This window comes from Microbacterium sp. NPDC090281 (genome assembly GCF_044769635.1).
Taxonomy (GTDB): Bacteria; Actinomycetota; Actinomycetes; order Actinomycetales; family Microbacteriaceae; genus Microbacterium.
This window is the reverse complement of sequence record NZ_JBIVYH010000001.1, coordinates 2099939-2157143: the sequence shown is the minus strand read 5'-3', so window position 1 is coordinate 2157143 and position 57205 is coordinate 2099939. Positions and strand designations below refer to the sequence as shown.

At 67.0% G+C, this 57205-nt stretch carries 54 protein-coding genes (2 of these 54 cut by a window edge); 13 read left to right on the top strand and 41 right to left on the bottom strand.

The window, feature by feature from the left end; all coding sequences use genetic code 11:
- The 3 genes in view from ACIQTX_RS10325 to ACIQTX_RS10315 are tightly spaced (at most 59 nt apart) and all read right to left on the bottom strand, a layout consistent with a single transcriptional unit that may run on beyond the window.
- Positions 1-148 carry the 5' portion of a phosphodiesterase gene (locus ACIQTX_RS10325; RefSeq protein ID WP_402971883.1) on the bottom strand. Its footprint begins 773 nt before the window's first position, so the window shows 148 of its 921 coding nt (coding positions 1-148); the start codon lies at positions 146-148; its stop codon lies off the left edge, out of view.
- A gap of 59 nt (positions 149-207) precedes the next feature.
- Positions 208-543 (bottom strand): peptidase, encoded by a 336-nt coding sequence (locus ACIQTX_RS10320; RefSeq protein WP_402971881.1) that lies wholly within the window; start codon positions 541-543, stop codon positions 208-210.
- Positions 540-1919 carry an anion permease gene (locus ACIQTX_RS10315; RefSeq protein ID WP_402971879.1) on the bottom strand — a complete coding sequence of 460 codons (1380 nt, stop codon included), beginning with the start codon at positions 1917-1919 and terminating at the stop codon, positions 540-542. Before ACIQTX_RS10315 ends, ACIQTX_RS10320 begins: the two co-directional genes overlap by 4 nt.
- 156 nt (positions 1920-2075) lie before the next feature.
- Between ACIQTX_RS10315 and ACIQTX_RS10310 the strand changes: the two genes are divergently transcribed.
- The gene (locus tag ACIQTX_RS10310) at positions 2076-4175 is read left to right on the top strand and encodes a S9 family peptidase (protein WP_402971877.1); all 2100 of its coding nucleotides are present in this window, start codon (positions 2076-2078) and stop codon (positions 4173-4175) included.
- A gap of 93 nt (positions 4176-4268) precedes the next feature.
- On the opposite strand, the gene ACIQTX_RS10305 is transcribed toward ACIQTX_RS10310, so the two are convergent.
- From ACIQTX_RS10305 to ACIQTX_RS10275, 7 genes are all read right to left on the bottom strand, one after another.
- Positions 4269-5297 carry a 6-phosphofructokinase gene (locus tag ACIQTX_RS10305; RefSeq protein ID WP_028502848.1) on the bottom strand — a complete coding sequence of 343 codons (1029 nt, stop codon included), beginning with the start codon at positions 5295-5297 and terminating at the stop codon, positions 4269-4271.
- Positions 5298-5499: 202 nt separating this feature from the next.
- Positions 5500-7644 carry a DEAD/DEAH box helicase gene (locus ACIQTX_RS10300; protein ID WP_028502849.1) on the bottom strand — a complete coding sequence of 715 codons (2145 nt, stop codon included), beginning with the start codon at positions 7642-7644 and terminating at the stop codon, positions 5500-5502.
- A 241-nt stretch (positions 7645-7885) separates the two neighbouring features.
- Positions 7886-8836, bottom strand: coding sequence for a bifunctional riboflavin kinase/FAD synthetase (locus ACIQTX_RS10295; RefSeq protein WP_402971874.1), 951 nt, complete (start codon positions 8834-8836; stop codon positions 7886-7888).
- Positions 8833-9270, bottom strand: coding sequence for a hypothetical protein (locus ACIQTX_RS10290; RefSeq protein ID WP_036274395.1), 438 nt, complete (start codon positions 9268-9270; stop codon positions 8833-8835). The genes ACIQTX_RS10295 and ACIQTX_RS10290 overlap by 4 nt, the downstream gene beginning before the upstream one ends.
- Before the next feature lie 57 nt (positions 9271-9327).
- Positions 9328-9696, bottom strand: a complete 369-nt coding sequence (locus ACIQTX_RS10285; RefSeq protein ID WP_402971872.1) for a hypothetical protein — start codon at positions 9694-9696, stop codon at positions 9328-9330.
- A complete protein-coding gene (truB, locus tag ACIQTX_RS10280) occupies positions 9693-10586 on the bottom strand; it encodes a tRNA pseudouridine(55) synthase TruB (protein ID WP_402971870.1) in 894 nt (297 codons plus the stop codon). Before truB ends, ACIQTX_RS10285 begins: the two co-directional genes overlap by 4 nt.
- 44 nt (positions 10587-10630) lie before the next feature.
- A complete protein-coding gene (locus tag ACIQTX_RS10275; protein WP_402971868.1) occupies positions 10631-11284 on the bottom strand; it encodes a hypothetical protein in 654 nt (217 codons plus the stop codon).
- Between the two features lie 46 nt (positions 11285-11330).
- On the opposite strand from ACIQTX_RS10275, the gene ACIQTX_RS10270 reads away from it, so the two are divergent.
- Positions 11331-12227 carry an A/G-specific adenine glycosylase gene (locus ACIQTX_RS10270; protein WP_402971866.1) on the top strand — a complete coding sequence of 299 codons (897 nt, stop codon included), beginning with the start codon at positions 11331-11333 and terminating at the stop codon, positions 12225-12227.
- Between the two features lie 8 nt (positions 12228-12235).
- Here ACIQTX_RS10270 and ACIQTX_RS10265 read toward each other — a convergent pair whose 3' ends face one another.
- The 5 genes from ACIQTX_RS10265 to nusA form a co-directional block, all read right to left on the bottom strand.
- Positions 12236-14389, bottom strand: a complete 2154-nt coding sequence (locus ACIQTX_RS10265) for a LuxR C-terminal-related transcriptional regulator (RefSeq protein ID WP_402971864.1) — start codon at positions 14387-14389, stop codon at positions 12236-12238.
- Positions 14390-14476: 87 nt separating this feature from the next.
- Positions 14477-14902, bottom strand: a complete 426-nt coding sequence (gene rbfA / locus ACIQTX_RS10260; RefSeq protein ID WP_402971862.1) for a 30S ribosome-binding factor RbfA — start codon at positions 14900-14902, stop codon at positions 14477-14479.
- A 93-nt stretch (positions 14903-14995) separates the two neighbouring features.
- On the bottom strand, positions 14996-17770 hold the full coding sequence (gene infB, locus ACIQTX_RS10255) for a translation initiation factor IF-2 (RefSeq protein ID WP_028502857.1): 2775 nt from the start codon (positions 17768-17770) through the stop codon (positions 14996-14998).
- 94 nt (positions 17771-17864) lie between these two features.
- Entirely contained in the window at positions 17865-18119 is a 255-nt protein-coding gene (locus tag ACIQTX_RS10250) for a YlxR family protein (protein WP_081663123.1), read from the bottom strand.
- Between the two features lie 61 nt (positions 18120-18180).
- On the bottom strand, positions 18181-19164 hold the full coding sequence (nusA, locus tag ACIQTX_RS10245; RefSeq protein ID WP_028502858.1) for a transcription termination factor NusA: 984 nt from the start codon (positions 19162-19164) through the stop codon (positions 18181-18183).
- A 130-nt stretch (positions 19165-19294) separates the two neighbouring features.
- On the opposite strand from nusA, the gene ACIQTX_RS10240 reads away from it, so the two are divergent.
- Complete coding sequence (locus tag ACIQTX_RS10240; RefSeq protein WP_402971858.1) at positions 19295-20650, top strand: flavin monoamine oxidase family protein; 1356 nt, start codon at positions 19295-19297, stop codon at positions 20648-20650.
- Here ACIQTX_RS10240 and ACIQTX_RS10235 read toward each other — a convergent pair.
- Positions 20619-21659: a TIGR00730 family Rossman fold protein gene (locus ACIQTX_RS10235; RefSeq protein WP_105525592.1), complete on the bottom strand. Its 1041-nt coding sequence runs from the start codon at positions 21657-21659 to the stop codon at positions 20619-20621. The two genes, ACIQTX_RS10240 and ACIQTX_RS10235, sit on opposite strands and share 32 nt — an antisense overlap.
- Positions 21660-21786: 127 nt before the next feature.
- On the opposite strand from ACIQTX_RS10235, the gene ACIQTX_RS10230 reads away from it, so the two are divergent.
- Positions 21787-22290, top strand: a complete 504-nt coding sequence (locus ACIQTX_RS10230) for a pyridoxamine 5'-phosphate oxidase family protein (RefSeq protein ID WP_402971856.1) — start codon at positions 21787-21789, stop codon at positions 22288-22290.
- An 18-nt stretch (positions 22291-22308) separates the two neighbouring features.
- On the opposite strand, the gene ACIQTX_RS10225 is transcribed toward ACIQTX_RS10230, so the two are convergent.
- Positions 22309-24066: a proline--tRNA ligase gene (locus ACIQTX_RS10225; RefSeq protein WP_402971854.1), complete on the bottom strand. Its 1758-nt coding sequence runs from the start codon at positions 24064-24066 to the stop codon at positions 22309-22311.
- Between the two features lie 41 nt (positions 24067-24107).
- Entirely contained in the window at positions 24108-24878 is a 771-nt protein-coding gene (locus tag ACIQTX_RS10220) for an isocitrate lyase/phosphoenolpyruvate mutase family protein (RefSeq protein WP_402971852.1), read from the bottom strand.
- An 80-nt stretch (positions 24879-24958) separates the two neighbouring features.
- On the opposite strand from ACIQTX_RS10220, the gene ACIQTX_RS10215 reads away from it, so the two are divergent.
- On the top strand, positions 24959-26374 hold the full coding sequence (locus ACIQTX_RS10215; RefSeq protein ID WP_402971850.1) for an RNB domain-containing ribonuclease: 1416 nt from the start codon (positions 24959-24961) through the stop codon (positions 26372-26374).
- Between the two features lie 208 nt (positions 26375-26582).
- Positions 26583-27497, top strand: a complete 915-nt coding sequence (locus ACIQTX_RS10210) for a hypothetical protein (protein ID WP_402971848.1) — start codon at positions 26583-26585, stop codon at positions 27495-27497.
- An 8-nt stretch (positions 27498-27505) separates the two neighbouring features.
- On the opposite strand, the gene ACIQTX_RS10205 is transcribed toward ACIQTX_RS10210, so the two are convergent.
- The 3 genes from ACIQTX_RS10205 to ispG form a co-directional block, all read right to left on the bottom strand.
- Positions 27506-28372, bottom strand: a complete 867-nt coding sequence (locus tag ACIQTX_RS10205; protein ID WP_402971846.1) for a hypothetical protein — start codon at positions 28370-28372, stop codon at positions 27506-27508.
- 62 nt (positions 28373-28434) lie between these two features.
- Complete coding sequence (locus tag ACIQTX_RS10200; protein WP_028502866.1) at positions 28435-28767, bottom strand: nuclear transport factor 2 family protein; 333 nt, start codon at positions 28765-28767, stop codon at positions 28435-28437.
- A gap of 17 nt (positions 28768-28784) precedes the next feature.
- Positions 28785-29936 carry a flavodoxin-dependent (E)-4-hydroxy-3-methylbut-2-enyl-diphosphate synthase gene (ispG, locus tag ACIQTX_RS10195; protein ID WP_402971843.1) on the bottom strand — a complete coding sequence of 384 codons (1152 nt, stop codon included), beginning with the start codon at positions 29934-29936 and terminating at the stop codon, positions 28785-28787.
- Positions 29937-29996: 60 nt separating this feature from the next.
- On the opposite strand from ispG, the gene ACIQTX_RS10190 reads away from it, so the two are divergent.
- Positions 29997-30623, top strand: a complete 627-nt coding sequence (locus ACIQTX_RS10190) for a pyroglutamyl-peptidase I (RefSeq protein ID WP_402971841.1) — start codon at positions 29997-29999, stop codon at positions 30621-30623.
- A gap of 172 nt (positions 30624-30795) precedes the next feature.
- Complete coding sequence (locus ACIQTX_RS10185) at positions 30796-32679, top strand: chorismate-binding protein (protein WP_402971839.1); 1884 nt, start codon at positions 30796-30798, stop codon at positions 32677-32679.
- A 65-nt stretch (positions 32680-32744) separates the two neighbouring features.
- Here the strand turns inward: ACIQTX_RS10185 and ACIQTX_RS10180 are convergent, their stop codons facing one another.
- Positions 32745-34058, bottom strand: a complete 1314-nt coding sequence (locus ACIQTX_RS10180; protein WP_402971837.1) for a M50 family metallopeptidase — start codon at positions 34056-34058, stop codon at positions 32745-32747.
- A 65-nt stretch (positions 34059-34123) separates the two neighbouring features.
- On the opposite strand from ACIQTX_RS10180, the gene ACIQTX_RS10175 reads away from it, so the two are divergent.
- The 3 genes from ACIQTX_RS10175 (at position 34124) to ACIQTX_RS10165 (ending at position 37222) form a co-directional block, all read left to right on the top strand.
- Positions 34124-34705 (top strand): hypothetical protein, encoded by a 582-nt coding sequence (locus tag ACIQTX_RS10175; RefSeq protein WP_402971835.1) that lies wholly within the window; start codon positions 34124-34126, stop codon positions 34703-34705.
- A gap of 100 nt (positions 34706-34805) precedes the next feature.
- On the top strand, positions 34806-35504 hold the full coding sequence (locus ACIQTX_RS10170; RefSeq protein ID WP_402971833.1) for a YcnI family protein: 699 nt from the start codon (positions 34806-34808) through the stop codon (positions 35502-35504).
- A 95-nt stretch (positions 35505-35599) separates the two neighbouring features.
- On the top strand, positions 35600-37222 hold the full coding sequence (locus ACIQTX_RS10165) for a Mur ligase family protein (protein ID WP_402971831.1): 1623 nt from the start codon (positions 35600-35602) through the stop codon (positions 37220-37222).
- A gap of 39 nt (positions 37223-37261) precedes the next feature.
- Here the strand turns inward: ACIQTX_RS10165 and dxr are convergent, their stop codons facing one another.
- Positions 37262-38344, bottom strand: a complete 1083-nt coding sequence (dxr, locus tag ACIQTX_RS10160; protein WP_105525603.1) for a 1-deoxy-D-xylulose-5-phosphate reductoisomerase — start codon at positions 38342-38344, stop codon at positions 37262-37264.
- Positions 38345-38380: 36 nt separating this feature from the next.
- Positions 38381-39343 carry an FKBP-type peptidyl-prolyl cis-trans isomerase gene (locus ACIQTX_RS10155; protein ID WP_402971828.1) on the bottom strand — a complete coding sequence of 321 codons (963 nt, stop codon included), beginning with the start codon at positions 39341-39343 and terminating at the stop codon, positions 38381-38383.
- A gap of 123 nt (positions 39344-39466) precedes the next feature.
- On the opposite strand from ACIQTX_RS10155, the gene ACIQTX_RS10150 reads away from it, so the two are divergent.
- On the top strand, positions 39467-40264 hold the full coding sequence (locus tag ACIQTX_RS10150) for a lysophospholipid acyltransferase family protein (RefSeq protein ID WP_402971826.1): 798 nt from the start codon (positions 39467-39469) through the stop codon (positions 40262-40264).
- On the opposite strand, the gene ACIQTX_RS10145 is transcribed toward ACIQTX_RS10150, so the two are convergent.
- Positions 40249-40773, bottom strand: a complete 525-nt coding sequence (locus ACIQTX_RS10145; protein ID WP_402971824.1) for an OsmC family protein — start codon at positions 40771-40773, stop codon at positions 40249-40251. The two genes, ACIQTX_RS10150 and ACIQTX_RS10145, sit on opposite strands and share 16 nt — an antisense overlap.
- A 67-nt stretch (positions 40774-40840) precedes the next feature.
- Between ACIQTX_RS10145 and ACIQTX_RS10140 the strand changes: the two genes are divergently transcribed.
- Positions 40841-41836, top strand: coding sequence for an asparaginase (locus tag ACIQTX_RS10140; protein ID WP_028502878.1), 996 nt, complete (start codon positions 40841-40843; stop codon positions 41834-41836).
- A gap of 34 nt (positions 41837-41870) precedes the next feature.
- Here ACIQTX_RS10140 and ACIQTX_RS10135 read toward each other — a convergent pair whose 3' ends face one another.
- The 16 genes from ACIQTX_RS10135 to ACIQTX_RS10060 all read right to left on the bottom strand — a co-directional run.
- Positions 41871-44543, bottom strand: a complete 2673-nt coding sequence (locus ACIQTX_RS10135) for an FtsK/SpoIIIE domain-containing protein (RefSeq protein WP_402971822.1) — start codon at positions 44541-44543, stop codon at positions 41871-41873.
- A gap of 125 nt (positions 44544-44668) precedes the next feature.
- Positions 44669-45466 carry a PP2C family serine/threonine-protein phosphatase gene (locus tag ACIQTX_RS10130; RefSeq protein WP_105525606.1) on the bottom strand — a complete coding sequence of 266 codons (798 nt, stop codon included), beginning with the start codon at positions 45464-45466 and terminating at the stop codon, positions 44669-44671.
- Between the two features lie 81 nt (positions 45467-45547).
- Positions 45548-46531, bottom strand: coding sequence for an aldo/keto reductase (locus ACIQTX_RS10125; RefSeq protein WP_402971819.1), 984 nt, complete (start codon positions 46529-46531; stop codon positions 45548-45550).
- A gap of 89 nt (positions 46532-46620) precedes the next feature.
- The gene (locus ACIQTX_RS10120; protein WP_402971817.1) at positions 46621-47406 is read right to left on the bottom strand and encodes a large exoprotein; all 786 of its coding nucleotides are present in this window, start codon (positions 47404-47406) and stop codon (positions 46621-46623) included.
- A gap of 113 nt (positions 47407-47519) precedes the next feature.
- Positions 47520-48266 (bottom strand): YaaA family protein, encoded by a 747-nt coding sequence (locus ACIQTX_RS10115; RefSeq protein WP_402971815.1) that lies wholly within the window; start codon positions 48264-48266, stop codon positions 47520-47522.
- A 77-nt stretch (positions 48267-48343) separates the two neighbouring features.
- Entirely contained in the window at positions 48344-48604 is a 261-nt protein-coding gene (locus ACIQTX_RS10110) for a F0F1 ATP synthase subunit epsilon (RefSeq protein WP_017830988.1), read from the bottom strand.
- Positions 48605-48606: 2 nt separating this feature from the next.
- Positions 48607-50061 carry a F0F1 ATP synthase subunit beta gene (atpD, locus tag ACIQTX_RS10105; RefSeq protein ID WP_402971813.1) on the bottom strand — a complete coding sequence of 485 codons (1455 nt, stop codon included), beginning with the start codon at positions 50059-50061 and terminating at the stop codon, positions 48607-48609.
- Positions 50062-50082: 21 nt separating this feature from the next.
- Positions 50083-50979, bottom strand: coding sequence for a F0F1 ATP synthase subunit gamma (locus tag ACIQTX_RS10100; protein WP_028502883.1), 897 nt, complete (start codon positions 50977-50979; stop codon positions 50083-50085).
- A gap of 19 nt (positions 50980-50998) precedes the next feature.
- Complete coding sequence (atpA, locus tag ACIQTX_RS10095) at positions 50999-52639, bottom strand: F0F1 ATP synthase subunit alpha (protein ID WP_105525610.1); 1641 nt, start codon at positions 52637-52639, stop codon at positions 50999-51001.
- A gap of 47 nt (positions 52640-52686) precedes the next feature.
- Positions 52687-53478 (bottom strand): F0F1 ATP synthase subunit delta, encoded by a 792-nt coding sequence (locus tag ACIQTX_RS10090; RefSeq protein ID WP_402971810.1) that lies wholly within the window; start codon positions 53476-53478, stop codon positions 52687-52689.
- Positions 53478-54032 carry a F0F1 ATP synthase subunit B gene (locus tag ACIQTX_RS10085; protein ID WP_105525612.1) on the bottom strand — a complete coding sequence of 185 codons (555 nt, stop codon included), beginning with the start codon at positions 54030-54032 and terminating at the stop codon, positions 53478-53480. The genes ACIQTX_RS10090 and ACIQTX_RS10085 overlap by 1 nt, the downstream gene beginning before the upstream one ends.
- Positions 54033-54059: 27 nt before the next feature.
- Positions 54060-54296: an ATP synthase F0 subunit C gene (gene atpE / locus ACIQTX_RS10080; RefSeq protein ID WP_105525613.1), complete on the bottom strand. Its 237-nt coding sequence runs from the start codon at positions 54294-54296 to the stop codon at positions 54060-54062.
- 43 nt (positions 54297-54339) lie between these two features.
- On the bottom strand, positions 54340-55032 hold the full coding sequence (atpB, locus tag ACIQTX_RS10075; protein ID WP_258131209.1) for a F0F1 ATP synthase subunit A: 693 nt from the start codon (positions 55030-55032) through the stop codon (positions 54340-54342).
- A gap of 237 nt (positions 55033-55269) precedes the next feature.
- Positions 55270-55788, bottom strand: a complete 519-nt coding sequence (locus ACIQTX_RS10070) for a hypothetical protein (protein WP_105525615.1) — start codon at positions 55786-55788, stop codon at positions 55270-55272.
- Positions 55788-56957 carry an MraY family glycosyltransferase gene (locus ACIQTX_RS10065; protein ID WP_402971807.1) on the bottom strand — a complete coding sequence of 390 codons (1170 nt, stop codon included), beginning with the start codon at positions 56955-56957 and terminating at the stop codon, positions 55788-55790. Before ACIQTX_RS10065 ends, ACIQTX_RS10070 begins: the two co-directional genes overlap by 1 nt.
- A protein-coding gene (locus tag ACIQTX_RS10060; RefSeq protein ID WP_402971805.1) for an L-threonylcarbamoyladenylate synthase crosses the window boundary here: on the bottom strand, positions 56954-57205 show its final stretch. The gene runs 474 nt beyond the window's last position; 252 of the gene's 726 nt are visible here — the last part of the coding sequence; the start codon falls outside the window, past its right edge — the gene reads right to left on this strand; its stop codon occupies positions 56954-56956. Before ACIQTX_RS10060 ends, ACIQTX_RS10065 begins: the two co-directional genes overlap by 4 nt.

The following is a 57205-nucleotide window of genomic DNA, read 5'->3' as shown; positions in this document are numbered from 1 at the left end:
GGGTCCGCGCAAAATTCGCCGCGACGTCGTAGCGGCCGCCCAGATGCGCTCCCCCGGCGAGGAAGTGCGGATCGCTGACGTGGATGAGCACATGCGACGCCGGTTCGTGCCGACCGAAGACGTACGAAGCGCCGGTTCCTGCAGACATGGCATCAGCCTATGCGGCGGTGCCGACCTCGACGACCGGAACCTTCCGGCCTCGGCGCCTCAGTGGCCGACGACGAGGAACAGGATGCCACCGACCACCGCGGCGGCGCAGAGCGCGAAGCATCCATAGGCTCCGACGAGCGCGAGCGACTTCTGTCCTTCGGTCAACGGGCTCTTGCGCGCGGCCTTCGCCGCTTGCTTCTCAGCGCGCTTGAGCTGCTTCTCGGTGATCACCGTGATGGCATCGGTGAACTCCGCAGGACTCACCACCGGGGCACGACCGCTTCGCACGAGCAGACGCAGACCGAGCGAGTAGAAGGTGACGATCGCGGTGGCGCCGACGAGCGCCGCCAGGAACACCTGCAGGAACGCGACCCAGTCGATGACGACGTTCATTTCGACTCCCCGTTCCGGTCAGAGTCCGACTTCTTCGACGGCGCCGCGGACTTCGACGCTCCGGTACCGGCCTTCGCCTGAGCCTTCTTCTTCGCCTTGGCCTCGGCGTCCTTCTTCGCCTGTGCCTTCGCCTTCTCGCGCGCTTCGGCGCGCGCCCTGGCCTCGGCCTTGGCGTGCTCGATACGCTGCTGCCGGCGCGTCGGGGGCGGAGTGTCCGGATGCTCGATGGCCCGCCCCGACTCGGCGACGTCGCTCATCGCGTTCGCGGGGGTGACGGCGTTCCGGCGCGAACGCATGAAGAGGGCGAGGATGATCAGGACCGCGATGACCGCATCGATCGCGACGCCCCAGTTGCCGAGCCAGACGACCAGCAGAGCGGCGAGTGCGCCGACTCCACCCGCCGCGGGAAGCGTGAGCAGCCAACCGATGCCGATGCGACCGGCGGTCCGCCAGCGCACCGTGGAGCCGCGGCGACCGAGTCCGGAGCCGATGACCGAACCCGAGGCGACCTGCGTCGTCGAGAGAGCGAAACCGAGGGCGCTGGAGGCGAGGATGGTCGCCGCCGTCGAGCTCTCGGCCGCGAAGCCCTGCGCGGGCTTGACGTCGGTCAGCCCCTTGCCGAGGGTGCGGATGATGCGCCAGCCGCCGAGGTAGGTGCCGAGCGCGATCGTGAACGCGCAGGCGATGATGACCCAGAGCTCGGGCTCGTGGTGCGCTCCGGACTGCCAGCCGATCGTGATCATCGCGAGCGTGATCACACCCATGGTCTTCTGCGCGTCATTGGTGCCGTGGGCGAGGGCGACCAGGGACGACGTGAAGATCTGCCCCCAGCGGAACCCATCGCGGCCGTCGGGCTTGCCGTCGTAGCGACGGGTGACGGAGTAGGCGATCTTGGTCGCTGCGAAGGCGATCAGACCCGCTGTGACGGGGGCGATCAGGGCGGGGAGCACGATCTTCGAGAGCACCATGCCGAAGTCGATGCCACCGAGGCCTGAGCCGACGAGCGTCGCGCCGATGAGTCCGCCGAAGAGCGCGTGCGACGAACTCGAGGGGAGCCCCAGGAGCCAGGTCAGCATGTTCCAGGTGATCGCGCCGATCAGGCCGGCGAAGATCAATGAAAGGAACAGATCGGCTCCAGCGGAGATGATCGCGTCTTCACGGATGATGCCGCCGGAGATGGTCTTTGAGACCTCGGTCGACAGGAACGCGCCGACGAGGTTCAGCACTGCGGCGAGCAGGACGGCCGTCTTGGGTTTCAGCGCGCCTGTGGCGATCGGCGTCGCCATGGCATTCGCCGTGTCGTGAAAGCCGTTGGTGAAGTCGAAGAAGAGTGCCAGCGCGATGACAAGCACGACGATGAGGGCTGCGGTTTCCACCGTTCGCTTTCGGTCGTTTGAGGAGGAAGGAGATGCCGACGTGATCGACGTGATGAACGAAGAGTTCACCGTGGGTTTGACTTCCGTTAACCGGCCCCGGTAGATCCTCCCACCCTCCCCCGTGCCGGTCAACTCGACCTGGGATAGCGTGAGACGGTGACTGACGCTCCTGCCGCCGACCGACGCTCGACACTCCGCACCCACCACGGTGACACGTTCGACGATCCCTACGAGTGGCTTCGCGCCAAGGAGTCGGACGAGGTCTTAGCCCACCTCAAGGCGGAGAACGCCCACACCGATGCGGCGACCGCCCACCTCGCGGATCTGCGGGAGCGGCTGTTCGAGGAGATCAAGGGCCGTGTGCAGGAGACAGATCTCTCCGTCCCCACCCGCCGTGGCGACTGGTGGTACTACAGCCGCACCGAAGAAGGCGCGCAGTACGGCATCCACTGCCGCGCCGCCGCCGAGCCCGACGACTGGACTCCCCCGCGTCTCGAACCCGGCGTCCCGGTTCCCGGTGAGGTCGTTCTCCTCGACGGGAACATCGAATCGGAAGGACACGAGTTCTTCTCGCTCGGCGCATTCGACACCTCCGACGATGCGACGAAGCTGCTCTGGTCGACCGACTTCGAGGGCGACGAGCTGTACACCGTCCGCGTGCGCGACCTCGCCACGGGCACGACCCTCGAGGATGAGATCCCGAACACGGGCGGCTCCTTCTTCACCCCGGACGGCACCGGGGTGATCTACACGACCCGCGACGAGGCCTGGCGCCCCGACACCCTGTGGCTGCATCGCCTCGGCACTGCGGTGTCGGACGACATCAAGCTCTTCCACGAGCCTGACGAGAAGTTCTGGCTCGGCGCCGGGATCACCCGCAGCCGCCGATACCTGGTCATCGGCGTCGGCTCGAGCATCACGAGCGAGGAGTACCTCGTCGACTTGACGGGCGACCTCACAGCGGAACCCCGGCTCGTCTGGCCACGCCGCGAGGGCGTCGAGTACTCGATCGAACATGCGGTCGTGGACGGCCAAGACCGGCTGCTCGTGCTGCACAACGACGAGGCGCTCGATTTCGAGCTCGTCTCGGTGTCGGCATCCGACCCCCAGGGCGACCGGCACGTGGTGCTCGCCCACGAGCAGGGCAGGCGTCTGCTCGGCGTGGACGCGTTCCGCGACTTCGCGACCGTGGAGTACCGCAGCGAAGGGCTGGAGCGCGTGGGTCTGCTCGACTACGCCTCCGACGCCGTCGATGAGATCGCATTCGCTGAGCCGCTGTACTCGGCCGGGGTGAGCGGGAACCCGGAGTGGCACTCCCCGTTCTTGCGTCTCGGCTACACCTCGTTCGTCACACCGGGGACCGTGTACGACCTCGACCTCGCGACCCGTGAGCTGGTGCTGCGCAAGCAGGTTCCCGTACTGGGCGGCTACGACCCGGCGGAGTACGACCAGCGACGCGAGTGGGCGACCGCGTCCGACGGCGTTCAGGTCCCGATCTCGCTGGTCTGGAAGCGCTCGTTCGGTGAGCCTGGTGCCGAAGCGCGCCCGGTGCACCTGTACGGATACGGCTCGTACGAGCACTCGATCGACCCCGGGTTCTCGGTCGCTCGCCTCTCCGAGTTGGACCGGGGCGTGATCTTCGCCGTCGCGCACGTGCGCGGTGGCGGCGAGATGGGCCGCCAGTGGTACGAGGACGGCAAGCTCCTCAACAAGCGCAACACCTTCACGGACTTCGTCTCCTGCGGCGAGCACCTGGTCGCGGCAGGCGTGACGACGCCGTCGCGGATGGTGGCCGAGGGCGGCAGCGCGGGAGGCCTGCTGATGGGGGCTGTGGCGAACCTCGCGCCCGAGCTCTTCGCGGGCATCCTCGCCGGCGTGCCGTTCGTGGATGCGCTGACGACGATCCTCGACCCGTCGCTGCCGTTGACGGTGATCGAGTGGGATGAGTGGGGCGATCCCCTCCACGATGCGGATGTCTACGCCTACATGAAGTCCTACACCCCATACGAGAATGTGCGCGACGGCGTCGAATACCCGCGGATCCTCGCAGTTACGTCACTCAACGACACTCGCGTCCTGTACGTCGAGCCGGCGAAGTGGGTCGCGCGCCTGCGCGAGGCCGGAGCATCTGACGTGCTCCTCAAGTGTGAGATGGTCGCGGGGCACGGCGGTGTGAGCGGACGTTACAACTCCTGGAAGGAGCGGGCTTTCGAGCTCGCCTGGCTGCTCGACACGCTCGGCCTCGCCGCGGAGTGATCGCGCGGCGTGAGCCCGCACGCCGGATCAGGCGGTCTCGCCATGAGATCGCCTGATCCAGCGTGATCGCCTGAACACGGCGAGACGGCAGGCTCAGCCGAAGAGCGCAGCAGCCTCGTCGTAGCGGTAGCGCGGCACGGTGTTCAGCTCGCCGAGCGCGTCTGCGAACGGCACCCGGACGATATCGGTCCCCTGCATCGCCACCATCTGGCCCCACGCGCCGTCGACGATCGCGTCTGCTGCGTGCAGACCCAGTCGCGTCGCGAGAACCCGGTCGAAAGCTGAGGGGGAGCCTCCGCGCTGAATGTGCCCGAGGATGGTCGCCCGTGTCTCGATGCCGGTGATGCGCTCGATCTCCGGAGCCAACAGGTCGCCGATCCCACCGAGGCGAGGCCGGTTGAAGGCGTCGAGACCCTTGTCGCTGTAAGCCTCGTCCATTCCGAGGAGCTTGAACCCCTCGGAGACGACGACCAGAGGCGCACGGCCGCGGTCGTGGGCGCTGGTCACGAGCTCTGTGATGTCACCGATCGACATCGGCACCTCGGGGATGCAGATGACATGCGCGCCGGCAGCCATTCCGGCGTGCAGCGCGATCCAGCCGACGTGTCGGCCCATGACCTCGGCCACCATGCAACGCTGATGGGAGTCGCCGGTCGTGCGGAGTCGATCCATCGCGTCCGTTGCGATGTTCACTGCAGTGTCGAAGCCGAACGAGTAGTCCGTCGCCTGCAGGTCGTTGTCGATCGTCTTGGGGACGCCGATGACGTTGATGCCGTCCTTCGCGAGGCGGTCTGCCGCGGCGAGAGTGCCCTCGCCGCCGATCGCGATGATGCCGTCGATCTTGTGCCCGTAGAGGGTCTTGGCGATGTTCTCCGCTCCCCCGCGCGCACCCTCATACGGGTTCGTGCGGCTGGTGCCGAGAATCGTGCCGCCGACCTTCGACAGCCCCTTCACCTCGTGGCGGGTCAGCGGCATGAAGTCGCCGTCGACGAGGCCCCGCCATCCGTCGCGGATGCCGACGAACTCCAGGTCGTATGCCGTCGTGCCCTTGAGCACGATGCCGCGGATGACCGCGTTGAGGCCGGGGCAGTCGCCGCCGCTCGTCAGGATGCCGATCTTCATGCTGGTGCCTTCAGACGTTCGGGAGATGGGGGGAAAGGCGACGCTGCCTTCGATCGACACTAGTGCCCCGGCGTACCCGGGCGCCATTCGAAGCAGACGAAAACCCTCGATCTTGACGACTCGGATCACCCATGTCGACGAACTTCCCGATCTCGCACGACACTGCGCCGATCTGGGCGTTAAGAACCTCGGTTCTTGACGCCTACGCCGCGCCCAGCGCCTGGCGTAGCAGATGCATGAGCGCCGCCAGCTGCACCGGCTCCGCTGCCGAATCCTCGACCGCTTCACCGTCGAGAGCCCGCGCCGCGAGCCCCTGCTTCTGATCGATCAGCTCCGCGATCTTGGTGTCGATCGTGTGCGCGGCGATGATGCGCCATGCGGTGACCGGCTCATCCTGACCGATACGGTGCACGCGGTCGATCGCCTGGGTCTGCTCGGCCGCGGTCCACGACAGCTCCGCGAGCACGACGTTCGAGGCGGCCTGCAGGTTGAGGCCGACACCTGCCGCAGTGAGCGAGCAGACGGCGATTCCGACCGCGGGATCGCTGTTGAAGTCGTCGATGGCCTGCTGGCGGGTCGTGGAGGTCTGGTCGCCTCGGATCGATACCGAGCGGATGCCCGCCGCCGCGAAATGCGCCTCGGCCTGGTCCATGACGTCGATGTGCTTCGCGAAGAAGACGACCTTGCCGACCGAGCGCTGCAGCTGGGCGGCGTAGTCCGCAGCCAACGGCGCCTTGGCCTGACCGATGCGACGGACCATGGTGAAGACGTTGTCTCCCCCGGTGCCGGCAGCCTTCGACTCCTCGAGCTCATTCTGGGCGACGAGACGCACGATGTCCTCGTCGATCTCGCCGGAAGCGAGTCCGCGATCTCCGCGCGCCTCGATGATGCGACGGTAGCGCGCGGCGAGCCGCTCGCCCAGCTCGCGCTCGGCCTGACGGATGCTGCGTCCGAACTCGTCGTCGAGCTGCACCGGAAGATCGGCGATCAGCTTGTCGGGGAGGTCTGCGGCGACGTCCTTCTTCTTGCGTCGGACGATACCCATCGAGATCACGGCATCGCGCGCCTCAGGGTAGAACGCCTTGTCCGCAGGCGTGAAGCCGGTCGCGTCGAGCTTCTCCATCAGCTCGGGGCCCGGCTTCTCACCGGTCGTCCAGCCGAGGAACCGCCAGATCGCGTCGAAGTCCTCGACGTCGTTGATCAGCGGCGTACCGGTGAGAGCGAGCATCAGGGGATCGTGTCCCGGAGTGCGCTCTCGCACCTGTGCGGCGAGGGAAAGCACGTTCTGCGAACGCTGCGACGAGAGGTTCTTGATGAAGTGCGCCTCGTCGACGACCATTCCGCGCAGACCGATCGAAGCGAGCCACGACATGTGCCGGTCGAGGATCTCGTAGTTCACGATGAAAACGTCGGCGAAGGCGTCGATGTCGGTGCCGTCGCCCTGGATGACGGTCGCGCGACGCTGCGGTGTCCAACGCTCGACCTCGCGCGCCCAGTTCATCTTCACGACGTTCGGCACGACGACGAGCAGCGGGTAGGCCCCTGCGACGGAGGCGGCGAGCACGGACTGGGCCGTCTTGCCGAGGCCCGGCTCATCGGCGAGGAGGAAACTGCGGTGTCCCGCCTTCACTGCCTCGAGGAACCGGGACTGATGCACCATGACCTCGAGGCCCTTGGGCGAAAGGTGGTCGTACTCCGGTGCGGGCGGCAGGTCCATCGATGCGGCGGATCCGCCGGCCCCCGTCTCGAAGGCTTTGTAAAGGGGGCCCATGAGCTCCCAGCCGTCGAGGCGACGACGGGGGGTGACCGTCGAGCGCGGTGTCAGGTCTGGTGGGAGGAACGGGTTGGCCAGCTGCCGCGACTCGACGGACGGCGGAGTGACCTGCCGCTCCGCGATCGCGGCAGGAACCGTGGAGATCTGCACGGGAGCCGCGTCCGCGATGATGAGCTCTTCCGGAGCCAGTTCCGCACCGGATTCGAGCAGCCAGTCGCGGCGCATGCGCTTCGCCACAGGCGATGTGGCCTGGTCCGCCTCGAGCAGCTGGATGAGCGACGTGTCGCGCGCGGCCGTCTTCGCGAGGATCGTGGCCACGCCGTCGAGCCGCTTGAGCAGCTCGGCGCGGGCAGGATCACCGATCTCGGCATCGGCCTTCACCCTGGCACGCTCTTCGCGCACCAGGAAGGCGATCACCTGGAACTTCACCCTGTTCGTCGGGCCGAGCTTCCCCCGCTGCGACTTCGCCTCGATCTCACGCACCTTGCGAGCGAGGATCGGGATCAGGGGTGCCTCGTCGTCACGACGGGACGTCTTCTTGCGCCGCGTGGCGGCGGTTGCCGTAGTCGGCATGCTCCTCCTGAGCGTGAAGGCCGCGGGATCATCATGAAGCCGCTGGCCGTTCTCGTTGTTCGCGTGTGGCGTGAGCCAGGACCGTACGAACAGTGGATCTTCTTCCCACCGGAGCACGCGGGACACGCGAGGACCGGCGGGAGCCGGTCTCCATTCTATGCCATTGCGCGCGCCTCGAGGATATCGCCCACGCCGAGCCGCCGATCCGGATCGAAGGAATCTTCTTCGCGCGAGGAAAACGCTAGGAGGGCAGCCCGAGTGCCCGGGCGGCATCCGTGACGTCTGCCCCCATCTGCACCATGAGCTTGTCGATGCCCTCGAAGGCGACCATGCCCCGTAGCCGCTCCACGAACTCGACTGTGACATCGTGCCCGTACAGATCGAGGCCGGTCTCCCCCAGCACATGTGCTTCGACCTGCCGCACGAGGACGTCGTCGAAGGTGGGGTTCGTGCCGACCGAGATCGCCGACGGGTGTCGGATCCCGGTGTCGTGATCGACGAGCCATCCCGCGTAGACGCCGTCTGCCGGGACGAAGGCATCGACGATGGTCGAGAGGTTCGCGGTGGGGAACCCCAGTTCGCGTCCGCGCTTGAGCCCGTGCACGACCTCGCCACGCACGTCGGGGAGGCGGCCGAGCGCCTTCGCCGCGGCCGCGACATCGCCCTCCATCAACAGCTCGCGAATCCAGCTCGACGACACGCGTCGCGTGGAGCCGGGGAGATAGACCTCGTCGACGACCTCGACCGAGAAGCCGTAGCGTGGGGCGAGTTCGCGCAGGAGCGCCGGGGTGCCCGCGCCTCTGTGACCGAAACGGAAGTCCTCGCCCACGAGGACCGTCGAGACCTGGAGCGCGCCGACGAGGATGTCGACCACGAAGTCTTCCGCGCTGCGGGCCGCGAGCTCCTCATCGAAGGTCAGTACCAGCGTTGCGTCGAGACCGAGCTCGCCGAGGAGCTCGAGCTTGCGGTCGACCGTGACGACGTTCTCGGGGCACCGGTCCGGGCGGATGACCGCCAGCGGGTTGCGGTCGAACGTGACGGCCACCGATCGGCTGCCGGTGGCCGTGGCGGCCTGCCGCAGTCGCTCGATGACGGCGCGGTGACCCGCGTGTACGCCGTCGAACTTGCCGATCGCGACCGCGGTCGGTCCGAAGTCGCCGGGCACCTCCTCCGGGCTGCGGAAGACGATCACGCGTCGACCCCGACCGGCTGCGCGACCTCGGCCGGCCGATGCGTGCGCAGCCACCAGATTCCGAACACCGGGAGGATCAGTGGGATGAACAGGTATCCGCGGCCGAACAACGACCACACCGTCTCGTGCTGGAACAGATCAGGCATCACGATGCTCAGCAGCCCGACGACCAGTACTCCGGTGAGTTCGAAGACGATCGCGACCCAGGCGACCGTGTACCAACCACGACGACGAGCCAGCACGAGTGCGAGCGTGGCGAGGATGTAGACGACGGCCGCGAGTGCGGAGAGCGAGTACGCGAGTGGCGCCTCGTCGAACCGACGAACGATCTGCACGAAGCTGCGCCCCGTGGCGGCCAGCGCCATGACGGCGTAGACGATCACGAGGACGCGACCGATTCCGGTCATCCGAGTGGAGGGGGCGGTGGAGCTCATAGCGCATTCCATCCTAGAGCCGTGGGAGAGCGTCGGACTCCGCTCCGACCTCTCACGTCACGCGATCTGGACCGACCAGATGACCTGCATCCGCCACAGCATGATCGCGATGGCGAGGGCGGCGACCCCGAGGACGACGGTGCTCCACCGGCTGCGCTCCATGAGCGCCCACAGCACGGCGCCGACGGGCAGGAGCACGGCCGAGATCAGATAGACCCAGTACTCGAGCAGGTCGCCGGTCGGCGGGTTGCCTGCCAACGGCGCGATGATCGCGGCGATCACCTGAACCACCAGCAGAGCCTCGACCAGTGCGAGGGCACCGACCGAGAAGTCGCTCGGCCGACGACCGCTCAGACCTGCGATGAGGCAGAAGAGTCCGGCGGCGACGGCGATCGCGATCTGAGCGATCGTGAACCAGAGGATCATCGTTCGACCCCCGGCATGTTCATGGCGCTCTTGAGGTCGACGCCGCGCTTCTCGACGATGCCGATCAGGATTCCGTCGGGGTCGACCGCCGCAGCCATCGGACCTTCGAGGCGGGTGGCCTGCCCACCCAGCCGCTTGCCATGGCGGAGGTCGCGCGCGTCACCGGTCGACATGTCCAGCACTGGAAGAATGCGTCCAGCCGCTTCAGCCGGGGTGAGCGTGCTCGCGCCCTCGAGCGCATCGAGGCCGACAGCATCCGCGACGTCGAACGGGCCGACCCTGGTTCGCCGCAGCGCACTCAGGTGACCGCCGACGCCGAGAGCCGCCCCGAGGTCGCGGGCGAGCGAGCGGATGTAGGTTCCGGAGGAGCAGTCGACGATGACGTCGAGGTCGAGATACCTCGCACCCCTGCGGCTTTCGAGAAGGTCGAACCGGGAGACGACGACGTCCCGCGCGGCGAGCACGACCTCTTCTCCGGCTCGCACACGGTCGTAGGCGCGGCGCCCATCGACCTTGATGGCGGAGACGGCGCTCGGCACCTGAGAGATCTCGCCCGTGAGCGCTGCGATCCCTGCCGACACCGCGTCATCGGTGACGGCATCCCATGCCTCGGGGGCGGCGGTTGTGAGGGTCTCCCCCTCGGCATCGTCGGTGCCCGTGGTCTGACCGAGACGGATCGTCGCCTCGTAGGTCTTGTCCGCACCCACGATGTAGGTCAGCAGCCTGGTCGCCCCCTCGATGCCGATGACCAGCAGTCCGGTCGCCATCGGATCGAGCGTTCCGGCATGGCCGACCTTGCGGGTGCCGAACGCACGGCGCGTGCGCGCGACGACGTCGTGACTGGTCAGTCCTGAGGGCTTGTCGACGAGAAGGATGCCGGGCGAGACCATCCCCCCAGCCTACCGAGGACGACGCGTTCTGCCGGTCGCAAGCCTCACCCGCAGACTTCGTACGAGGGTTCGGTGCCCGTCGTCACGGTGACGTCCCAGGCTGTATCGCTGCTTTCCCGGAAAGCGAAGAAGACGTGCGCCGCGGCGTCGCCGGGAAGCATGATCCAGGTGTCGCTTCCGATCGTCGCCGTCCCCTCCTGCGCGTCGGGATACGCTGCGAGCACCTCGCTCTTGGTCGCTCCTACCCCCAGCCCGTCCTCGGTCAGCGGACCCGCGACCGCGGCCGGAACCTCGGCTGCGGAATATACGGAGATCTCACGAATGGGCGCCGTATCGCTTTCCGTTCCGCGAACGAACGAGATGGAGTAGCTCGAGTCGGCCGCCGTCCACCATGCCGACCACGAACAGTTCACGGTGTCGTTGTTCCATGCGCCGGTGAGGCCACCGAGTGTCGAGGCGAAATCGCCGCCGACGTCTATGGGACCAACGCCGGCCCCGTCGATGATCCATGTGCCGGGGTCCGCCGGGTCCTCGACGCGCGCCTCCGGCTCCGGGGTGGGAGTGCTCGTCGGTGTTGCGCTCGGCGAGAGCCCACTGCTCGGCGTCGACGTGGGCGACGACGGTCCTGCACAGCCGACCAGGCTGCCGATGGCGAAGAGCGTGATGAAGACAAGGGCGCTCGTGCGTGTGCTGTTCATGGAAACGTGTCCCCGTCTCGAATGTGTGCTCGCGTAGGCTTGAGCGATGCCCGATTCGCAGGCCCTCTCCGACATCACGTCGCGCCTGTCGAAATGGTATCGAGCGACCGCCCGTGACCTGCCATGGCGCCGGTCTGCGTTTCATAACGAATTCGGCGCCTGGGGTGTTCTCGTGAGCGAGTTCATGCTGCAGCAGACGCCGGTCACGCGGGTCATTCCCCACCTGGATGCATGGCTCGACCGATGGCCGACACCTGCCGCGATGGCCACGGCGACCACGGCCGAGGTGGTGCAGCAGTGGGCCAACCTGGGGTACCCCCGACGCGCGCTCTGGCTGCACCGTGCCGCAGCGGAGATCACCGACCGGCATGGCGGGGTCGTTCCGCGTGATGTGGACGCCCTGCTCGCGCTCTCCGGCATCGGCGACTACACCGCTCGTGCCGTCGCGGTGTTCGCCTACGGAGACCGGCACCCCGTCGTCGACACGAACACCAGGAGGGTGCTCGCGAGGGCGGTGGCCGGCCGCTCCCAGCCCGGGCCGCCTTCGCGCCGGGACCTCGATCTGATGGCCTCGCTGCTGCCGGATGACGAGGAAGAAGCGGCAGCGTTCAACGCGGCGGCCATGGAGCTCGGCGCCACGGTGTGCACCTCGCGCGCCCCGCGGTGCGAGGTGTGCCCTCTCGTCGGCAGTTGCGCGTGGCTGGGCGCCGGCAAGCCCGATACGGGTGACGAGCGCCGACGCCAGGCCACCTACGAGGGCTCGGATCGTCAGGCTCGCGGCGCGGTTCTGCGCCTGCTGCGCAGCACGTCGCCGAGCGCAATCCCCCTCGTCGCGGTGCTCCCCGATTGGCCGGACGCGGGGCAGCGAGATCGCGCGATCGACTCGCTCATCGCCGACGGGCTCGCCGAAGCGGATGGCGAGGCCCTCTCGCTGCCCCGCTGACCTCAGGCTCAGAGGTGCTGATTGGTCCGGTGGGCGAGCACCGTGAGCTCGACCCGGCTCCGCACATCGAGCTTGCCGAACACCCGACCGAGGTGAACCTCTACCGTACGGACCGAGACGTTCAGAGCCTCGCCGATGTCGCGGTTCGCCGCGCCGCCGACCGCCTGCATGGCCACCTCCAGCTCGCGCGCCGTGAGCTGGAGCGACCAGGCCGAACGGCACGCCGCCAGTGGATCGACCGTGGGGACGATACTCCCCTCTCTCGCATCGAGTCGGTCGATACGGCTGCGGATCGCCCGCGCCCACGCCGTCGCACCCGCGAGCTCGAACAACCGCTCCGCGTACTGGAAATGGATCCGCGCCGACGGGTGATCGTCGCGGATCGCATACTGGGTGCCGAGCATCGTCTCGACCCGAGCCCGCGCGAACGGTGAGTTCAGCGTCCGCGCAGCCTCACGGATGTCGTCGCGCTCCGAACGCCATCGTCCGTCGCCTGCCGTAGCGATCCGGTCCCTCAGCTGCTGCGCGCGGGCTATGTCGGGAGGCTGGATGGAAGTCGTCGACGCCGACCTGTCGTTCGAAACGAGCGAGAGCTCATCGAGCCCCGGCACCGCCATCGCAGTCTGCGGCGATCCCAGATCGGACCACAGGCGAACGGTCGCCGCGGCATCGTCGAACGCACCGGCCAGGAACGACCGGATGCCACGGTCGACGAGGAGATCGATCTTCACCCCTGACGGGAGCGCGGCCGTGAGCGAGCGGGAGAACGGACCGAGTTCGCCGAGCACAGCGAGGTCGAGGCGTCGCGCGAGCACCACACCCAGCCCCGCGAAAGGCATCGTGACCGGCAGCGCGAGCGCAGCTTGGATCAGACGTTCCCGCGCGAGCCCGATATCGCCACGCCAGACGAGAAGCAGCACCTCGACGACCGCGCGGTACGCCTGGACGGCAGGACTGCTTTCGTATCCGGGAACGAATGGATCGGATTCACCGGACATCGCCGACTCATCGTTCGCGAGCTGACGCAGCGCCTGATCGATGTCTCCACGCATCGCAGCGCGCAACGTACGGAGCATTCCTCCGCTCACGGGACCCGATGCGGTCACCTCATCGATGTCACGCTCCCCCGCGATGAGCCAGCTCAAGGCCACGACGGGATCCCTCAGCTCCCGCTCCGCACCGATCCGGGAGGCACCATCACGGAGGGCATCGAGCCAGGAGCGCATCCTGGGGCGATCCCCGCGCTCGGCGCACATGACCGCGGCCAGGGCGGCGGCTCTGGTCCAGTTGCGCCAGTCTTCTTGGTCGTCCGTGGCGGGACGCAGCGTACACGGATCCACCTCCGGGACCGCGCCCTGCAGGCACGCCTGCGCGACCAGCAGAGCTCCGAGCCCCCGCAGTCGAAAGCTCTCCGCACCGTGTGGGTAGATACCTCCCAACCATGCGGCCGCCTCGGCAGCGAATCCGGCTCCTACCGCCGAGGCGCCCGCGACCAGAAAGGCGTCATCCAGGTCGGCACCCGTCGCGTGCTCTGCGGCCTCACGCGCGAGCAGCAGCGCGCGATCCGGATATCCTGCCTCGGTCAGCTGCCGAGCGATGTGCGTGAGTTCGGGCGCAGCCTCCGGATCGCCCTCGAGCGACGCGCGCGCCCTGTGCCAGTCAGCGCTCACCCGATCACCACGGCGACGGAAGATGGCGCTCAGCCGCTCGTGAACCGTCGACATGCCCGCGGCGCAGGCCGTCGCCCGCACCCAGATCGACAGCCGGGCATCGACGAAACGCACTCGACCGGCATGCAGTACGAGGCGGGTGCCGACAGCGGCCGCGGCGATCTCTGCGGCTGATCGCCCGTCGAACTCGAGGATCGGATCGAGAGCGTCATCCAAGCACACCGAGAGGGCCAGCAGCAGCTCCCGATCGCGAGAGTCGAGCTGCACGCCCTCGAATCGCCGTGCGATCGCCGGCACGAAGGGCAACGGGACCGGCAGCGGACCCAGACCATGTCGCTGGGTCGGCGTCAACCGCGCGACGACCTCACGGATCGTCGTCGGGTCCGAGTTCAGATCGGCAGCGAGCCTGGCGACGACGTGCGGCGCACAGCCGAGATCAAGATCGAGGAGTTCATCGAGGATCAGACCGACGGCTGCGGGCGCTATGAACAAGGCCCCAGACGTACTCGTACCCTCGATGCCGATCCCCCTCAGCTTCGCGGGAGGCGCTCCCGCGAAGCCGAGCGTATCAAACGGCGCTCACTCCGAGTCGTCGTCCGAGCGGTACGGGTCCGCATCGCCGGCGTGCGATGCCGAGGATGCGAGCTTCGCCACGTCGGCATCACGCTGCTGCGCCTCGCGGAGCAGAGCGCCGATGTGGTCGGCGTTCTCCGGAAGAGCATCCGGGATGAATTCGAGCGTCGGCACCAACCTGGTGCTGAGCTGTCGTCCGACCTCACTCCGCAGCATGCCCGTAGCCGACGTGAGCGCGGCGCCGCTGGCGATGCGCTCCTCCTCCGTGCCCAGCACCGTGTAGAACACGGATGCATGCTGGAGGTCTCCGCTCACGCGGACGTCGGTGATGGTCACGAAGCCGAGGCGCGGGTCACGCAGCCCCTTCTCCAGTCGCTCGGCGAGGATCACGCGGATGCGATCCGCGAGACGAGCCTGTCGTTCGCCTGCCATTGTTCTCTCCCTGTCCAGGAAACCTCAGGGCGTCCTTCCTCTCCACGCTCCGAGGAGCGGGAGCGAAGGACGCCCGAAGGTGTTTCGAATTGATCAGCCGCGAGGCTTCTCGATGAGCTCGGTCGTCTCGATCTCATCACCGATCTGGATGTCGTTGTACTTTCCGAGACCGATACCGGCCTCGTAATCGGTACGGACCTCGGTGACATCGTCCTTGAAGCGACGCAGCGACTCGATGGCGAGACCATCGGCCAGTACGACGCCGTCGCGGATGACGCGAGCCTTGGCGTTTCGTGTGATCGTTCCCGATCGCACGATGACACCGGCGATGTTGCCGAACTTCGAGGAGCGGAACACCTCACGGATCTCGGCGACGCCCGACTGGACCTCTTCGTATTCCGGCTTGAGCATGCCCTTGAGCGAGCTCTCGACCTCATCGATGGCGTTGTAGATCACCGAGTAGAACCGGATGTCCACGCCTTCACGAGCAGCGCGCTCGCGCGCCTTCGTGTCGGGGCGGACGTTGAAGCCCACGATGATCGCGTTGTCGATCGTCGCCAGGTTCACATCGGACTCGGTGATCGCACCGACACCGCGGTGGATGATGCGCAGCTGCACCGAGTCGTCGACCTCGATCTTGAGGAGCGATTCCTCGAGCGCCTCGACGGCACCGGAGACGTCACCCTTGATGATGAGGTTGAGGGATTCGACCTTGCCCTCCTGGAGAGCACGGGTGAAGTCCTCGAGCGAGATGCGCTTGCGGGCCTTGGCCAGCTGGGCGTTGCGCTCGACGGCTTCGCGCTTCTCAGCGATCTGACGCGCCAGACGGTCTTCTTCTGTGACGAGGAAGACGTCGCCGGCTCGCGGCACCGAGTTGAGTCCCTGCACCTGGACCGGACGCGACGGGTAGGCCTCGAGAACAGCATCGCCGTTCTCGTCGACCATCGCACGCACGCGGCCGTAGGCCGTACCTGCAACGATCGGGTCACCGATCCGGAGCGTTCCGGACTGGATCAGCACCGTCGCGATCGAACCGCGGCCCTTGTCGAGCTTCGCCTCGATGGCGACACCACGAGCGGCCTTGTTCGGGTTGGCGGTGAGGTCCAGACCTGCGTCGGCAGTGAGAAGCACGGCGTCCAGGAGTTCCTGGATACCCGTGTTCGCACGAGCGGAGACGTCGACGAACATGACGTCGCCACCGAACTCCTCGGCGACCAGACCATATTCGGTCAGCTGCTGACGAACCTTCGACGGGTTGGCGTCGGGCTTGTCGACCTTGTTCACCGCGACCACGATCGGCACGTTCGCCGCCTGGGCGTGGTTCAGCGCCTCGACCGTCTGCGGCATGATGCCGTCGTCGGCCGCGACCACGAGGATCGCAAGGTCGGTCACCTGCGCACCACGGGCACGCATGGCGGTGAACGCCTCGTGACCCGGGGTGTCGATGAACGTGATGGCGCGCTCGATGCCGTCGTGCTCGGTCCAGACCTGGTACGCACCGATGTGCTGGGTGATGCCACCGGCTTCACCCTCGATGACGTTGGTCTGACGGATCGCGTCGAGGAGACGGGTCTTACCGTGGTCGACGTGACCCATGACGGTGACGACCGGCGGACGGATCTCGAGGTCGTCCTCGTCCTCTTCCTCGAGCTCCTGCTCGAGGTTGAGACCGAAGCCCTCGAGGAGCTCCTTGTCCTCGTCCTCGGGCGAGACCATCTGGATCTTGTAGCCGAGCTCGGCACCGAGGACCTCGAAGGTCGCCTCATCCAGCGACTCGGTGGCCGTGGCCATCTCGCCGAGGTTGAAGAGGATGGTGACGAGGGTTCCCGGCTGGACCGTGTAACCGGTCAGCGTCTCGATCTTGTCGGCGAAGTCCGCGATAGATGCGCCACGGCGCATGCGGATGATCTCTCCGTTACCGCGGGTGACGTTGACGCCACCGACGACCGGAGCACTCCGCATCTCGAACTCTTGCCGCTTCGCCCGCCGCGACTTGCGCTGCTTGCTCTTGCCGCCGCCCTTACCGAAGGCACCTGCGGTACCACCGCCGGGGCCACGGCCACGACCGCCACCGCCACCGGGACGACCGGCGAAACCGCCGCCACCACCGGGACGAGCACCGGGGCCACCTGCACCACCGGGGCCGCCAGCACCACCGGGACGACCGGGGCCGCCTGGACGCTGCTGGAAGGGAGCGCCACCGGGACGACCACCCTGACCGCCGCGCGGGGCGCCGGGACGGGGGGAACCGGGACGGGGCGCACCCGGACGCGGGGCGCCGGGACGCGGCGCCTGCGGGCGCGGGATGTTTCCGGGAGTCGGGCTGGGACGCTGTCCCATTCCCTGCGCCGAGGCGAAGGGGTTGTTGCCCGGACGAGGACCTGCGGGACGCTGCCCCATGCCCTGTGCCGTCGAGAACGGATTGTTGCCGGGGCGCGGTGCGCCCGGCTTGGGAGCTGAGCCGTCAGCCGGCTTCGCATCAGCCGAAGCCTCTGAGGCCTCTGCTGCGGGAGCCTTCTCGGCCGGTGCGGCCTCGACGGGTGCAGCCTCGACCGGTGCCGGTTCTGCGGGAGCCGGTGCAGGCTTCGGACCCGGCTTGGGTCCGGGAGTCGGTGCCGACGAGCCACCGGGCTTGGGAGCCGAGGTGGTCGACTTCGCAGCGGGCTTCGCTGCTGGCGCTGCCGGAGCCGCGGCCTTCAGTGAGCCGTCTGCTTCGATCGCCGCGCGCAGCTTGCGCGCAACCGGCGGTTCGATGGTGGAAGACGGGCTCTTGACGAACTCGCCGAGTTCCTTGAGCTTTGCAAGTGCGATCTTGCTGTCGACGCCGAGTTCGGCGGCGATCTCATGTACGCGTGGTTTACCAGCCACAATTCTCCTGTCTGAGTTGGTCTACCCAGACAGGGCAGACCACTAGTCGCGGACGGGTCTCATTTCGAGCCGTTCACTTTGTTTCCATAGCTGTTCAGCCTTTGTTTCTTGGTGGGTGCTGTTCGAAGGTCCGTGTGTCCAGCTGAGTGGTCACACGCAGTGCCCGTCCGAATGCGCGACGCCGCAGAGCAGCTTCCATGCATTCAGGTGTCGGATGCACCCACGCGCCACGCCCCGGTAGAACAGCGCGCTCATCGGGGATGAGGGTGTCGTTCTGGTTCACCACCCTGAGAAGAGTGGAGCGGGGAGCACGCGTGCGGCAACCGACGCACGTTCGTACGGGTTCCATCTTACACCTGCGTTTCACCACGCCTTGCCCGCACTCGGGCGCGGCGGAAGGCCGGAGCCGATCAGTCGAGGACGCTGTCCGGCTGGATGTCGATCTTGGCGCCCGTGAGCTTGGCGGCCAGACGCGCGTTCTGGCCCTCCTTGCCGATGGCGAGCGACAGCTGGTAGTCGGGGACCAGGGCGCGCACGGCCTTGGTGTTCGCATCGAGCACGAAGGAACTCGTCACCTTCGCCGGCGAGAGCGCATGAGCGACGAACGTCGGGAGGTCGGCGTCGTAGTCCACGATGTCGATCTTCTCGCCCGCGAGCTCTTCGGTCACCGCACGCACACGACGTCCGAGTTCACCGATGCACGCACCCTTCGCATTGATCGACGGGTCGTTGGCCCGCACGGCGATCTTGGTGCGGTGTCCGGCTTCACGAGCAAGAGCGACGATCTCCACGAGCCCGGCTGCGATCTCCGGCACCTCGAGGGCGAAGAGTCGCCGGACCAGCCCTGGATGCGTGCGCGACACCGTGATCTGCGGACCCTTGAGCCCCTTGGCGACGCTGGTGACATACACGCGCAGACGCGCGCCGTGCGTGTACTCCTCACCGGGCACCTGCTCCTCGGGGGGCAGGATCGCCTCGACGACGCCGAGATCGACGTGGATCATGCGCGGGTTCGGACCCTGCTGGATCACACCGGCGACGATGTCGCCCTCTTTGTCCTTGAAATCACCCAGCACCACGTCGTCCGCGATGTCGCGCAGACGCTGGCTGATGACCTGCTTGGCCGCGAAGGCCGCGATCCGACCGAAGTCGTCGGGGGTGGCATCCTCTTCGCCGATGATCGCGCCCTCGTCGTCCTTGACGACCTGGAGCACGGCGACGTGGCCGGTCTTGCGGTCGAGATCGACGCGGACGCCCTCGGGTGTGACCCCATCCGGGGAGACATGCTTGGAGTACGCGGTCAGGATCGCCTGCTCGATGATGGCGACGAGCTCATCGAAGGGAATCGCCTTCTCCTTCTCGATCCCTCGCAGCAGACTCAGTTCGATGTCCATGACGGCCTCTCTATTCAGCTCTCGTCGCGCCTGTTCGCACGCGCGACATCCGTACCACGATACCCTGTGCCAACCGGCTCCCGCGCGGCGGCAGCGGTGTCGGATCAGGGAGCCGCTCGAGGAGGAGCACGTGAGCACATTCGACACGATCGTGATCGGCGCGGGGATGTCGGGGCTCACGAGCGCCCGGATGCTCGTCGATGCGGGTCAGCGCGTCGTCGTCCTCGAGGGACGCGACCGTATCGGCGGTCGGATGCACACGGACCGGAGCGCCGGATTCCCCGTCGATCTCGGTGCGTCGTGGATCCACGGGATCGAAGGCTCGCCATTGTGGAACCTCGTCCACGCTCTCAGGATTCCCGCGATCGAGTACACGGTCGGCAGCTTCCAGGTCGGTGGCCGTCCGATCGAGAACTTCGACGGCGACGGCAACGCGATGGATACCGCGGCCACCGCTCAGTGGATCGCCGACGTCGACACCGCAGATCGGCTCCTCGTCGAAGAGATCGCCGCGTCCTCCCCCGGCGACACCTACCTCGATGTCACCGAGCGGGCGCTGGACCGGTCCGGGATCGAGCCCGAGCGCATCGACGACATCCGTGAGTTCTTCCGCCACCGGGTCGAGGAGCAGTGCGGAGCGTGGATCGGCGATCTCGACGCGCACGGTCTCGACGAGGATGCGATCGACGGCGACGAGGTGATCTTCCCCCGCGGGTACGACGAGCTCCCCCACCGAATCGGCGCCGAACTCGACATCCGCCTCGGGACAACCGTCACCCGCGTGGTCCGCTCATCCGGCGCCGTCGTGGTGCACGCGGGCGACACGGAGTACGAGGCAGACCGCGTGATCGTCACCGTGCCCCTCGGCATCCTCAAGGCCGACACGATCGCGTTCGAGCCGGCGCTGCCCGACGCGGTGGCCGGACCCATCTCGCGGCTCGGGATGGGTGTCTTCAACAAGGTGTTCGTGCAGTTCCCCGAGCGCTTCTGGGACGAGGAGAGCTACGTACTGCGCGCGCTCGGCGAAGCCGGTGAGCACTGGCACTCCTGGTACGACGTCTCCGCCGTGAGCGGCATCCCCACGCTGCTGACGTTCGCGGCCGGGCCGTTCGGTCGTCGGATGCAGGAGCTCTCGGACGAAGACATCGTCGCCGACGCCGTCAGCGCGCTGCGCGTGCTCTACCCAGACGCCGTGGGCGACCCGATCGCCCACTGGATCACGCGCTGGGGCCACGACGAGTTCTCGAACGGCTCATACTCCCACCTTGCGGTGGGCTCGACCCATCACGACCACGACGCCCTCGCAGGGCCCGTAGACGGGGTGCTGCACTTCGCGGGTGAGGCCACGTGGGGCGATGAGCCCGCGACCGTCGGCGCCGCCTTCTACTCCGGGCGTCGGGCCGCCGAGCGCATACTCGATCGCCCGGTCGACCTGGACGACTTCGCGTCGCGCATCATCGAGCGGGAGCGGACCCCAGCGCGTTGATCGCGCCGATCAGACGGAACAGGTTCCCGACCTGACGCTGATCCAGGTGCAGGATCAGGCGTGGTAGATCCAGCACGTCGTCATCGGCGACCTCGGCTTGTCGCGGGGCGGTCCGCTCGATCCGCCCCGAAGAGAGCATCGGGGCGAACTGCTCGTTGAGCGCTTCGATCTCGGCATCCGTCGGCTCGGCCTTGAGACGCAGCACCAGTGCGTCGCCGACCCACCGCAGCGAGTCGTAGTTGTGCCAGAATCCGGTGATCTCCGCCCTGGCGGCCTCGATGGAATCCGTGATCACCACGCGATCGAAGTCGCCCACCGAGATGACGCCGGTCGGGGCGAGGTGGTCGTCGATGAAGCTGCGGAGCCCCTGCCAGAAGGTTCCCCCCGGCTGATCGAGCAGAACGATCGGCGTCGGCTCCGCCTTTCCGGTCTGCTGCAGCGTGAGCAGCTCGAACATCTCGTCCAGGGTGCCGAATCCACCCGGCAGGCAGATGAAGCCGAGCGACTCTTTGATGAGCATCAGCTTGCGCGTGAAGAAGTACTTCATGGCCACGACGTGGTCTTGCCCTGCCACGAAACCGTTCGGCTTCTCCTCGAAGGGGAGCCGGATCGATACGCCGAGCGAGAGAGCGGGCCCTGCACCCTCCGAGGCCGCCTGCATGATCCCTGGACCCGCACCCGTCACGACCATCCAGCCGTCGCCGGCCAACGCTGCCGCGACGTCGCGGGCGGTGAGATAGAGCGGATCGTCCTGTCTGGTGCGCGCTGATCCGAAGACCGTCACCTTGGGAACCCCGCGGAACGGCGCGAACAGGCGGAACGCGTCACGCATCTCGGCCAGCGCCGCCGACGCGATCTTCAGGTCGAGACGATCGGCACCATCCTCGCCCAGCAGGATCGCGGTGCGCAGCATCCGCATCACCAGCCGCCGGTCGGTGTGCACTCCCGCATCGTCGAGGACGGCGTTGATCTCGGAGCTGAGGGACTCAGGCAGTGATTCGTCGATCATGAGACCAGCGTGTCATGCGCCGCAGCCACAACGCTCCGCAACGCCGAGCCTCTCGTCGACATGAGCACGGAGCAGCCGCAGTGTCAACGCCCGTGCTCTCGCTCGCGCTGCGCGTCAGGCTGACATCATGACCGAGATCACAGGACCCGAATCCCTCGCCCGTGTCGCCGAGCTCGTGGAGGACATCGACATCGCGATGCTCACGACCACCGACGATGACGGCAACCTCGTGAGTCGACCGATGTCGACCAGGCAGATGGACGAAGCCGGAGACATCTGGTTCTTCACCACCGAGGACACGGAGAAGGTCGAGGAGGCACAACGGCATCACGACGTCGGCCTGGCCTACTGCGACGCCAAGGGGATGCGGTACGTATCCGTCGCCGGCACCGCAGTGCTCGTGCACGACCGAGCCAAGATGGAAGAGCTCTACTCGCCCTCGCTGGAGATCTGGTTCGCCGACGGCCTGGACACCCCCGGCATCGCCCTGATCAAGGTGACGCCGAAGGTGACGGAGTTCTGGGAGCCGGCAAAGGGGAAGCTCGCGCTGGCGGCGGGCGCACTCAAGGCGCTGGTCACCCGCGACACTCCTGATGACGACACCATGAACCACGGCCGCATCGTCTGCTGACGACGCGGCCGTGGTTGCTCAGCGGCGCGAGAGCCTGCTCACGACCTCGTCGACAGACACGGTGTCACGCTCGCCTGTGGCACGATCCCACAGTTCGAGCTGTCCTTCGGCGGCACCGCGGCCGACGATGACGATCTTCGGCACGCCGACGAGCTCGGCGTCGCCGAACTTCACGCCGGGCGATACCTTGGGGCGGTCGTCGTAGAGCACGTCGAGACCAGCGGCTTCGAGCTGCGCGGACAGCGTCGTCGCGACGTCGAACGCCACCTGATCGCGACCGGCTGCGACGACCTGCACGTCGAACGGTGCGACGGATGCCGGCCAGATGAGACCCTTGTCGTCGTTGTTGAGCTCGGCGATGATCGCCAGGATGCGGGTCACGCCGATGCCATACGAGCCCATCGTGACGGTGACGAGCTTGCCGTTCTCGTTCAGGACCTTCAGCCCGAGGGCCTCGGCGTACTTGCGACCGAGCTGGAAGACGTGTCCGATCTCCATGCCGCGCGCGAGCTCGACAGGGCCCGAGCCGTCGGGGGCGGGGTCGCCCGCGCGAACGTTCGCGATCTCCACGACGCCGTCGGCCTCGAAGTCGCGCCCGGCGACGACCGAGTGCGCGTGCTTCTGGTCGATGTTGGCGCCGGTGATCCAGCTCGTGCCCTCGCTGACACGCGGGTCGACCAGGTAGCGGATGCCGGTGGCGGACTCTTCGCCCAGAACGGCTCCGGTGGGCGACCAGGGACCGATGTAGCCCTTGACCAGCAGCGGGTTGTTCTCGAAGTCGTCTGCCGTTGCGGTCTCGACCTCGGCGGGCGCGAAGGCGACCTCGGCGCGCTTCTCGTCGACCTCGCGATCACCGGGAACACCCACGATGACCAGCTCGCGGGTTCCGTCGAGGTGGGTGAGCGCCAGAACGACGTTCTTGAGCGTGTCTGCCGCCGTGTACTCGCCGCCGAGCTCGCGGTTCGCATGCGCGACGAGAGTCTCGATGGTGGGAGTGTCCGGGGAGTCGAAGATCACGGGAGACGCGTCCGCGTCGAAGGCGATGGCATCGGGAACCGCCGTCGTGAACGCCTCGACGTTGGCCGCGTAGCCACCGGCACTGCGCACGAACGTGTCTTCGCCGACGGGTGTCGGGTGCAGGAACTCCTCACTGCGTGAGCCCCCCATCGCGCCGGCGTCCGCCTGGACGATGACGTACTCGAGGCCGAGACGCTGGAAGATCCGCTCATACGCGTCACGCTGCGCCTGGTAGCTCACATCGAGCCCCTCGTCGGAGGAGTCGAACGAGTAGGCATCCTTCATCGTGAACTCGCGTCCGCGGAGCAGGCCGGCCCGCGGACGGGCCTCGTCGCGGTACTTGTCCTGGATCTGGTAGATCGTGAGAGGCAGATCCTTGTACGACGAGTACAGGTCTTTCACGAGCAGGGTGAAAGCCTCTTCGTGCGTGGGGGCCAGGAGATAGTCGCCACCCTTGCGGTCCTGCAGACGGAACAGCAGATCGCCGTACTCGTCCCATCGACCGCTCGCTTCGTAGGCCTCGCGAGGCATGAGAGCCGGGAAGTGCACCTCTTGCGCGCCCGCTGCGGCCATCTCTTCTCGGACGACCGTCTCGATCTTCGCCTTGACGCGCAGACCGAGTGGCAGCCACGCGAAGATGCCGGCGGCCTGCGGTCGGATGTACCCGGCCCGAATCAGCAGCTTGTGGCTGGAGACCTCTGCGCCTGCAGGGTCTTCACGGAGTGTGCGGAGGAAGAAGTTCGATAGACGAGTGACCACGGAGCAAGTCTAGTGAGCCGCGGTCACTCGTCTTCGCGGTCTCAGTTGAGCGCCGGAAGGTTGGCCGGCATGACGCCGCCGGCATAGAGATCTGCCGCGAGCTCCTGCAGCGCGGTCAGAGCCGCACGCTGCGGAAGCGGGCCGTAGGAGATGCGGGCGACGCCGAGCTTCTCGTACTCGGAAGCGGCGAGTGCACCGGGGAGTCCGATCACACTGACCTTGCGCTCACCGATGCCTTCGACGAGCTGACGGGTGACGTTCATGTCGAGGATGCCGGGCACGAAGATCGCGGTCGCTCCAGCGTCGAGGTAGGCGCGGCCGCGCTGGATGGCATCGGCGATGCTCTCGGCGACGGGGCGCGATCCACCGCGCACGAAGGCGTCGGTGCGGGCGTTGAGGGCGAAGGGAACACCCTCCGCCTCTGCGGCCTTCACGATCGCCTCGACGGCGGCGATGGATTCGTCGAGCGGCTTGAGCCGATCCTCGACGTTCGCACCGACGACACCCGCGGCGATGGCGAGGCGGGCGGTCTCCCCCGCGTCTGCGTATCCGTCGTCGAGGTCGGCGCTGACGGGTACCTGCACGGCCGCAGCGATGCGCCCGACCATGTCGATCATGATGTCGCGAGGGGTGGCGCCGTCGTCGTAGCCGAACGATGCGGCGATGCCGTGTCCGGCCGTGGCGATCGCCTTCGTCTCGGGGAGGGCGGCGACCGCCCGTGCGGAGACGACGTCCCACACATTCACGACGCGGAGGATCTCCGGCGCGTCATAGAGTCCGACAAGGGTCTGTGCCTTGGCTGCAGTGGTCATGACTCCACGCTAACGCGGGATGACATGTGCTGGGCCGGTTCGGCACGCTCGGGGCGAGTTCTCCCGCCTAGTGTGGAGCCATGCCTCAGCGCCGATCTCACGTCGCCCCGTCCGCCGCTCAGACCGAACTGGCCTCGGCGCTGGCTGCCCTGCGAGAGTCGTCGGAGGCGCCGATCGACTTCCCGGCCGACGTCATCGCCGAGGCGGAAGCGTCGGCTGCGACCGAGCCGGTGCTCGACCTTCGTGACCTCCCTTTCGCGACCCTGGACCCGGAGGGGTCCCGTGACCTCGATCAGGCGTTCCACCTGGAGCGCGCGGGGACCGGCTACACCGTGCGCTACGCGATCGCCGATGTGCCGGGATTCGTCGTGCCCGGCGGGGCGGTGGATGCCGAAGCCCGACGCCGTGGGCAGACGTTGTATGCGACGGACGGCACGATCCCTCTGCATCCGCGCGTCCTGAGCGAGGACCGCGCCGCGCTGCTCGCCGATGTCGACCGGCCAGCGCTGGTGTGGACCTTCTCGCTCGACTCCGCCGGCGTCGTCGCGGAGTTCCGCCTGGAGCGCGCGCTCATCCGCTCGCGCGGGCAGCTCGACTACGAGACGGCGCAGCAATCGCTCGATCGCGGCGAAGACGGCCCCGCAGCGCTGCTGCCCGAGATCGGCGCCCTGCGCATGGAACAGGAGCGTCTGCGCGGAGGGGCGAGCCTGAATCTCCCGGATGAGGAGGTCGTCCGCGCCGAGGACGGCACCTACGCGATCGAGCGCCGAAGCCCGCTTCCGGTCGAGGAGTGGAACGCCCAGCTCTCGCTCATGACGGGAATGGCGGCCGCATCTCTGATGCTCGATGCCGGAGTGGGAATCCTGCGAACGATGCCGGAGCCCGACGACGCCGCCTTCGCGGCGTTCCGGCATCAGACCGAGGCCCTCGGACGCCCCTGGACGACCGGCACGTACGGCGAGTACCTGCGCGGCCTCGACCGCACCGATCCGATGTCGCTCCCTGTTCTCGAAGCCGCGGCATCCCTGTTCCGCGGGGCGGGTTATCTGGTGTTCGACGGCGATGCGCCGCACGATGCAGTGCAGGCCGCCATCGCCGCCCCCTACGCTCACGCGACCGCTCCCCTGCGTCGATTGGTCGATCGCTGGGTCCTCGCCATCTGCCTCGCTGCGTCGAACGGCGATCCGGCGCCTGAGTGGGCACGTGCGTCGCTCAGCGAGCTGCCGTCCCTCATGCAGGAGTCCGGTCAGCGCGCCTCACGGCTGAACTCGGCGACGGTGAACTGCGTCGAAGCCGCGCTCCTCACGCCCTTGATCGGCACGACGATCGACGCGACCGTGATCGAGCTGCGCGGAGAGCGTGCGGCCGTCCAGATAGCCGACCCGGCGGTGACCGCGACCGCACCGATCCCCGCGGGGGCGAAGCCGGGCGACGTCGTGCGCCTGCGCGTGATCCGGGCGGACATCGCCAAGGGCGAGGTGGAGTTCTCAGTCTGAGCGTCCTTCCGGCGACGGCTCAGACGATGTCGGTGCCCGTGGGCATACTGGCAGGGTGCCGTTGTCGCCCTCGCTCGAAGATCCGCTGCCGAAGAGCCAGCTCGACCTCTTCGCGCTGGCGTCTGCGTTCATCGAAGTCCCTGTATCGTCGTGGCGATCAGCCCCCTGGTGGTTCATACGACTTTGCATCGCCGTGCTCCTTTCGTGCGTGTCCGTCGTGGCTTTCGCCCTTGCCCCAGGCCAGCGCGAGCCTGGTCTCACGATGTTCGTCGGTGCTGGTGTCGCCTGCGCTGTCGCCACGGTGATCCTCCTGCTCACTCTCCTGACCGCTGACGCCTACACAAAAGTGACCCGGTTCGCGCGAAAGGTACGTCACTGGATCAGCGGTGCGATGTGGGGACTGTCGGTGTTCTTCGTCGCCGTGCTCGCACTCGGAGCGGTGGCGGCGGGCATGACACCGCGAGTGAGCAGCGACCCTCAGGTGCTTTTACTCCTCACGACCACGGCGATCATGGCGGCGTTCTGGGGATGGATGGCCCTGATGATGACGCCACCGTTCCTGTCCACCGCTCCGACGATCGATCTGCACCAGGCCGGCCGAGCGTTCTCCGCGATGACTGCGGCAGCTGTCGTGTTGGTCGCATACACCTGCTGGTTCCTCCACCCGCAAATCGAGGTAGGCGGTTCCATTTCCGTTGCACTCGTCGCGGTCGCCGCTTGCGTCGCTGGGAGGGGGCGCGCCGTGGCAAGGCTGGAGCAGCGACGGCAGCAGCTTCTAGAGATGCTCGACGAAGGGATCACCGCTCGAAGTGACGCCACCGACGATGGTCCCTCACCTCTCGTCTCTGCCCTTCTCCGACTGCAAAGCCTGTCGAGCCCGAGCCCGTTCGCTCAGAGCCCCTTCCTCGATGCCCCGGCTTCGGTTGCGTGGGAGGTTCGCATGATGCTGGAGTTCCTGATCTCGGAGAACGGCGAAGTGCCCTTCCCCAGCGATCTGGAACGCCGACGCGCTCAACTGGCGGCATGGAACGACCTCGACGAAGTTGCGAAGACTGCGGCGGTGAGGAACCTGTTGCGGGCTCTGAGGTCGCGCCTCGTGTCGCCACCCCGCAGCTCAGTGTGACGCTGACGTCAGCGTGCAGGGGCCGCGACGGTCGTCATCACCAGGAGCTGAGGATCGCTCAGGTCCAGCGCCACCGTGATCGATGCGAACTCGGCGAGGGACTCGACGTGGGTTCCACCGCACAGGATCACAGCTTCCCCCTCCGGAAGAGCGCAGTGCCAGCGTCGGCGATCCACGATCGTCGGGCCCTCCGTCTCGATGCTGCTGCGGGCACCGGAGGCGACCCAGGCCGCGAGCTGCTCGTTGACCTTTGCCTCACGATCGGCGAGTGTCGCAGCGAACGTCTCCGTGTCGAAGCCCGCCCTGCGCAGACTCTTGCCGAGCCGATACTCATCGACGGCGCCGTCCTCGTGGATACGGCTGGACTGATTCGCACGGGCTTCGAAGTCGGGGTTTCCGAGTGCGTCTTCGCCCGGTTCCTTGCGCCACAGGTCGGCGAGAGCCAGATCGAGGGCAAGAGATGCGACGTGGCACGCGGTGTGGCCGCGGCTGAGACCAGCACGACGCGCGCCGTCGACCGAGAGGGTCACTCGTGCGCCCTCGGCGAGAGACGCCGGGGTGGCCCCCTCGATCCGATGTCCGACGAGCCAGGTCCATCCCACGGCTCCGCGCTTTACGGGGATGTCGCTCCCGACGGCGAATTCACCCTCGTCCGAGACAGCGGCCATCACGGCCTCCGTCACCTGGACGGTGTCATCCCCGACGCTGATGGTCCCGCCGTCGCCCGGCTGATCGGGCCAGGTGTGGTCGACGGGGTGGAAGGGCGTGGAATCGACGACGACCACGGCCCCCTCAGGACCGGTCTGCACGCGAGTCACGATGGCGTCTCCGGTGACGGCCCCTCCCGCGAAGGTCACGATTGTGGGCGTCGACATAGGGCTCCTCGGATTCGACGGTGGCGCGGTCGGTCTGCTGGTGCGGAGGTCGGTCCGCTGCGTCAGTGCGACGGCGGGATGGTGAAGCTGGCGAGCTTGTCGCCCGCGACGACGAAGATGCCGTCTGACTCGCCGTTGAAGACGCGGCTCGACCACCCGAAACGGATGCGCGTGGTGTCGCCCTCGGTCGCGGCCGACAGCAAGGTCATCTGCGCACCGGCTCCGATCGCGTCGCTGCCCGCCCAGCTGCGGATGCCTGTGGGACCTGCCTTGACCGTCCCCCAGTCACTGACGAAACCGTCATCGGTGAAGGCGGCGACGAATGCGTCGGTATCGGCCGCGTTGATCGCGTCGACCATCGCCTGGACGGGAGCGGGCACGGTGGTATCGGACATCTCGTTCTCCTCCGGGTTCAGACCGTGACGACCTGCGCGGTGCCGAGCGGCGCTTCCGGCCCCATCTCAGCGGCGATCCTGTTGGCCTCTTCGATCAGGGTCGCGACGATGTCCGCCTCGGGCACGGTCTTGATGACCTCGCCCTTCACGAAGATCTGCCCCTTGCCGTTGCCGGACGCAACGCCGAGGTCGGCTTCGCGGGCTTCGCCTGGACCGTTCACGACACAGCCCATGACGGCCACGCGCAGCGGCACCGTCATGTCCTTGAGGCCCTCGGCGACGTCCTCAGCGAGCGTGTACACGTCGACCTGGGCACGACCGCATGACGGGCACGAGACGATCTCGAGCTTGCGCTCGCGAAGGTTGAGCGACTGCAGGATCTGGTGGCCGACCTTGACCTCTTCGGCCGGCGGTGCGGAAAGCGAGACACGGATCGTGTCGCCGATGCCCTCGCCCAGCAGGATGCCGAAGGCTGTGGCGCTCTTGATCGTGCCCTGGAACGCGGGCCCCGCCTCGGTCACACCGAGGTGCAGCGGCCAGTCGCCCCGCTCGGCGAGCTGGCGATAGGCCTTGACCATCACGATGGGGTCGTTGTGCTTGACGGAGATCTTGAAGTCGTGGAAGTCATGCTCCTCGAAAAGCGACGCCTCCCAGACGGCGCTCTCGACCAAAGCCTCGGCCGTCGCCTTGCCGTACTTGGTGAGGATGCGACGATCCAGCGAGCCGGCGTTGACGCCGATACGCAGGGAAACACCGGCGGCCTTGGCAGCTTCGGCGATCTTGCCGACGTTGCCGTCGAACTCGCGGATATTGCCGGGGTTCACGCGAACCGCCCCACACCCCGCATCGATCGCGGTGTAGATGTAGCGCGGCTGGAAGTGGATGTCGGCGATGACCGGGATCTGACTCTTCATCGCGATGATCTTGAGGGCATCGGCATCGTCCTGATGCGGCACCGCGACGCGCACGATCTCGCAGCCCGACGCCGTGAGTTCGGCGATCTGCTGCAGCGTGCCGTTGATGTCGGTCGTCTTCGTCGTCGTCATCGACTGCACGCTGACGGGAGCGTCTCCACCCACGAGCACCTTGCCCACCTTGATCTGGCGAGTCTTGCGGCGCGGGGCGAGGACTTCCGGGATCTTCGGCATTCCGAGGTTCACTGCTGGCACCCTCCAAGCCTACGCCGCCAGGATGCATGAGGGCTGGATGGCCGCACCTACGCTGGAAGCATGGCGGTCATCCTTCTCACCGGATTCGAGCCGTTCGACGGTGCCGAGCGCAATCCTTCCGCAGAGGCGGTGGCTGCCGCAGCTGCTCGCCATACCGGCCCGCACGACCTTCGTGTCGTGACCTTGCCGGTTTCGTTCGCCGGTGCCGCAGTGCGACTGCGGCGCGAGATCGCGCAGCATCGCCCCGACGCCGTGATCTGCGCCGGCCTCGCAGGAGGCAGTGATCGTGTCGCCATCGAGCGCATCGGAGTCAATCTGATGGATGCGCGCATTCCCGACAACGACGGAATGCAGCCCATCGATGAACCCAGTGAGCCGGGCGGGCCCGCAGCGCGGTTCGCGACCCTGCCCGTCAAGAGGCTCGTGCGCGTGCTGACCGATGCCGCGATCCCGGCGAATTCCTCGCTCTCAGCGGGCTCCTACGTGTGCAACCACGTGCTCTACACCGCTCTCGCCGCTGTCGACCACGGAGTCCGCGCCGGGTTCGTGCACCTCCCCTGGTCTCGCAGCAGCGCTCCCGCGGGAGCAGCGCACCTCGACGACGACACCCTCGTGCAGGCTCTCTCGCTCGTCGTCGATCACTGTCTCGATGATGAAGACCGCGAGACCGGCGGGAGCATCTGGTGATGTCACCGCGCTCAGCACCCCACCCTCGATGTGGTAGTTTCGGCCCCATGCTCGCGAACTTCACCTGGTGGCCCGCCTTCTAGGCGGTGTGTTCGCGTTCCCACGAATCCAGACCGCCGACCTCGGCGGTCTTTTCGTTGCGCCGAGCCGGAGCACTGCACAGGAGACATCGATGACCCTCTCACGACTCGCCGAGCTCAGCGCGGATCCGACCGCATCCTTCGTTCTGATCGCCCGCGACGGGGCAGACAGCGTCGAACTTCTCAGCGGCGACGTCGTCGACGTGGACCTGCTCGCCGACATCCCGCTGACGATCGACGACGTCCCGCGTGAAGTCTTCGCCATGGTCCCCTATCGCCAGGTGCGTGAGCGCGGATTCGTCGCACAGGATGACGGAGCGCCGCTGCGTTGCGTGATCGTCGAAGAGCATCTTCAACTCCCGACTGCGGAACTCCTCGCTGCACTCCCGAGCGCCCCGGTTCCCCTGCACGACGACGGCTTCGACATCGCGGACGCCGAATACGCGGGGATCGTCGAGAAGGTCATCGCCGACGAGATCGGCCGCGGCGAAGGGGCGAACTTCGTCATCCGACGCGATTTCACCGCGAGCATCGACGTCGATGACCGCACGGCCGCACTCACCTGGTTCCGTGCGCTGCTCACGCACGAACGTGGCGCCTACTGGACGTTCGCCGTCTTCACCCCCGGCCACATCGCCGTCGGAGCGAGCCCCGAAGCCCACGTGGTCGCCCGTGAAGGCGTCGTCACGATGAATCCGATCTCCGGAACGTTCCGTCACCCGGCCGGAGGGGCGACGAAGGAGACGCTGGTCGACTTCCTCGCCTCCACGAAGGAGACCGAGGAACTGTTCATGGTCGTGGACGAAGAGCTCAAGATGATGAGTGCGGTCTGCTCAGACGGCGGTCGGATCACCGGGCCGCACCTCAAGGAGATGTCACGGCTGACGCACACGGAGTACATGCTCCGCGGGCGCAGCGCACTCGACCCGCGCGACATCCTGCGCGAGACGATGTTCGCGCCGACCGTCACCGGGTCGCCCATGCAGAATGCCTGCGCCGTGATCCGTCGCCACGAGCGGAAGCCCCGTGGGTACTATTCCGGGGTCGCCGCGCTGTTCACTCCGAACACACGTGGCGGGCACGACCTGGACGCGCCCATCCTCATCCGCACCGTGTACCTCCAGGACGGAAAGCTGAGTGTTCCCGTCGGTGCCACGCTCGTGCGTCACTCCGACCCGCTGGGCGAGGTGTCCGAGACACACGGAAAGGCCGCGGGTGTGCTCGGTGCCATCGGTGCGATCGACCGTGACAGTGTGGCCGAGGCTCGTAGCGACGCGGATGCTCCCGGCGACGCGCTCCCCCTCGCCGATGACCCCGCGATCGCTGCGCTGCTGTCTTCACGCAACGCCCGCCTGGCTGAGTTCTGGCTCAACCCGCAGGGCGAAGATTTCACCGGTCCGTTCGCCGGACGTACCGCTCTCGTCGTGGATGCAGAGGATCGGTTCACCACGATGCTCGCCCACCAGCTTCGCCACCTCGGTCTCGCGGTGACCATCGCGCCGTGGAGCGAGGTGGATGATGCGGCGCTCGGTGCCGCAGACCTCGTCGTCGCCGGTCCCGGCCCCGGTGACCCTCGGGACACCTCGAACGCGCGCATCTCCCGGATGCGCGAAGTGGTTGCCCGCCGGCTCGAGGCCGGAGCCCCGTTGCTCGCCGTGTGCCTCAGCCATCAGATCCTTGCAGACCGGCTCGGCATCGCACTGACGCCTCTCGATGCCCCCCATCAAGGCCTGCAGAAGTACGTTCCGGTGTTCGGAGAGGACGCCTCGATCGGTTTCTACAACACCTTCACCGCGCGTGTCACCCCTGGAACGACCAGGGTCGGAGCTGCAGAAGTCTCCGCGGACGTAGATTCCGGTGATGTGTACGCGCTCCGCGGCGCGCACTTCGCCTCGGTGCAGGGACACCTCGAGTCGATCCTGTCGCGCGACGGGATCCGCACGCTCGAACGTCTCGTCGGCGACGCCTTCGCGTGAGCTGACCTACTCGGCTCCTGGCGCGAAGACCCCACGGGAGCGGAGCAGACGTCGTTCGACGTCGTTCAGCCGAGGAGATTCACCGGATTGAACAGATCGGCGACCAGGAGCAGAGCGCCCATCCCTATCAGCAGCACGGCGACGACCACGGTCAACGGCACGAGCTTCGTGGCGTCGACGGGCGCAGGAGGGGGTCGACGGAAGAGCTTGGCCCACGCTCGCTTGATGCCGTCCCACAGTGCGACCACGATGTGACCGCCGTCGAGCGGGAGCAGGGGGATGAGGTTGAAGACGAACAGGGCGATGTTCAGCGAGCCCAGAAGACTGAGCAGGAAGGCGAACCTGTTGAGGATCGGCGCATCGGTCGCGGCGACCTCTCCCGCGAGGCGCCCGACGCCGACCACACTCAGCGGGCCGTTCGGGTCGCGTTCGCCACCGGTCACGAGCGACACTCCTACGTCCCACAGACGCACGGGGAGCGTGACGATCATCGAAGCGACCCGAGCGGTGCTGTCCGCGGCCATCTCGGGGCCCGCGGTCAGAGGCTGCTGCACGTAACCCATCTGCGCGCCCATACCGACGTAGCCGACCTCCTTGACGACGGGTTCTCCCGCGTCGTCTAAGACAGGCTGGCCGCCGGCATCGGTGATCGTCCGCTCCGCGGCGATCGGCGTGAGGCTCAGCGACTTCTCCGCTCCATCGCGTCGCACCACCATGTCGAGCGTCTCACCCGGTGCCGCCTGCACGATCGCTGTGGCCTCGGCGAACGTCGAGACGGGCTGACCATCTACGGACACGATCACGTCGCCCGGCTTGATCCCGGCTTCCGACGCAGGTGATGCCGGGTCGTCCGGCGTGCACTCGGTCGCCGTCGAGCCTGCCGGCACCACGCATTCGTTGACGGACGCGATCGTCGTCGTTCCCTGCTGCAGACCGATGCCCGACAGCAGCACCGTGAAGATGACGGTGGCGAGGATGAGGTTCATCAGCGGGCCGCCGAGCATCACGACGACGCGCTTCCACACCGGAAGCCGATAGAAGACGCGGTCCTCTGCCCCTTCGGCGATCGTCTCGTCGTTCGCACTGCGCGCATCCTGGATCAGCGAACGGAAGACGCCGGACGCTGGTCCGGTCTTCTTCGAGGGCGGGTACATCCCCGACATCGAGATGAAGCCGCCGAGCGGCAGGAGCTTGAATCCGTACTCCGTCTCGCCTATCCGCTTCGACCACAGTCGCGGCCCGAAACCGATCATGTACTGGCCGACGCGCACGCCGAAGAGCTTCGCAGGGAGGAGATGGCCGACCTCATGCAGGCCGATCGACAGCCCGAGGCCGATCAACATGAAGAGGATGCCAGCCAGATAGAGCAGGAATTCCACGTGCCAACGTTAGTGCCCCCAGCTAGGAATCCGCCCGGCCCTCTCGGCGCAGCTAGGCTGTGACCGTGAATGCCCGGCAGCTGCGACTCGTGCGTGCTGCCGCCGTCTCCTCCGTGGCGACACTGATCGCCGCTCTTTCTCACACGATCGGCGGTGGAGCAGCCCCGCATCCGCTGCTCATTCTCGCGGTCGCGACGCTGATCATGCCGCTGTCGGCGCTGCTGGTCGGGGTTCGACAGTCGAGGACCCGTGCGGCCGTCGCCGTGTTCCTCGGGCAAGCCGCCTTCCACCTCGTGTTCCAGGCGCTCGGGGCGCCTACCGGCGCCCAGGTCGGTGGCGGCGGACACTCTCACCACATCGACCTCGCTCTGCTAGGGTCAGCGTCACCTTTGGCGGCCCCCAGCACGATGATGCTGTTCGCTCACGCCGTCGCAGCAGTTCTCACCACCCTCCTCGTATGGCACGGCGAGACTGTCGTGCGGGTCGTGGCCCGCTGGGTCGAGGCACTGTTCCGACGTGCTGACGCAGCAGTACCTGCCGCCCATCGCCGACCGCCCCGTCTACGTTCGATCCTCTTCCCGTCGTTCGACGCCGCGGTCTCGTCCGCGGTTCCACGCCGCGGCCCTCCTGCGCTCATCTGCGGCTGATCCGTCGCACCGCAGTCTGCCGCCCGTCGTGGGCGGAAACAGCATTCGCGGAGCCGCGTCGTCGTGGCGCGCCCGCATTTCGAGCACCAGGAGATAACTCATGTCCCGAATCACCCGTACCCGTACCCGTACCCGCCGCAACGCCCTCGCCACCGCCGGCATCCTCGGCGGAGCGATCCTCGCCCTGGCCGTTCCCTCGATGGCCGGCGCCCATGTGGGTGTCAGCCCCGATGAGCTCGTGGCAGGCGATCACGGCGTCCTCACCTTCTCGTTCTCACACGGTTGCGAGAACTCCCCCACCACTGCACTGCGCATCACGATGCCGGAAGGACTCGCCTCCGTCGCACCGACGATGGACAGCGACTGGAACATCCAGGTGGAGCGCGGTGAGGACGGCCTCGTCAGCGCCGTCACGTACACCGCGGTCGCCCCGGTGCCGACCGACCTTCGTGGAGCGGTGAGCATGGGGGTCGGCCTGGACGAGAGCACACCGGACACCCTGGCCTTCCCCGTCGTGCAGCAGTGCGTGGAGGGGGCGACCGAGTGGACGCAGATCGCCGAGAACGGTGAGGACCCGCACAGCCTCGACGCGCCGGCTCCGGTCGTGTCGGTCACAGCGGCAGCCGCGGGTGGCCACGGCGAGCATGCAGCGACGGAGGCCTCGACGGAGGACTCGGCGGACGACTCAGCCCCGTCTTCCGCGACCGATCCGGTGGGGGTAGCCCTCGGTGCCGGAGGGCTCGTCGCCGGAATCGCGGCACTCGTCGTCGCGATCCTGGCCTACCGCCGCAAGGCCTGACGCCACGCACGACTCCTCGCACGCTGCACCGCGGCGCGCGAGGAGTCGTGCCGCACGAGGTGTTCGCACCGCCGTCGTGAGATCATGGATCCGTCATGTCGATTGAACAACAACCGAGCCTGCCTCCCGTGCTCCGCCCCGCGAACCCGCCCCGGCGTGAGCTGTCCGAACTCGCTTCCCGATTCGCCCGCATGATCCGCGGCGATGTCGACGGGATCGCCCTCTCCGGCATCACCCTCGCCACTGCGGATCTCCGCCCCGGTGAGGCGTTCGTCGCGATCCAGGGCGTCAACCGGCACGGTGCCGACTTCGCCGCCACCGCCGCCGAGAAGGGCGCCGTCGCTGTCATCACCGATGAGGCCGGCGCAGCCATCGCCGAGCCGGCGGGGCTGCCGATCATCGTGGTCGACGACCCTCGTGGCGTACTCGGCGATCTCAGCGCCTGGGTCTACGGGACGGGCGCCGAGGATCCTCTGCCCCTGCTGTTCGCGACGACTGGGACAAACGGGAAGACCAGTGTCTCCCACCTGCTCGAAGGGATACTCGATCAGATCGGCGTCGTCACCGGTCTCTCCTCCACCGCCGAGCGCCACATCGCCGGCGAGGTCATCGTCTCCCGCCTGACCACCCCCGAAGCCTCCGAGATGCACGCGCTTCTCGCCCTGATGCGTGAGCGCGACGTCGAGGCTGTCGCCGTCGAGGTCAGCGCACAGGCCCTTTCGCGCCACCGGGTCGACGGCATCCGCTTCGATGTCGCCGGGTTCACCAACCTGAGCCACGATCACCTCGACGACTACGCCGACATGGAGGAGTACTTCGAGGCGAAGCTTCCGCTCTTCCGTCCGGATCGGGCAAAGCGCGGTGTCATCTGCCTCGACTCTCCCTCGGGTGCGATCGTGGTCGAACGCTCCGAGATCCCGGTCGTCACGGTCGGAACCCCCTCGATCGCTGCAGACCCCGCAGCCGCAGCCGCTGCGGACTGGGTGGTCATCATCGATGAGGAGCGAGCAGCCGGCACGACCTTCACGATGACCGGCCCTGGCGGCTCACTCACCACCACGGTCCCGGTCATCGGCCCCCACATGGCCGCGAACGCCGCGCTGGCGATCGTGATGCTCCTCGAGGGTGGCTACACGTGGGAGCGCATCGTCGACGCGCTGAACCGCGACGGCGGCATCCGCGCCTACCTTCCCGGTCGCACCCAACTCGTCTCAGGAGAGCGTGGACCGGCGGTCTTCGTCGACTTCGGGCACTCCCCGGATGCGTTCGAGAAGACCCTTGCCGCTGTCCGCCGCGTGACTCCCGGGCGGGTGCTGATGCTGTTCGGCGCCGACGGCGATCGCGATGCGAGCAAACGTTTCGACATGGCCCGCACCGCCGTGGAGGGCAGCGACATCCTCGTCGTGACAGACCACCACCCACGATTCGAGGATCCTGCTTCCATCCGTGCGACCTTGGTCGAGAGCGCCCGCAAGGTGCGCCCGGACGCCGAGATCCACGAGGCTTCACCGCCCGAGAACGCGATCGTGACCGCGGTCGGACTCGTGGGCGACGGCGACGCGATCCTGTGGGCGGGACCTGGGCATCAGGACTACCGCGACATTCGCGGGATGCGCACGCCGTATTCGGCCCGTGAACTCGCCCGCCGAGCGCTGCGTGCTGCCGGCTGGCCGGTACCGGACTCGCGCTGGCCGGTTCCTTACCCCGAAGAGCACTGACTCCGACGACCAGGGTGGAGACCCCACCCTGGTCCCGGCTCAGAGCGCCGCGATCATCCGATCAGCGGTCGTGCGAGCCCAGGACTCGGCTGCGGCGAGACTCTCGACCGTGAGCACATCGGGCGCATCGTGCGCGTCGACGACACGCGCGATCGTGTCGACGATGCCGAGGAACGAGAGCCGACCTTCGTGGAACGCATCGACCGCCTGCTCGTTCGCCGCGTTGTACACGGCGGGGAACGTACCCCCTGCACGTCCGACCGCTTTCGCGAGCGCGACGGAGGGGAACGCCTGGCTGTCCAGCGGCTCGAACGTCCAGGACGTGGCAGAAGACCAGTCGAGCGGTCGTCCGACGCCGCCGACGCGGTTCGGCCAGTCCAGGCCCAGCGAGATGGGCAGCCGCATGTCGGGCGGCGAAGCCTGTGCGATCGTGGAGCCGTCGATGAACTCCACCATCGAGTGCACGATCGACTGAGGATGCACGACCACCTCGATGTCGTCGTACGCGACGTCGAACAGCAGGTGCGCCTCGATGACTTCGAGCCCCTTGTTGACGAGCGTCGCCGAGTTGGTCGTCACCATCCGCCCCATGTCCCAGGTCGGATGGGCGAGCGCCTCGGCAGGGGTGACCTCGGTCAATTCCGTTCGGCTGCGACCGCGGAACGGGCCGCCGGATGCCGTCACCACCAGTCGTCTCACCTCAGCATGAGTGCCGGCGAGCAGCGCCTGCGCGAGCGCCGAGTGCTCGGAGTCCACCGGGACGATCTGACCGGGGGCGGCGGCAGCGAGCACCAGGTCTCCGCCGACGATCAGGGATTCCTTGTTCGCGAGCGCGAGCGTTCGGCCCGCCTTGAGCGCTGCCAGGGTCGAGCCCAGGCCGATCGAGCCGGTGATGGCGTTGAGCACCACGTCGGCTTCGACGTCGCGGACGAGCTGCTCGGCCTCTACCGCTCCCAGAGCGGTGTCGTCGACCTGGAACTGCGCGGCCTGCTCCGCCAGCATCTCGGCATTCGAACCGGCCGCGAGACCGACCAGTTCGAATCGCCGAGGGTTGGCGCGGATGACATCCAGTGCCTGGGTGCCGATGGAGCCGGTGGAGCCGAGGACGATGACGCGACGCATACCGTCAGCCTAGGTCACGCCCTCGGTACCCAGCGGTTACTGCTGTGCCTGGACCGGAGTCGTCGCGAGGATGTCGACGACGAACACGAGGCTCTCCTTCTGGAGTTCGTGTCCCTCGCTCGCGCCGTATCCGTCCGACGGCGGCATCACCACGACGACCTGCGAGCCGACCTTCTGGCCCTCGAGGGCCTTCTGGAACCCTGCGACGACGCCGGTGGTCTGGAACTGCGTCGGAGCGGCGTCGCGGCTCCAGCTGGAGTCGAACTCCTTGCCGTCTGACCACTTGACGCCCAGGTACTGCACGACCACGAGGTCGCCCGACGCGACAGTCGCGCCATCGCCCTGCTTGAGGACGGCGACCTTGGTCTCGGTCGGCGCGTCGCCGTCCGGGATCGTCACGGTCGGAGCGCCCTTGTCGTCGAGCTTGACGGTCGGCATACCGGGAGTCGGGTCGACCGGCGTACCCGTCGCCACCTCAGGGAGCTGCTCGACGGCCTCGGCGTAGACGACCACGTTGTTGGCTCCCTCACCGAGAACCTTGCCCGGGAGGGTGAGCACGATCCGCGAGCCGGCCGGCTTGCACTCGAGAGCCGCGACGAAGAGGGAAGACTGGTTCGTGTCGAGGAGCACCGGCAGCACGCCACCCTCACCGCGAGCGGAAGAGTCAAGAACCTGGTTGGTCGTCGCATCGACGATCTGGTAGTCGACCGACACCAGGTCGTTGACGACGACGTCGTCGCCATCACCCTCGGAGATGACGGTCCTTTCGACACCGGCGAACGCGGCATCGGCCGGAACGGTCACCTTGGTGTCCGCTCCTTCACCCTCCACGACGACGGCATCGGAGGTCGCACCTGCCTTGGCGTCGAGCTGGCACGCGCTCGAAGCGGTCGGCGAAGGCGTGCCGGAACTCTCCGGGGCACCGCCACCGGCGCAACCGGCGAGCAGGAGGGTCGCCGCGGCGACGGTGGACAGGACGATGAGCGGACGCTTGCGCACAGTGAGACCTCAGGATCGCGGGCGGGAACCTCCATCCTGCCTCATACCCCTTTGCCCTCGCTGGGAGGCGCGGCGCGAGTCTCCATTCCCACCGCGGCATGGATCCGGGAGTAACCTGCTCTGATGACCTCTGCGCAGTCCGTCGAGCCCGAATCCTCGTCAGAAGAGGAATCCTCGTCAGAAGAGACTGCCAAGCCTCGTCATGCCGGATTCGCCTATTCGCTCGGTCGCGGCCTGATCACGCCCCTCGCCCGGTTCGTGTATCGGCCACGCATCGAGGGTCGCGAGAACGTCCCGCTGAGCGGCCCCGTGATCTTCGCCAGCAATCACCTCTCGTTCATCGACTCGATCGCGATCCCCGTCGCGGCTCCCCGCCCGGTTCACTTCCTCGCGAAGTCGACCTACTTCGAGGGCGCGGGCTTCAAGGGCTGGATGAGCAAGACGTTCTTCGAGTCGATCGGGGCGATCCCGGTGCGCCGCGGTGCCGGGCAAGCTGCCCTGGATGCCCTCGAGCTGCAGCGCCAGCTCCTCGACGACGGCCTCGCGGTCGCCCTCTACCCGGAAGGTACCCGGTCGACCGATGGACGCCTCTACAAAGGGCGGACAGGAGTCGCGTTCCTGGCGCTGCAGACGGGCGCACCCGTGGTGCCGGTCGGCATCATCGGCACGGACAAGGTGATGCCGGTCGGAGCGAAGGTGCCGACGCTGAAGGAGCGCATCACGGTGCGCTTCGGTGAACCTCTCGACCTGTCCCCGCACGGCCCGGCGACGAGCGGACGAGCACGTCGCCTCGCCACGGACCAGATCATGGCCGCGATCCACAGCCTTTCGGGCCAGGAGCTCGCGGGGACCTACAACGAAGCCCCCGCTCAGGGAACCATCGAGAAGATCAAGCAGGCGCTTCCTCACGAACGCCGCTGACGCGTCGACGGGGCCCAGGCGAGCGCGGAGACCGTCGCCAGGTGACGGACCGGGAAGTTCATCGAGTTCGCGATGAAACACCATTCGTTGGCCTGCGCGTGCGCACGCTCTGCCGCTTCGATCATCGAGGCTTCGGCGACGACGACGACGGGACGCAGCACCACCTCGACGAACGAACCACCCCCAGCACCGTCTTCGCGCATCATGCCGCTCGCCTCGTCACGGTAGGAGACGACGACCACGCCGGCTGTGACACATGCATGCAGGTAGGAGAGCAGGTGACATTCGGAGAGCGATGCCAGCAGCAGGTCTTCCGGGTTCCACCGCGATGGATCCCCGCGGAACGGCTTGTCCGCCGAGGCGAGCAGCTCGGGCTTTCCGCTGACCTCGATGGTCACGTCGCGGCGGTAGTCGCGGTAGCCGCTGGTGCCGGAGCCGGTGTTCCCCATCCACGTGGACGTGAGTGCGTAGCGATGCTCGCCGAGGGCGCGGGTGGTCGACTCTGCCATGCCACCAGTCTGCCAGGCACCTCGGACACGGTGCGAGAGCTCTGACGCCCCGAGCTAGAGTTGACGGGTGCTGGAGACTCTCACCGTTCAGGATTCCGTGGAACTCGCCGTCGTCGAGCGGAGCGGATTCGTCGAATCCCGCCATGCCGGCGCGGCCGTCGTGCTCTCCCCCGACGGCGAGATCGTCGCCCGTCACGGCAACGCCGACGCGCTGATCCTGCCGCGTTCCAGCCTCAAGCCTCTCCAGGCGATCGCCTGCATCACCGCAGGTGCGGTACTTGAAGGCGAGCAGTTGGCGCTCTCGACAGCGAGCCACGTCGGCACCGACCGACACGCATCGGTGGTGCGCGACATGCTCACCGAGGGAGGGCTCACGGAAGACGACCTGGGCTGCCCTGCCTCGTGGCCGAGCGACTCCGCGACACGCGACGATCTCGTCCGGGAGCACGGAGAGCCGACGCGCGTGCGCATGAACTGCTCCGGCAAGCACGCCGCCATGCTGCGTGCGTGCGTGGCCACCGGGTGGCCCACTGCGGGCTACCTCGATCCCGCTCACCCGCTGCAGCAGCACATCCGAGACGTCATCGAGCGGCTCACCGGTGAGAAGATCGCGCACACCGCGATCGACGGTTGCGGGGCCCCCGTCTACGCCATGACGCTGACCGGTCTCGCGCGCTCGGTCCACCGCATCGGTACCGCTTCTGACCGTTCGCCCTTCGCCCTCCACCGCGTCGCCGGCTCGCTGGTCCGCGCGGTGCGCGAGCACCCATGGACGATCGAGGGTCCCGGACGCCCCGACACGATTGCGATCGAGAAGCTCGGTGTGTTCACGAAGCACGGCGCAGAGGGTGTCATGGTGATGGTCGCCCCCAACGGCACGACCGTGGCTCTGAAGATGCTCGACGGGGCCACTCGCGCCTCGACGATCGTGGCTGCGACCCTGCTCGCTCGTGCCGGAGGGCTGAACGACGCCGATGTGGCGACGCTCGCAGATGCCCTTCCGCTCCGGGTGCTCGGGGGCGGAGTAGACGTCGGCGTCATCCGTCCCGGCATCGGAATCTGACACGCCGAGAATCACGTCCCGAGCGATGAGCTACTCATCGCGACGAAAGCTCAGCGAGCACGACTCGCCGCGGTGATCCCGCACCGATCACCGACCATGCTCGTCCTGCATGCGGGCGAGCATACGGAGGGAGCTCTCGCGCGCCGACGAGCTGTCGGAGATCTGCAGGCCGCTCCGCTCGGATCAGAACTTCACCTGCGGCCCTGATGCGTTGCCAAGACGACCAGTTGCGCTGCCACATCTCCGCATCTGCGACCACGATGCAGGGTCTTCCGGGTGGCACCGGCTCTGCCCCGGCGAGGATCACCTCGCAGTCCGGACGCGCTTCGCGCATCTGATCGACGATCGCGTCAGCCCCGGCTGTGACGACCGCCGTGATCGCGCAAGACGGTCTCCATGCCGCCGCTGGTGCCTGTGTAGAGCGCTTGAGCGCGTCTTCTGCGACCCAGGCGAGCTGAACCTCCCGGTCGCCGATGCGGGCGCGGCCGGGAACGCGATCGCGCACGTACCCCGCCGCCTCTCCCCCGGCAGCCAGATGCTCCAATCGCGTCGGCATCCGCAGCAGCGCTCGTCGTGGCAGCAGATCGAGCACCCGCCCCAGTGCGCCGTTCGCCCTCGCCGCCGTGAGAATGAAGGTCGTGCCGGGGCACGCACGAAGTATCTGCTCCCAGCGTTGGATGAATTGCTGACCGTACTCCGGCGGCAGGCCGCTGAGGAGCGCGTCCACGTCGTCACACAGCACGACGGAAGGAGGATGTTGGCTGCCGTCCGCCCAGGCATCGAGCAGATCCCCCGCTTCCTCAGCTTCACTCGGCATCCAGAAGGCGTCAGACCTCTGGGCCGACACCGCTCGCAGCGCCGCGGTGCGGCCTGAGCCGGGCGCACCGAGAACCGCGAGCCCTCGATCGTGTCCGCAGCGCAGCACCTCTGGCGGCTGGGACTGATGACGGGGGTCATCGGCGCGGCCGAGGGCGATCGTGTCAGGCTCGAGGACCTGTTCTCCGAGAATCTCGGCGATCGGAACGCAACCGGGAAGTGCAGGTAGCCACGGGCTGCGCGGCGGTGCCTCTGCCGCCCAGCGCATCCCGACCGCTCGCAGATCCGCTGCTTCGGTCAAGGCGACGCGGAGCACCACCGGCTCCTGATCTGATGGCCTTCGCACCAGCGCGACGCCGCGTCCCCCCGCATCGCCCGGGAGCGCAGACGCGCCATCCGTGCCGATCATGAACCTGCTGTCGGCCGCATCCCCGACGCGCAGGCTGATGCGGAGCGGGCAGTTGGCTGCCAGCGCATCTCGCACGACACCCGCGGCGCGCTGGGTGCCGAGGATCAGGTGCATGCCCAATGCCCGACCACGGGCTGCGACATCGGAGAAGACTGCGCCGAGATCGGGATGCTCGGCCAGCAGGGCCGCGAACTCGTCGACGACGATGATCAGCCTGGGCATCGACACCTCTCGCACGTCGCGGGCGCCCGCAGAGGCCAGCACGCCCTCCCGGCGCCGCAGCTCGGCCGTGAGGCTGGAGACTCCTCGGCGCGCGCCGTCTTCGTCGAGGTCGGTGATGACAGCGGCCACCTGGCGCAGCGCGCGCAACGGCTCGAACGCGGTGCCGCCTTTGAAGTCGGCCAATACGAAAGTCACGCGGTCCGGGCCGTTGGTCGCGGCGATGGCGGTGACCCAGCTGACGAGCAACTCGCTCTTACCTGTCCCTGTCGTTCCGGTGACGATGGCGTGCGGTCCGTCGCCGACGATGTCGACTGTGACGTCTCCGCGCTCTCCCCTGCCGATCGTCGCCGACAGTCCGTCGTCTGCTCGTGGCTGTTCCAGTTCACGCAGGGACACCCCCTCCGGCAGCGCATCGGCGTCGTCGCCACGATGGACGAGTTCGCGTGCCATCACACTCGCTTGTTCGAAGGAGAGGCATTCGACAGCGAGTTCGGACGTGCTGGTCGGCGTGCGCAACACCGCGTGGCAGGGTTCGACGATGTCGATGACCGTCGTGATCCCCTCCGGCACCTCCGAGCCGGTCGTGGTCTGCCAGATCGTGGCGTCCGCGTCGACCCGACCGCCCGTCAGAGAACCGATCCCCACCTTGAATCCGCCGTTGCGTGCCCTCAGCACATGCGGAAGCGCGTCGAGACCGTAGTCACCGAGGTTCGCGCCGACAACCGACAGCTGAGCGGCTCCGAAGCGCAGACACATCTGCAGGACCAGAGCCCGCAGGACGGCGTCGGTCAACGGCCGCGCACCCCTGAGGCAGATACCGCCTCCGATCGGCACGACGATCGGGGCATCGTCGACCACCCGGCAGCGCTCACGAAAGCTGCGGCCACGAGAATCATCTCCACCACTGCACCGGATGTCGCTCACCGCGCCCCCGGCACCGATCACCACAGAGGTCGTCGCGTCGGGCGGCCGAGCATCCCGAAGAGGCGGCTGCGCAAGGCAAGTAGCGGTGTCAGGGCTGCGCCGCCACAACGCCTCACGCTCCGCACGGTGCAGACGTATGAGCTCTGCCTCTGCCGAGGCCCACCCACGTTCGGTCTGCGTCTGCGCCTGTCGACGCTCGCGCCGCCGGGTACGGGCCGAATCCATCAGCGAGGCCACGATCATCACAGGCCCGAGGGCCGCGAAACAGAGCGCGAGGATAGAACCTGAGACCAACCACAGCACCACACCCGCGGCGATCGGGACGACAGCCGCCATGAATGGCAATGGAGCCCGCCGAGAGGGAGACGGAGTCGTCGGGAGCACGATCGGGAGGGATTCCATGCACCCCAGTGGATCGCATCTGGGCCGTGGAATCAGCGCTGTCCACAGCCCCGGAACGGTTATTCCGTGGTGTTCTCGATTGGGGAGGACGAGTCGCTCTCATCCGCGACCTGGACGATGATGAGGGTCACATTGTCCCTGCCACCGTTCTCCAACGCCGCAGCGAGCATCGCATCGGCGGCCTCACCCGGGTCACCGTGCTCCCGCAGGAAGTGCTGGATGCCGTAGTCGGTGAGCTCCTTGGTCAGCCCGTCGGAGCAGATGACGAATCGGTCACCAGGGCGCACATCGATCGACACGTAGTCGGGTGCCGTGAGCTCGCTCGCCCCGACCGCCCGGGTGATGACGTTGCTGTAGGGGTGCCCTTCAGCCTCTTCAGGACTGAGCTTGCCTGCCGTGATCAGTTCCTGCACGACGGAGTGATCCGTCGTGATCTGAACCAGTCGATCGTCGCGGAGCAGGTACACGCGGGAGTCGCCGATGTTCAGAGCGGTCCAATGCGCCTCCTCACCGACGGTGTCGAAATAGACACCGGTGAGCGTCGTTCCCGTGCCCTCGTCGGTCGTCTCCGGATGGTCCGCGATGTCACCGACCGCCAGCTCGAGCGCATTCTCGATCACTGAGTGGTTGACCTCGCCTGCGGAGACCACGGCCTGGAGCCTCGCAACCGTGCTCTGGCTCGCGATCTCGCCACCGGCATGGCCGCCCATACCGTCTGCGACGATGAACAGAGGATACTCGGCAAGGAAAGCGTCCTGGTTCGTCTCTCTGCGGCGCCCTTGATCGGTGATACCCGACCAGGACAGCAACAGCGGGCGCTGCGCAACCGTGATGCGGTGCGTCTTCGTCTCAGCCACGTGCTGCCTCCGATGGACCTGCGACGGATCGGGCGGTTGCAGGATACTCACACATCGTAGTAGAAGTCGCTCCCACCGCGGTCACACTCGCGCGCCGGGATCGACAGGAAGCGGAAACAGATCGTCGATGATCGCGAGCTCGAGAGCATCCGGACGCCAGGCGTCGCCTGCCGCCGCGTTCGCTTCGACCTGTGCAGCCGAGGTCGCTCCGGCGATGACGCTCGAGACAGCCGAGTGAGACAGCAGCCAGCCGAAAGACGCCTCCACCATGCTGATGCCGCGCTCATCGCAGAAGCTGCGGAATGCGTCGAGAGCATCCCAGGGTGCGCTCTCCCACACATGGCGACGCGCCGACATGATCCGGCTGGACTCCGGCCCTCCCTCACGACTGAACTTTCCTGTGAGCAGGCCATTGTGCAGAGGGAAGTAGGGGAAGAATCCGAGCTGGTACCGCTCCACCGCAGGCAGTACTTCCCGCTCAGCAGCTCGCGCGAGCAGGGAGTAGTGGTTCTGCGCGGAGATGAATCTGCCGGTCGAGCGCTCCCTCGTCGTGAACTCCGCCTCAGTAATCTGCCAACCCGTGAAATTGGAATGCCCGAAGTAGCGGATCTTGCCCTCGCGCACGAGGTCATCGAGCGCATCGGTGGTCTCTGCGATCGGCGTCTCCGGGTCGGGAAGATGCAGCTGATAGAGATCGATCCAGTCCGTGCGCAGCCGCCTCAAGGACTCATCGACGGCGCGCCGTACATATCGCCGCGAGCCGCGCGCCGCGGGGAACGCATAGCCCATGTCGCGTTCCTGACCGAACTTGGTCGCGAGCACCACACGCTCGCGACGCCCCTCGAGGGCTTCTCCCATCAAAGTCTCGCTCGCGCCGGGCACTGCCCCGTACATGTCGGCGGTGTCGAAGAAGGTGACACCGTTGGCGAGAGCCGCGTCGATCACCTCGCGCGTGCCTGCCAGTGTCTCAGTCGCTGTTCCGGCCCGCCCGAAGTTGTTGCAGCCGAGGCCGGTGGATGAGACGAGAAGACCAGAGGCACCGACACGGCGCTGTGACAAGAGCATGCATTCCACGTTAGTGGCCCCTGCCGATCCAAGGCCATCCGGAACAGCACAGAGCCCCCGACCGAAGTCGAGGGCTCTGTTTCAGACGATCACGCCGGAGGCTGCGTGGGATCCGTCGGCGGTGCCGGCGGAGCTGCGGGCGGTGCCGGCGGAGCTGCAGGCGGCGCGGTGGGAGGTGCCGGCGGGGCCGTCGGCGGTGCTGCCGGAGGAGCCGGCGGAGTCGTCGGCGGCACCGGGGGCACGGGAGCACCTGTCGCGGGGGCCGCAGGACCAGCCGGCGGAGCGTATCCGGGCTGCGCCGGCGGTGCATAGCCCGGCTGCGCGGGCGGGGCGTAGCCCTGAGGCGCACCGTATCCCGGAGCCGCTGCAGGAGCGGGCTTGGGCTGGACCGGGATTCCCTGCCAGACCGTGTTGTCGCCGAGGAAGCCGTTGTTCGCCCACGGAGCGGGCGCGACATTCGTGTTCCAACGCGACTTGTCGAAGGCGTTGATACCCAGCCAGATGAGCACGCCGACGCCGGGGATCAGACCGAACAGGATCCAGACGGCATCCTTCTGCAGCTTGAGGCCCACACGCCATCCGACGATGACGAGGACCGCGATGTAGGCGATCCACGAGATGTAGTTGAGAATCGGGATGACGTTGATGACGATGGCACCCAGCATCACCCACGGTGAGACGTCACCGAGCTTGGCGAGGACCATCGCGTTGTAGACGGGCACCCACGCCCGCCACTTGCCTTCGACTCCGGCCTTCTCGAAGATCTTCATCAGGAAGAGCGACGAGAGGATGTAACCCGCTGCCGCGAAGATGAGGCCGAAGACGATCAGGATGCCGAAAACGGCCAACGAGCCTGTGTCGTAATAGTCGTACATGATCCCCTCCGGATCCGGTGTACGGCACAGATCGCGCCGCGTGACAACCATAGCGGGACATCACAAGCGGGCAAAGGGCCCACGCGGAGTGATTCACACGCGGACATCCGCGGTCACTCTTCGACGACCAGCTCCAGAACATCCGGCTGCTCGCCGTCGCGGAGGACGATCCCCTTCTTCTTCGCCCACGAGTGGAACCCGCGTAGGGAACCGACGCGCGGGCGGTCCTCGGCGATCGCACGCACGAGCAGACCCTTGGACTTCTTGTTGAAGTGGTTGAGGGCACGTCCGTGCGCGGTCACGACCCGGACATAGGCCGACGGCACCGCCACCGGCACAGGACCGAGAGCCACATATGCTTCGCTCCGCAGGTCGAGCACGAACGAAGGCGCCTCCTCCTCGATCGCCGCAGATGTGACTTCCGCCCAATGCCGACGCAGCGCAGGGATCCCCGGGAGCGAGATGCCGGCCGCGAGCCGGTAGGTCGGCACCGCGTCGAGTGCCCCGACGGGCCCCAGTGGAGCACTGTGGATCCAGACATGCTCCCCCAGCCACCGACGGGATGCGGTGGAGAGGGTACGGGCATCGAGAGCGTCGAAGAGCACGCCCGTGTACCGGTCGATCGCGGGCATGGTGGGCGCGGACTTCACCTCGCGATTGTGCACGACGTCGCCACGCTGCCGCTCGCTCAGTTTGAGCACTCGACGCGCAGCATCCTCATCTGCGGCGAGATCGATCAGGGCTTCGAGAACAGCGGAGCGATGCTCATTCAAAGACGGAAGTGCGAGCGCGCCGAGGTCGAGCGGTGAGCCGTCACCGCCTTCGCGTTTCGTCTCCGACGGAGGGAGCAGGATCTTCATGACACCTCGGGGATGCAGACGCGTCCGCCTCGGAACCCACGAGGGGTGCCGAGGCGGACGCGACGAAACGGTAGTTGCTAGGCGATGAGAGCCGCGTTGCCGGCAACGATCGTCAGGGTGTCGCCCTCCATGGAGAGGAACCCGTCCTGTGCGTTGGCCAGCACCTTGGTGCCATCCGACTGCGTGATGCGGACCTGGCCTTCGGCGAGGATGGCCAGCACCGGCTCATGGCCGGTCATGAAGCCGATCTCACCCTCGACGGTCTTGGCGACCACGAGGCTCGCCTCTCCCGTCCAGACCTCCGCGTCTGCGGAGACGAGGCTGACATGCAACGCCATGGTCAGCCGTTCTCCTTCTGGATCTTCGCCCACTGCTCTTCGACGTCGGAGATGCCACCGACGTTGAAGAAGGCCTGCTCGGCCACGTGGTCGAAGTCACCGCGGGTGATCGCGTCGAACGACTCGATGGTCTCCTTCAGCGGGACGGTCGAACCCTCGACGCCCGTGAACTTCTTGGCCATGTAGGTGTTCTGCGAGAGGAACTGCTGGATACGACGTGCACGCGACACGACGATCTTGTCTTCCTCGGAGAGCTCGTCGACACCGAGGATCGCGATGATCTCCTGCAGTTCCTTGTTCTTCTGGAGGATCTGCTTGACCGTCGTGGCGACGCGGTAGTGGTCCTCGCCCAAGTAGCGGGGGTCCATGATGCGCGACGTCGAGGTCAGCGGGTCGATGGCCGGGTACAGACCCTTCGATGCGATCTCACGAGAGAGCTCGGTCGTCGCGTCGAGGTGGGCGAACGTGGTCGCCGGAGCCGGGTCGGTGTAGTCATCGGCGGGAACGTAGATCGCCTGCAGCGAGGTGATCGAGTGACCGCGCGTCGAGGTGATGCGCTCCTGGAGCACACCCATCTCATCGGCCAGGTTCGGCTGATAACCCACGGCGGAGGGCATGCGGCCCAGCAGCGTGGAGACCTCGGAACCGGCCTGCGTGAAGCGGAAGATGTTGTCGATGAAGAGCAGCACGTCCTGCTTCTGCACGTCACGGAAGTACTCCGCCATCGTCAGAGCCGAGAGGGCGACGCGCAGACGCGTTCCCGGCGGCTCGTCCATCTGGCCGAAGACGAGGGCCGTCTTGTCGAAGACACCCGCCTCTTCCATCTCGTGGATCAGGTCGTTGCCCTCACGGGTGCGCTCACCGACACCGGCGAACACCGACACACCACCGTGGTCCTGCGCGACGCGCTGGATCATCTCCTGGATGAGGACGGTCTTGCCGACACCGGCGCCACCGAACAGACCGATCTTTCCACCCAGCACGTACGGCGTCAGGAGGTCGATCGACTTGATGCCGGTCTCGAACATCTGAGTCTTGGACTCGAGCTGGTCGAAGTTCGGCGCCTTGCGGTGGATCGGCCAGCGCTCGGTGACCTCGATCGTCTCGCCGGGCTCGATGTTGAGCACCTCGCCGATGACGTTGAAGACCTTGCCCTTGGTCACGTCGCCGACGGGGACCGAGATGGCCTCGCCGGTGTCGCGGACTTCCTGGCCACGGACGATGCCGTCGGTCGGGTTCAGTGCGATGGCGCGGACGAGGTCGTCGCCGAGGTGCTGAGCGACCTCGAGCGTGATCTCGGTGGACTCTTCGCCCATCGCGATCGTGGTCTTCAGCGCGTTGTAGATGTCGGGGATCGAGTCATGAGGGAACTCGATGTCGACAACCGGACCGTTGACGCGTGCGACGCGCCCGACGACCGCGGTCGCCGGCTGGTCAGCCGGAGCGGTGAGGGTCATTTTCGTCTCTTTCCTGATGGTCTATTTGCTCGAGAGGGCGTCGGCGCCGCCGACGATCTCGGCGATCTGCTGCGTGATCTCCGCCTGACGCGCGTTGTTGCGCAGGCGGGTGTAGTCGGTGATGAGCTTGTCGGCGTTGTCGCTGGCCGACTTCATCGCCTTCTGCGTCGCCGCCTGCTTTGCGGCAGACGACTGCAGGAGAGCGTTGAAGACACGGCTCTGGATGTACACCGGCAGGATGGCGTCGAGAACGGTCTCGGCATCCGGCTCGAACTCGTACAGCGGGTAAACGGTGTTACCGGCTTCCGACTCATCGGCTTCCGTGATCTCCAGCGGGAGCAGACGCACGGACTCGGGCGACTGCGTCATCATGCTGACGAAACGGTTGTACACGAGGTGGATCTCATCCACGCCGCCGTCCAGTCCCCCACGGGAGAATGCTTCGAGCAGCGTGGCCGAGATCTCCTCGGCGGTGTGGAACGTCGGGGTGTCGGTGTCACCTGTCCACTCCGCAGCGGCGGCGAGGCGACGGAACTGGAAGTATCCGACCGCCTTGCGACCGACGAGGTAGAAGACGGGCTCCTTGCCCTGCCCACGCAGGAGCTCAGCCACCTCGAGACCCTCACGGAGGATCTGCGAGTTGAAGGCTCCTGCGAGACCGCGGTCCGAGGAGAAGATCACGACCGCAGAGCGGGTGATGTTCTCGGACTCGCGGGTCAGCGGGTGATCCACGTTCGAGTGCGTCGCGACGGCCGACACGGCCCTCGTCACGGCTCGCGCGAAGGGTGTGGACGCTTTGACGCGTGCCATCGCCTTCTGGATGCGCGAAGCCGCGATGAGTTCCATCGCCTTCGTGATCTTCTTGGTCGTCTGAGCAGAAGAGATCTTCTGCTTGTAGACCCTGAGTTGAGCGCCCATATGTCAGTACCTCACGCGGTTACGCGCGACGACCCTTGACGATCTTCTCCTGGTTGACGTCCTCAGCCTCGGCTGCAGCGTGCTCCTCGTGGCCCGGAGCGCCGATGCCGGCACCCTTGCCACCCTGGAACTCCAGGATGAACGCGTCGGTGTGCTTCTCGAGCTCTGCGACCGTGTCGTCGTCGAGGACGTTGGTCTCGCGCAGGGTGTCGAGCACCTTGGTGTTGCGACGCAGGTAGTCCAGCAGCTCGCGCTCGAAGCGCAGAACATCGGAGACCTCGAGCGAGTCGAGCTTGCCCTTGGTTCCGGCCCAGATCGAGACGACCTGCTCTTCGACGGGGTACGGCGAGTACTGCGGCTGCTTGAGCAGCTCGGTGAGGCGCGCACCGCGGGAGAGCTGACGACGCGAAGTCGCGTCGAGGTCGGATGCGAACATCGCGAAGGCTTCGAGCGAGCGGTACTGCGCGAGCTCCAGCTTCAACGTGCCCGAGACCTTCTTGATCGACTTGACCTGCGCGTCACCACCGACTCGCGAGACCGAGATACCCACGTCGACGGCCGGACGCTGGTTGGCGTTGAAGAGGTCGGACTGAAGGAAGATCTGGCCGTCGGTGATCGAGATCACGTTGGTCGGGATGTACGCCGAGACATCGTTCGCCTTGGTCTCGATGATCGGAAGACCCGTCATGGAACCGGCGCCGAGCTCGTCGGACAGCTTCGCGCAACGCTCCAGCAGACGCGAGTGCAGGTAGAAGACGTCACCCGGGTAAGCCTCGCGGCCCGGCGGGCGGCGCAGGAGGAGGGAGACGGCACGGTAGGCCTCAGCCTGCTTCGACAGGTCGTCGAAGATGATGAGGACGTGCTTGCCGCCGTACATCCAGTGCTGACCGATGGCGGAACCCGTGTAAGGAGCCAGGTACTTGAAGCCGGCGGGGTCGGATGCCGGAGCTGCCACGATCGTGGTGTACTCCAGGGCACCGGCCTCTTCGAGCGCACCCTTCACCGAAGCGATGGTGGAGCCCTTCTGACCGATGGCGACGTAGATGCAGCGAACCTGCTTGTTGACGTCGCCCGACTCCCAGTTGGCCTTCTGGTTGATGATCGTGTCGATCGCGATGGCCGTCTTGCCGGTCTGGCGGTCGCCGATGATCAGCTGACGCTGGCCACGGCCGACCGGGATCATCGCATCGATGGCCTTGATGCCGGTCTGCATCGGCTCGTGCACCGACTTGCGCTGCATGACGCCGGGCGCCTGCAGCTCGAGTGCGCGAACGCTCTCGGTCTCGATCGCGCCAAGTCCGTCGATCGGGTTGCCGAGCGGGTCGACCACGCGGCCGAGGTAGCCGTCGCCGACCGGAACCGAGAGGACCTCGCCGGTACGGGTGACTTCCTGACCTGCCTGGACACCGGTGAACTCGCCGAGGACGACGACACCGATCTCGTGCTCGTTGAGGCTCTGTGCGAGACCCTTGGTGCCGTCGGCGAAGATCACGAGCTCGTTCGCCATGACGCCGGGAAGTCCCTCGACGTGCGCGATGCCGTCGGCGGCGTCGATGACGGTGCCGACCTCGGTCGCCCCGGCCCCGGAGGGCTCGTATGCTGCGGCGAAGTCCTTCAGCGCGTCACGGATGACGTCGGGGCTGATCGATAGTTCTGCCATTGTCTTCCCTTTGTATCTGGGTGCGCGGTTCCCCGCGCGAAGTCGTGTTAGCCCGCGAGCTTCTGGCGAAGGTCTGCGAGTCGTGCGGAGATGCTGCCGTCGATGACGTCATCGGCGATCTGCACTCGCAGACCTCCGACGACAGCAGGGTCGATGACGACGTTGAGGGATACCTGACCGGCGTAGCGACGCGAGAGCGAGTCGCTGAGACGGGCGCGCTGCGCGTCGCTGAGGGCTGCCGCGGTGTGCACCGTGGCGACAACGCGGCCGCGCTGGCTCGAGACGATGCTCATCGCCCGATTCAGAAGTCGCCGAACACGGCGCCCGCGCGGCTGGCGCACGAGAGACGTGATGATCAACTTCGAGGCCGCACCGGTGGAGCCTGCGGCCAGCAGACGCTCTACGAGCGCGACCTTCGCTTCTTCTCCCCCGAGGCGGCTGCCCAGGGCGAGCTCGAGCTCGGGATTGGTCGCGATCACACGAGAGAAGCTGAACAGCTCTCCCTCGATGTCCGTGCCCGGCTCCGCGATCGCTGCGGCGCTGATCGCGAGTTCCTCGATACCGTCCACCAGCTCACCGGCGTTCGACCAGTGCTCAGCGACAGCAGCCTTGAGAACACTCAGAGCGTCTGCAGAGAACCCGCCGAACACCGCGGCGACGACGGACTGTCGTGCCGCGGCGGGAGCGGAAGGATCAGCAAGCGCGCCGCTCAGCTGGGACGACCCGCTCACGGCACCGGCGGCAGCGAAGAGCTCCCGCGCGGTGTCGAGGGAGACGTCCTTCGCTGCGGCAAGCGTCTTGATGGATGCCGCGAGTGCCTGAGTGGTCGCGCTGCCCATTACTGAGCCGCCTTCTCGGATGCCTCGAGCTCGGCGAGGAAGCGGTCGACGACAGCCGTCGCACGTGCGTCATCGGAGAGCGTCTCACCGACCACGCCACCGGCGAGGTCGATCGCGAGCGTTCCGACCTCGCTGCGCAGCGACACCAGAGCGGTCTGACGCTCTGCCTCGATCTGCGTGTGCGCGGTGGCGGTGATGCGTGCAGCCTCGGTGGATGCGGCATCCTTCGCCTCGGCGACGATCTTCTTGCCGTCCTCGCGGGCGGCCTCACGGATCTCGCCGGCCTCGGTACGCGCCTCAGCGAGCTGACGCGTGTACTCCTCGAGTGCCGCCTCCGCCTGCTTCTGCGCCTCGTCGGCCTTGGCGATGTTGCCCTCGATGGCGGCGGACCGCTCATCGAGCATCTTCGTCAGCTTGGGAAGGGCGACCTTCCACACGACGAGGAGGATGACGATGAACCAGAGGCCCGACCAGATGATGTCGTACCACGCAGGGATGAGAGGGTTGTTCGGCTCACCCTCTGCTGCGAGGTTCGTGACAAGAGCGTTCAGCATCCTGTCTCCTTCAGAAGTCGGTGAGGATTACGGGAAGGGGATGAATGCGACGGCGATGCCGACGAACGCAAGCGCCTCGGTGAAGGCGATACCGATCCACATGAGGACCTGGAGACGGCCGGCCAGCTCGGGCTGACGGGCGACGCCCTCGATGGTCTTGCCGACGACGATGCCGACGCCGATGGCCGGGCCGATGGCTGCGAGACCGTAGCCGACAGTTCCGAGGTGACCGTTGATTTCAGCGAGAACCGTAGTAGCGTCCACGGGTTTTTCCTTTCGTTGGGTGGGAAGGCTGATGCCTACCCGCTCAGTGCTCTTCTGCGACCGCGAGCTGGATGTAGACCGCGGTGAGGACGGTGAAGACGTATGCCTGGAGAACGGCGACCAGAATCTCGAAGAGAGTGAAGGCGCCGCCGAAGGCGAGGGTTCCGACACCGAGTGCGGCCCAGCCGCCGCCTGCGGTGAAGAAGAAGAACTGGGTCGCGGAGAACGCGAGGACCAGGATCATGTGCCCGACGACCAGGTTCATGAGAAGACGCAGCGTCAGTGTGACGGGGCGCAGGATGAACGTCGAGATGAGCTCGATGATCGCCACGATCGGCAGCGCTGCCGCAGGAACGCCCTGGGGGAACAGCGAGTTCTTGAAGAACTTGAAACCGTGGCGCTTCATGCCGGCGTAGATGAAGGTCACGTAGCTGACGACTGCGAGCGTGAGCGGAACGGCGACGATGGCCGTTCCCGGCATGTTCAGGAACGGGATGATCCCCGTGATGTTCATGAACAGGACCATGAAGAAGATCGTGGTCAGGATCGGCAGGAAGCGGTCGCCGTCCTTGCGCCCGAGCATGTCGTGGGCGACATTGGTCCGGACGAAGCCGAGCCCCATCTCGGTCAGGCTCTGGAAACGCCCCGGCACCACCTTCATGCGGCGGGTGCCGAGCCAGAGGAACAGCACCACGGCGATCACCGCGAGCAGCTGCACCAGATGGATCCGGTTCACAGGGATGGGTCCGACGTAGAAGAGGATCTCAGGGAAGAAATCGTCGATCGAAGGGCCGTGGAACTCGCCGTCGGAGGCGAGTCGGGGGGTCAGGGTCGCAGCAAGATTGAACAGCGCGGGCTCCAGCTTCGGGGCACCGGTCTAAACCGGGGCGACGATGGTCGGTGTGCTACACAGCGCAAGCGCTCGCGGGCGAGCGGCGGGCACGTTTCAACACTATCAGAATCTGAGGGTCCCCTAAGACCGCGGGCCGCCGTCGACGGGTCCTTCTTCGATGTGATTCGCCGCACCGGGGGCCCGGTCTTCGGGGACCTCGGTCGGGAGCGAGATGTCGCTGACGTTCGGCAGGCGCATGCTGGTGAGCACGATCACATCGATTGCGAGCGACATCAGCACGCCCGCGACGATCGAGAGGAAGAACACCATCGGCTGCAGCCACGGTTGCCCGGCGAGCAGGATCATCGCGACGACGAAAAGCCCGAGCTTGAGCAGCCAGCCTCCGAGGACGATGGCGAAGAACAGCTGCACGTAGATCGGATCGCCGTACCAGCGATTGGCGATCAAGATGCTGGCGCCTGTGATGGAGAGGAAGAGTGCAGCCAGCAGCACGCCGAGCAGCCCGCTCACGAGCCCCTCCCCCTGAGCGACGAGGAAGCCGATGCCACCCGCGACGACCGCGAGCACCACGGTGGCGACTCCCGACCAGATGAGGGTGCGGCGGAGGATCGGTGTACTGGAAACGGGGCTCGGGCTCATCAGGACTCCACGGGTGTCGGATCGGGTTCGGCATCCGCTGCGCTCTTACTGCGGCGGGTGGGGCTCAGCGTGACGACGAGGCAGGCGGCGATGCCCACGACCCCGAAGCCGACTCCCGGCAGATACTGACCGGGCCAGTCCTCCCGAGCACCGACATACATGAGCAGGACGGCAAGCGAGACGACCGCAGTCCAGGCGTAGAAGATGAGCACGGCGTCACGGTCGCGGTGTCCGAGATCGAGCATCCGGTGATGCAGGTGCTTCCGGTCGGGCGAGAACGGGGATCGTCCGGCGCTCATCCGTCGCAGCACTGCGAGCCCGAAGTCGAGAAGGGGCAGCAGGACGACGAGCAGGGGAAGCAGGATCGGCAGGAACGCACCCACCAGCTGCGAACGCCCGAGACGCTCGGGATCGAGGGCAGACGGGTCCATCTGCCCGGTGATCGCGATCGCCGACGTCGCCATCAGCAGACCCATCACCAGTGCTCCGGAGTCGCCCATGAACAGCTTCGCCGGGCTCCAGTTCAAAGGGAGGAAGCCGAGGCATGCCCCGATGAGGACGGCCGCGATGAACGTGGAGAGATTGAAGTAGCTGGAGGCGCCCGAGTCGCGCGTGAAGATGTAGGAGTACGCGAAGAAGACGCCGTTCGAGATCAGGCACACCCCCGCGACGAGTCCGTCGAGGCCGTCGATGAAGTTCACCGCGTTCATCACGATGACGATCGCGAACATGGTGATGGTGATGCTCAGCCAGCTCGAGACCACGATCAGGTCGCCGAACGGCAGCGACAGGATCTGCAGTCCGCCGCCGACCGTGATGATCCCGGCGGCAAGGAACTGGGCGCCCAGCTTGATCATCCAGTCGATGTCCCAGAGATCGTCCACCACGCCGATGATCGCGATCAGCAGTGAGGCTCCGAGGATCGACCACATGGTCTGCGGCGGGATCCAGATGCTCTGGAAGAAAGGGTTCAGGGCGGAGAACCCGAATGCTGCGGCGATGCCGAGGAAGATCGCGACACCGCCGAGGCGAGGCTTGGGAGTGGTGTGCACATCACGATCACGGATCGCGGGGTACAGCTTGAACCGGAGGCTCAGCTTCCACACCGCCCAGGTCAGCGCGAACGTGATCGCAGCGGTGAGGAGGATCGTGAAGAGATACTGCTTCACGAATCCCCGTCCTGCTCCTGCGCATGCTCGTGACCCGAGTGCTGCTCCTCGGGCTCGAGCAGATCGCCGAGCACCTCCTGCAGCTGTTCACGGGTCACTGCGCCTTCTCGGAGGATGCGCACGACCCCGGGTTCGGAATCCGCGCCCCGACGTACCAGAGAGGTCGCGTCGACGATGGTGGAGGCGATGCCGTCCTTGCTCAGACCGTCTGCGAGGTAGACCGCGACGCTGTCGCCCAGCATCTTCTC

Bases quoted from the DNA above. Each gene is read 5' to 3' on its own strand.
- ACIQTX_RS10320 (WP_402971881.1), bottom strand. From the start codon at position 543: ATGAACGTCGTCATCGACTGGGTCGCGTTCCTGCAGGTGTTCCTGGCG.
- ACIQTX_RS10305 (WP_028502848.1), bottom strand. From the start codon at position 5,297: ATGAAGATCGGCATCCTGACGAGCGGCGGCGACTGCCCCGGCCTCAAC.
- ACIQTX_RS10300 (WP_028502849.1), bottom strand. From the start codon at position 7,644: ATGCCGACTACGGCAACCGCCGCCACGCGGCGCAAGAAGACGTCCCGT.
- ACIQTX_RS10290 (WP_036274395.1), bottom strand. From the start codon at position 9,270: ATGAGCTCCACCGCCCCCTCCACTCGGATGACCGGAATCGGTCGCGTC.
- ACIQTX_RS10285 (WP_402971872.1), bottom strand. From the start codon at position 9,696: ATGATCCTCTGGTTCACGATCGCTCAGATCGCGATCGCCGTCGCCGCC.
- truB (WP_402971870.1), bottom strand. From the start codon at position 10,586: ATGGTCTCGCCCGGCATCCTTCTCGTCGACAAGCCCTCAGGACTGACC.
- ACIQTX_RS10275 (WP_402971868.1), bottom strand. From the start codon at position 11,284: ATGAACAGCACACGCACGAGCGCCCTTGTCTTCATCACGCTCTTCGCC.
- ACIQTX_RS10270 (WP_402971866.1), top strand. From the start codon at position 11,331: ATGCCCGATTCGCAGGCCCTCTCCGACATCACGTCGCGCCTGTCGAAA.
- rbfA (WP_402971862.1), bottom strand. From the start codon at position 14,902: ATGGCAGGCGAACGACAGGCTCGTCTCGCGGATCGCATCCGCGTGATC.
- ACIQTX_RS10250 (WP_081663123.1), bottom strand. From the start codon at position 18,119: ATGGAACCCGTACGAACGTGCGTCGGTTGCCGCACGCGTGCTCCCCGC.
- nusA (WP_028502858.1), bottom strand. From the start codon at position 19,164: ATGGACATCGAACTGAGTCTGCTGCGAGGGATCGAGAAGGAGAAGGCG.
- ACIQTX_RS10235 (WP_105525592.1), bottom strand. From the start codon at position 21,659: ATGATCGACGAATCACTGCCTGAGTCCCTCAGCTCCGAGATCAACGCC.
- ACIQTX_RS10230 (WP_402971856.1), top strand. From the start codon at position 21,787: ATGACCGAGATCACAGGACCCGAATCCCTCGCCCGTGTCGCCGAGCTC.
- ACIQTX_RS10220 (WP_402971852.1), bottom strand. From the start codon at position 24,878: ATGACCACTGCAGCCAAGGCACAGACCCTTGTCGGACTCTATGACGCG.
- ACIQTX_RS10215 (WP_402971850.1), top strand. From the start codon at position 24,959: ATGCCTCAGCGCCGATCTCACGTCGCCCCGTCCGCCGCTCAGACCGAA.
- ACIQTX_RS10205 (WP_402971846.1), bottom strand. From the start codon at position 28,372: ATGTCGACGCCCACAATCGTGACCTTCGCGGGAGGGGCCGTCACCGGA.
- ACIQTX_RS10200 (WP_028502866.1), bottom strand. From the start codon at position 28,767: ATGTCCGATACCACCGTGCCCGCTCCCGTCCAGGCGATGGTCGACGCG.
- ACIQTX_RS10190 (WP_402971841.1), top strand. From the start codon at position 29,997: ATGGCGGTCATCCTTCTCACCGGATTCGAGCCGTTCGACGGTGCCGAG.
- ACIQTX_RS10185 (WP_402971839.1), top strand. From the start codon at position 30,796: ATGACCCTCTCACGACTCGCCGAGCTCAGCGCGGATCCGACCGCATCC.
- ACIQTX_RS10170 (WP_402971833.1), top strand. From the start codon at position 34,806: ATGTCCCGAATCACCCGTACCCGTACCCGTACCCGCCGCAACGCCCTC.
- ACIQTX_RS10165 (WP_402971831.1), top strand. From the start codon at position 35,600: ATGTCGATTGAACAACAACCGAGCCTGCCTCCCGTGCTCCGCCCCGCG.
- dxr (WP_105525603.1), bottom strand. From the start codon at position 38,344: ATGCGTCGCGTCATCGTCCTCGGCTCCACCGGCTCCATCGGCACCCAG.
- ACIQTX_RS10150 (WP_402971826.1), top strand. From the start codon at position 39,467: ATGACCTCTGCGCAGTCCGTCGAGCCCGAATCCTCGTCAGAAGAGGAA.
- ACIQTX_RS10145 (WP_402971824.1), bottom strand. From the start codon at position 40,773: ATGGCAGAGTCGACCACCCGCGCCCTCGGCGAGCATCGCTACGCACTC.
- ACIQTX_RS10135 (WP_402971822.1), bottom strand. From the start codon at position 44,543: ATGGCGGCTGTCGTCCCGATCGCCGCGGGTGTGGTGCTGTGGTTGGTC.
- ACIQTX_RS10125 (WP_402971819.1), bottom strand. From the start codon at position 46,531: ATGCTCTTGTCACAGCGCCGTGTCGGTGCCTCTGGTCTTCTCGTCTCA.
- ACIQTX_RS10120 (WP_402971817.1), bottom strand. From the start codon at position 47,406: ATGTACGACTATTACGACACAGGCTCGTTGGCCGTTTTCGGCATCCTG.
- ACIQTX_RS10115 (WP_402971815.1), bottom strand. From the start codon at position 48,266: ATGAAGATCCTGCTCCCTCCGTCGGAGACGAAACGCGAAGGCGGTGAC.
- ACIQTX_RS10110 (WP_017830988.1), bottom strand. From the start codon at position 48,604: ATGGCGTTGCATGTCAGCCTCGTCTCCGCAGACGCGGAGGTCTGGACG.
- atpD (WP_402971813.1), bottom strand. From the start codon at position 50,061: ATGACCCTCACCGCTCCGGCTGACCAGCCGGCGACCGCGGTCGTCGGG.
- ACIQTX_RS10100 (WP_028502883.1), bottom strand. From the start codon at position 50,979: ATGGGCGCTCAACTCAGGGTCTACAAGCAGAAGATCTCTTCTGCTCAG.
- atpA (WP_105525610.1), bottom strand. From the start codon at position 52,639: ATGGCAGAACTATCGATCAGCCCCGACGTCATCCGTGACGCGCTGAAG.
- ACIQTX_RS10090 (WP_402971810.1), bottom strand. From the start codon at position 53,478: ATGGGCAGCGCGACCACTCAGGCACTCGCGGCATCCATCAAGACGCTT.
- ACIQTX_RS10085 (WP_105525612.1), bottom strand. From the start codon at position 54,032: ATGCTGAACGCTCTTGTCACGAACCTCGCAGCAGAGGGTGAGCCGAAC.
- ACIQTX_RS10070 (WP_105525615.1), bottom strand. From the start codon at position 55,788: ATGAGCCCGAGCCCCGTTTCCAGTACACCGATCCTCCGCCGCACCCTC.